This is a genomic window from Nitrosopumilus sp. S6 (assembly GCF_054515815.1).
In genome coordinates, this window is sequence record NZ_JBTNRI010000011.1 from 1 (window position 1) to 52,143 (window position 52,143).

Consider the following 52,143-nt stretch of genomic DNA (forward strand, 5'->3'; position numbering starts at 1 on the left):
CTTCTCCAAAGGACATATCTTTCAAAACTTTGAAAGATTATACTGTAATTAAACTATTGTAAATTCTGAAAACTGTGATCTATTCTAATTTTTGATTCTCTAGAATTTTTTGTAAGTGTATTTTAGAGTAGATTTTTATTAAATTTGAAGTCAAAACGATCGATATGGGGCTCAATTATTATCAAATTAAGAAGAATATTCTTAGAGCCCGAAAACTAGTTATCAAAGCCACTAATGCTGCTGGTTCGGGACACCCTGGTGGTTCATTTTCAATGGCTGAGATATTAGGCTGTCTATTTAACAAACACCTAAAGTTTGATCCTAAAAATCCACAATGGGAAGATAGAGATCGATTAGTGTTATCAAAAGGTCATGCCGCTCCAGGATTGTTTTCAAATATGGCAGTTGCAGGATATTTTCCAGAATCTGAACTTGAAACTTTGAGAAAATTTGGAAGTAAATTACAAGGTCATCCAGATTTGAAATGTCCTGGCGTTGAATTTTGTGGTGGCTCTTTAGGTACTGGTTTATCATATTCAGTCGGAATTGCACTAGCAGGAAAAATTGATTCTAAAGATTATCATGTTTACACGATTATTGGAGACGGTGAATCTGATGAAGGTCAGATTTGGGAGGCTGCTATGACTGCTTCAAAATACAAGGTTGATAATCTTACTGTCTTTCTTGATAGAAATTTTATACAACAAGATTCTTACACTGAAAAAATTATGCCTCTTGATAAAAAATTAGAGAGTGATGATCTTTCTGAAATGTGGAAAGATGCTTCTAGATGGAAAACTGGTGACAAGTGGAGATCTTTTGGTTGGAATGTAATTGAAATTGATGGTCATCGAATTGAACAAATTGATTCAGCTATTACAAAAGCAAATGCAACAAAAGGTGTACCGACAATAATTATTTCAAGAACCATTAAAGGAAAATCTGTTGAACATATGGAAGACAATCCTGCATGGCATGGAAAAGCACCTGACTCTGATGTTGTTCCAATTATCAATATGGAATTAGATTCTCAATTCATGATTGCACCATCAATTATTGCTGGTGATATGACAAATCTTGAAAATGAAGTTAAAAGATGTGTTTCTGGAAGGGCTGATTTTATTCATCTAGATGTTATGGATGGTCAATTTGTTCCAAACAAAACATTTGATCATGTCAAAATCAAAGAATTACGCCCGCTTACTGTAATACCATTTGATTCTCATTTGATGATTAATGATCCTGTAAAACATGTTCGAGATTACATTAATGCAGGAAGTGATATTATCACTGTACATGCGGAAGTAACTGATGAATCTAGTTTTGGAGAAATTCATGATGTATTAAAACAAAATCAAGTTGGTGTTGGTTTTGCAATAAATCCTGACACTGAATTACCTGAATGGTCTTACAAATTCTTGTCTTCTCTTGATCAACTCATTGTCATGTCTGTGGTTCCTGGAAAATCTGGTCAAAAATACATTGAGGAAACACATGCTAAAATGGCTAGATTGAATATCATCTTAAAAGAACATAATTTTTCAGGATATATTGAGGCTGATGGTGGTGTGAATCTTGAAAATATTGGCTCAATTTTTGCAGATGGTGCTCGTGCATTTGTTGGTGGAGGAGCTATTGTTGGACAACAAGATGTACGCATTGCAATTAGAGATTTCAGAAATGAAGTACTATATTCTAGAAGAAAACTATTGCTTGACAAAGCAAATGAGTTAGGTGGAACTGAATTAGTGAACAAATGGATTGGATTACATGTTGTTGGTGAAAAACAAGAACAAATTAAAAAAATTGCACAGGAGAGAGGATACCTTTGAATGATCCAGTAATGACTGATATGCGTTCAGAATATTCAAAATCTTTAATTCAACTTGGAAAAGAAAATCCAAACGTTGTTGTTTTAGGAGCTGATACTACTGATTCTCTAAAAACATCTGGTTTTGGAAAAGAATTTCCAAATAGATTTTTCAATGTTGGAATTGCAGAGGCTAACCTTGTTACAACTTCTGCTGGATTGGCAGTATCTGGAAAAATTCCTTTTGCAAGCACTTATGCAATATTTTTACCTGGAAGAGCAGTAGATCAAATTAGAAATAATGTAGCTTACCCTTCTCCACCTGGAAAAAAAGGCCTTAATGTAAAATTTGTAGTTTCACATGGTGGTCTTTCAGTTGGACCTGATGGTGGTTCCCATCAGCAAATTGAAGATATTGCAATAATGAGAGTAATTCCAAATTTCAGAGTTTTTATTCCTGCAGATACAGTTGCAGTTTCTAAATTGACCTCTTTAATGGCAAATGAGTATGGGCCATTTTATATGAGAATGGCAAGATCTAAAACACCTTTGGTTCATTCAGATTCTCAAAACTTTGAAACTGGAAAAGCAATTACTCTGAGGGATGGTTCTGATTGTACCATTGCTGCATGTGGAATTACTGTCCGAATGGCATTGGAAGCTGCTGAAACCCTTCAACAAGAAGGAATCTCTTGTAGAGTCTTGGATATGTTTTCTATAAAACCAATTGATAATGAAATTTTAGAAAAAGCTGCTCGTGAAACTGGATGTATTGTTACTACTGAAGAACATAATATTGTAGGCGGTATGGGCTCTGCAGTTGCTGAATCTGTTTCTGAATCATATCCTGTACCCATTAAGAGAATTGGTGCTCAAGATATGTTTGGTGAATCTGCTAGGGATGATGAGATTCCTTTACTTTTAGAAAAGCATGGAATAACATCTTTTAATATGGTAAAACAAGTCAAAGAAATTAGGAGTAAAAAACTATGAAAATCTTTCTTGATACTGCCAATTTAGAATCAATAAAAAAATTCAATGATATGGGACTACTTGATGGAATTACTACAAACCCCTCTCTTCTGTCAAAAGAAAAAGGTAATCCTAAAGATGCAATGGAAGAAATTACTAAAATTATCAAAGGTGATGTAAGTCTTGAAGTTGTTAGTACTGAATTTTCTGGAATGATTGAAGAAGGAAAACGACTACGTGAATATGGTGATAATGTTGTTGTTAAAGTTCCTATGACTCCTGATGGATTAAAAGCATGTAAATCATTTTCATCTGAAGGAATTCCTGTGAATGTCACATTGGTTTTCTCTCCAAACCAAGCTCTACTTGCTGCAAAATCTGGTGCAAAATATGTTAGTCCATTTATTGGAAGATTGGATGACATTGGTCAAGATGGTATGAGTCTTATTCAAGACATTAAAGAAATTTTTAAAAATTATCCTCATCTAAAAACTGAAATTCTAGTTGCAAGTGTTCGTCACCCAATGCATGTAGTTGATGCTGCAAAAATTGGAGCTGATGTAGTTACTTTGCCTCCTGGAGTATTAGATAAGATGCTTCAACATCCATTGACAAAAATTGGTTTAGAGAACTTCCTCAAAGATTGGGAAAAAGTAAAAGCAGAAAATCCAGACGTAAAAATATAAGATAATTTTATTTGAATACTATTGTAAAAATGAAGTTTTGAGGAATACTACTTACCTCTGCTTTTTCTAGAACCTGTTCCTCTACCTGTACTTCGAGTCATTCCTTCTGTTGAAGGTCTATCTTTTGGTTCTGGTACATCGCTAAGTTTTCTAGAACCTGTTCCTCTACCAGAACTTATTCTAGTATTTCCTGCGGCTTTTTTCTTTTCTGCTTGGAGTTTTCTAAATTCATCTCCTGAGATTTTTTGTTTTGCATCATCAACCTCAATAGTTCCTGTTCCCCTTCCAGTTCGTATTTTGATTTTGCCCATGAAATTAGTTAAATTATCTGGTATTTATCTAAGATCATTTTTGAACAAGATCCAATTTCACTATCTTTAGTTATTGATCCAGCCTAATTTTTTGAAATATGTAAACATCATAATTGCTGGAATTGCTGATGCAAGAATTACAATTATGAAAGTTGTAAATGGTCCTAAGAACATTGGGTTTTCATCAACCCCTCCTGGTAAATTTACGTTCATTCCATAAAATGTTCCAATTACCGTTGCTGGAATTGCTAATGTGAATATAATGGTCAAGACTGCAAGTACTTTGTTTGTTTTTTCTGTACTTAACACAAAATCTGTGTCTTTGTAAATTTCCATTGTCTCTCTTGACTCTTCCAATGTTTCGATTACCTTGTCAATATGGTCAATTACGTCATCAAAATATAATGAAAGATCTTCTTCATCTCTTTCAGAGAATTTCTTTACATTTTTTGTAATTTCTAAAACAAATTTCTTTAATGGTGTGGCTATTCTTCTTAGTCTGTTAATTTCTCTTCTAAGTAATGCAATACTTCTTGCTACTGGTTTTGTCTCATCAAACACTCTATCTTCGATTTCATCTAAATTTGCAATCATCTTTCTTGAGGTGTGTAAAAGATCATCTACTAACACATCTATGATCTCGTGAAGTAATAATCCTGAAGATTTTTGTAATATTCTATTTTTTCTCTGTTCATCTGAATTTGATTTGCAAATGTTTACTAATTCTACAAGTGGTTTTAGATCTCCTTGATGAACAGTTACTAGGAAATCCTTGCCTATGAATATGGATAATTGACTATTTTTTGAAATTCCAACTTTTTGAGTAAGTGGTGGAAAATGAAGAATTACAAAGAAATGATCATCATAACTATCTAATTTTGGAAGCTCAAATTTTGTCATACAGTCTTCAATGTTTAAAGCATTGAAATTGTACTTTTTAGCAAGTTCTTCAACATCATTTCTATCTGGATTCTGTAGGTCTATCCATACAAACTTCTCTGCATGTATAGTTTCAATTTTTTTCTCAATAGAACTCTCTGTGGTTTTTCTACCTGAACGTAATCTATTGGATATGAATCCTTTTTTCATGTCGAAAAATACCCTGATACAACAAATTTAAAGCGATCGTTAAGAGCCTGACAAAATCTGTAATTGATTGTGAAATAAAGAACTGTACAAAAATTTTAGGCTCTTGTTACTTGTATGGAAGTAGGTACATTCCACCATAATATGTTAGTCCGATTGTAATGGCCATTGCAACCCACCAAAATCTCATAATAGAAATTTCACCTAGTTAATAATAAATCTACAGTCCGATTTTCATAAAAAATCAAAGATTATTACTGGATAATCTCTTTTTCTAATTTGTGGCCTTCGTAGTACAGTGGTTAGTATAGAGGATTGTGGATCCTCGGACAGGAGTTCGATTCCCCTCGAGGGCCCTCCTTTTATTTTAGAGTCATACAGAACAAATTATTCCGCATAAAACACAACTCATAATTTTGTAGGTTTATTTTCTAATAATGCTGAGATATCATTTATGTCGACATTTTTGAACATCTCTACTTCCTCATTGTTGTTATCCATACTGATAAAGAGTAAATGTTCATCATCAATAGGAATGGTCATTCTCTTAATTTTTTCATATGATGTGACTGAATACAGAGGCTTTCCAACTTTATCTTTAATCTCTGCACGTGATTTCCATGATTCAATAGTTCTACTCAATTGCTCTTTTGTTTCTTCTAAAGAAAACAATTTTCTAATATCGTCACGGCGTTTTTGAAATAATAACTCTCCATCTAAACTACAAATTGCTGAAAACCTAACGTTTTTGTTTGAAACCATCAAAACATCTAAAAATTTTTTATAATCTTCCATTTTTTTCATTAATCTTTACTATTAAAAAATATGATCATGACTGTATCAAATCTAATATCCTGAACTCACTTAGAATATTCCAAATTTACTTGATTCCATCTCTTCTTTTATAGCAAGCTTGAATCTAGGTGATTTACTCTCTAAATTATTGGTCAACCAAGTAAGAAACTTTTTTTCCGTTCCTTTACCCTTTAATTTTTCAAAATCAGGACCCATTATATCCACTAATTTTTGAATTAGTGATTTATTTACACTTAATACAAAAAAATGCCATCCAAACGCAAATTCAGAGTCTGTCATAACAAAATCTTCTTCACTATGAACCATCTCTTCTAATAGTGATAGTTGCCTTGTTAGCGCTTTACTTGTTTTATCATAATCTACGGCTGATACGTTGATGTGCATTCTTCCATCCATGATTGATTTATGTAAAAACAAAATAAAAGGATTACACGAATTATTCTTTTAACATGGGTTCAAAGTCTATGTCAAAATTCATTTTCATGAGTTTAATGTATGTTTGAATAGATTCTGGGATGTCGTCCCCACATGCAACCCCTAACTTTTTTGCATTGATCCATATGACTAAGGTTTGAATAATTGTAAGAAATCGATCGTTTTTGATCTCCGGTGATCCGATTGCTTTTGTATATCTTTCTGCAAATTCCCAAGCCGTAACAAAATCTACACATTTTACACCAAATATTGCTAATAATTGCTCTTGCATGTTTTTTGCTTTTGTAAATGGTACTTTGTTTATGATGTATGGAAAATCTACTTTATTTGGAATGCAATCTGGTAATGGTCCCCAAATAGTAATTATTTTTGTATCTGGTTTTAGTTCTTCAAATTTTTTTAACATCTGATTTGTAATATTTTCATCTGTAAACCAAAACAAAATTACCGTGGCATCAGAAATTTCTGAATCTAAAACATCTTGACATCTTAATTCAGCTTGAATTTGTTTTTCTTCAAGCTTGTTTTTTGCAGTTTCAATTTTTTCACTATTATTGTCTATTCCTACAGCTTTTTTTACCTGAAATTCCTTTACTGCAATCTCGATTCCTTTTTCATTTCCACATCCTAAATGATAGAAAATATCCTCTTTCTCTAGTTCAACAAATTTGAAAATTTCTCTTAGGGATTTTTCTGGTAATTGTACATCTTCCCCACTTAGTAAATTTTCAGGAAGAGTCTCTAGATATTCATCAATTTTCAATAATTCTTATTTTAAAAACGAGAATTTATTCTCTTATGCTTTCTAATTTGGACACTGCCTGCCATAACTGTGTTCTGACATATGATGGCATATTGGGATCTTGTGTTACATCATCAAGCAAACTGATTGTATTTGCAGCTCTTACTGACAATGAATATTCTTCATTATTCAAATCTGCAATCAAATCTGTAATGGATTTTTTTATTGTTTTTGGAGTCGAACTGCTACCAATAATCTGATTTAATGTCTCAATTGCTTCTTTCATTGATTCTTTGTTTTGTTGGTCGTCAGCCATTTTTCCACCTTTTCTTAAAAATTAGAAGTATATAGTTACATCTCTACAAATACGCTATCAGATTCAACTGTAACATTGTATGATGTTAAATCTCTAATTTTTGCTGGAAATTTAACCAGTTTTCCTGTCTTACAATCAAATTCTGCTGCATGCCATCCACATGTTACTATACAACCATCTAATTTTCCTTCTGAAAGACTTGCACCAGAATGAGTACACGAGTCATCTGTTGCACAATATTCTCCATCAATATTTGCAACTAGTATGTCTCTTCCATCAATGGATACTTTGATCATTTTTCCAGGAGGAATATCTGATGTTTTTCCTGCAATAATTTTTCCCATCGAAGTTTTTATCTTACAAGACTTAATATTTTTTCGTATATATGATTAGAAATGCAAAATCTTCTGATAAACTTCAAGTTTTAAAATTTTGTCAAAATACTTTTTCTTGGGGTGATTATGTTGAGCATGTTTGGGATTTTTGGTTAAATGAAGATTTGTTGTTTGTTTACGAGAAACAATTTCCAGTTGGTCTTTGCCATGCATTTTTTTCAGAAAATCAAATATGGATAGAGGGAATTAGAGTTGATTCAAATTTTCGTAAACAAAAAATTGCATCTGAATTAGTTAATCATGTTGAATCTATAGGAAAAAGAAATGGTGCATTATTTTCATTTATGTTAATTGATGTTGAAAATTCTATTTCTCTCTCTATGGCACAATCCTTGAATTATAAAATTTTCCAAACTTGGAATTTTTATTCTCTTGAGCCTAAAAAAAACTCAAATTTCAATATCGTTTTTGCAAACTCTTTAGATCATCATATTTGTACTCATTATGTCAAATCTTGGAGGTGGCTTCCAATTAATGATACAACCATCTCTAAATTTATTCAACAAAACAAAATAATTCAATCAAAAATAGATGATACAGTATCTACTGCAATCCTTTCTGATTCTGAACATTTTGAAAAAACTCTTGTTGTTACATTGTTTTCAGGTTCTCAAAAAACTACCTCACAAATATTATTATTTTTACAAAACCACGCCATGCAAAATAATTACACTCGCATTCAAATTTTAACTAAAGAAAAATTACAGAAATCCGATCTTTTAGAGCAAAAACTTTCTTTTCACTTGCTAAGAAAAAATCTATCTTGATTTTACAACTTTTATTGTGTTGTTTAAAATTCCTAGACCTTCAATCTCCATCTCTACTTTATCTCCGTCTTTTAAGAACACTGCATTTGGTTTGTTTAACATAACTCCTGCGGGTGTACCCGTTGAAATAATGTCTCCCTTTTCTAATGTCATAACTTTGGAAATTTTTGAGATTATTTCAGGTATTTTGATAAACATATTGCTGGTGGATGAGTTTTGTCTCAACTCTCCATTAATTTTAGTTGTTAATTTTAGATTTTGTGCATCTTGAATTTCATCTGCAGTTGTGATCCATGGTCCACATGGAGCAAATGAATCAAAACTTTTTCCTCTTGTGAATTGTTTATCTTTAAACTGAATATCTCTGGCGGAAACATCATTGAATACCATATATCCAAAAATTACATTTTTAGCTTCATCAGGACTGATATTTTTACAATTTTTCCCAATTATCAAGGCTAATTCAACCTCATAATCTAACTGTGTGACAAAATCTGGGCATTCAATATGAGAATTGTTTCCACTAAGAGCGGTTCTGGGTTTTATCACAATTGCCGGATCTTCAGGTGCTGTTAATCCTTGCTCTTTTGCATGGTCTACATAATTAAACGCCAAACAGATTATCTTGTTTGGATTTGGAATTGGTGCTAATAGTTTGAACTTTGAGAGATTTTCTTCATAAGGCAAATCTTGTATTTTATTTTTTATTTCGTCAAACCATCCATCAAAAAGAAAATCTTTTACATTATATGGAATCGGAACTCCTGTAAGATAAGTTATCTCATCTTTTGTTGCAACTTTGTCCCCTTTAACAAATCCATATGTTTCATTATTTTCATATAACAATCGTGCTATTTTCATATCAATCACTTGTGTGTAAAAATTGCTTGATTCTGTGAATCTTTTCTACAATATCCAAATCTAACAAACTGAATCTCTTCTCCTTCTTTTAATTGTAAATATTGAGGTTCTGTATAAACGTCTAATTCTTCTAAACTGTCTTCATTAAATTCTTCACCATTGAACAAAATATTTGGAATAATCATTTTGATTTCGTGAGCTGTTTTTTGAGGTACCCACTGAATTTTTGGTATGTTGGATGAATCTCCTTCTACAAACTCTCCTTCAAACTCATCACTGACTTTTGTAATCTTAACATTACCTAATCCTAGCAACCTAATTGATGATTGTTCCTTAATTAATTCTGTATCATCCCCAGAAATGTAAAAATCTTCAGTAATTTCGATTTTTCTTTTTCCCATGTCATTTACTGGATGATTGGGAATCTCAACCACTGATGTTGGCAAATTTTTTACCTTTAATTTTTTGGCATCTTTTACCATAAACAATCTCATACTATCTGCATCCACGAATTTTCGATTGAATGCTTCAAGTGCATCAAATGGAGCAAGTGTGTTTGCTTTAGTTAATCCTAAAGACATGATGAACTTTCTAATTGCTTCAGGTTTTATTCCTCTTCGTCTAAGTGCCTCTAAAGTTGGCAGTCTAGGATCATCATACCATGAAACTTTTCCTTCCTCAATCAACGGCTTGATTATTCTCTTTGATATTGGCATTCCTTTGAATTCGAGCCTAGAGAAAAAGCCTTGTTGAGGTTTCCTCATGCCTAGTGCATCTAAAATTGCATCGATAAGCTCTTTTCGCAATTCAAATTCTTTTGAACGAAATGCATGTGTTACTCCATCTACACTATCTTCAATTGCTACTGCAAAATCATAACTAGGCCAAATTCTGTATTTGTCCCCTACTGTGTAATGCTTTTCATCAATAATTCGTAATAATACAGGATCTCTCATAACTGCATTATCTGCTTTCATATCTCCACGAAATCTAACTATTGCTTCTCCTGGTTTGAATTTATTTTGCATCTTTTCCCAGTTTTTATTATTTTTTCCAATATCTTCCATACTGCATTTACAATCTTTTCTTTCTCTTCGATTCTTACTGATGTCTTCTCTTTTACAAGTACAAATGTATGCTTTTCCAGAATTAATTAACTCAATTCCTTTTTCATAAAATAATTCCATATCGTCTGAAGTATTTTTTACTTGGTCAAATTCTATTCCTAACCACTCTAGTCCTACTTTAATTGCCGCATGGTACTCCATTCTTTCAGCTTCAGGATTTGTATCATCCATTCTAAGTATGAATTTCCCTCCGTACATCTTTGCATATTCTGAATTAATTATTGCAGCTTTTGCATGTCCTATGTGTGGATAACCATTTGGTTCTGGAGGAAATCGTGTAACAACTTTTCCATGTTCTGCATCTTTTAGTTCTGGTAGTCCTTCTCTTTCCTCGATTTTTTCTTTAGGAACTAACGCTTCTGGAAAATTTTCTTCCATCTCTTTTTGTTGTTCTTCTGATGATAATTGGTTCACTGATGCAACAATCTCTGAAATTTCAGGAGAAATTTCTTTTACTTTGGTTCTAAATTCTGGTTTTGTTCCAAGAATTTTCCCTAAAATAATTTTATCTTGAGTTTGACCTCCATGCTCAAAAGCATTCTGAAGAGCCATTTTTCTAATTTCTTTTTTTATTTCTTCATCCATTGTGATTTACCTGATGTGTCTAGACACTTCTCTTTACTACAAAATCTAATAATGCAATAAGTTCAGTTTTTGCCGAGCCTGAATATTTTGAGAGTGATTTTTCAGCTTTTTCAGCGTATTTTAATGCCTGTTTTCTAACACTATCCTCTATACCTAAAGAACGAATTACATCTACTGCCTTGTTTAGATCATTTCTTGAAATTTTTGGATTTCCAAATGCCTTTAAAATAATTTTTTTGTCTTTACCTTTTGCAATCTTTATTGCCATTAGAATTGGAAGTGATTTTTTACCTTCACGAAGATCATTACCTACTGGTTTCTTTGTGATTTTAGGATCTCCCATTACTCCAATCAAGTCATCCGTAATTTGAAATGCAATTCCTAGATTTCTTCCAAATGAAGAAAGATTTGAAATATCTCTAATCTTATTTGTTGCACATATAGCTCCCATTGCACATGATACATCAAACAATGCAGCAGTTTTCTTTCCAATCATTGTAATGTATTGGGATTGTGTTGGAATTTTCTTTTCTTCTGCCATTTTGACATCCAATAATTGCCCTTCACAAACATCTACACATGCTTTTGCAAGTCTTGAAATAAGATGTGTAGTCGCAGTTGGTGATAATTTAGTATCTGAAATTACTTGATATGCTTTTGAAAATAATACATCTCCTGCAAGAATTGCAATTGGCATGCCATATTTTCTATGTGTAGTTGGTACGCCATGACGCATCTCATCATTATCCATAATGTCGTCATGAACTAAAGTAAAATTATGAACCATTTCAACTGCACTTGCAGCTGGCATTGCCTTGGAAACTTTTCCACCTAAAATTTGACAACTTCTAATTACCATATATGGTCTAAGTCTTTTTCCTCCATTAATGATAAGGTGACCTGCAGCGTCATAGAGTGTTTTTGGATTTCCTTTTAATTTTGATTTAAGATACTTGTTTACAATTTTTGCATTTTTTTCAATCTGTTTAGTTTTTTTCATTTACTAATCTCCATTTTTCTTGTGGCAAATGTGTTTTGATTGCATTTTGCAATCCTTCATGAATTTCACTAGTCATCCATGTAGATAAGATATTTGCATGTTTTTCTAGCATAGAATTATCTGATTTGTCCAGCAGTTCTAATGCAATTAGCATCCATGGACAATAAATCTGAGGGTTTGTTTTGATTTCTGAAAGCAATTCATTGGCTGAAATCCATTTAATTTCATCTATCTCTCCTTCAATCTCTTTTAATTCTGTAGATTTGTCAATGACTCCAATCAATGTTCCACAGATTTCATTTTCTGAACCTATGTCTTTGTAGGGTACATGATATTCAAATTTGTGTAAATAATACAACTTTCCTTCAATTCCTAATTCTTCAGGCATTCTTCTTTCTCCTGATGAAACATACGTTTCTGATTCTCTAGGATGACTTGCAAATGTGCCATCCCAATCTCCTGGCCACAACATTTTTTCTTTTGCTCTTTTTGTTAGAACCAACCTTCCACTTTCATCAAACAATAATGCAGTAAATGCTCTGTGAAGTTTCCCGTTAGGTAAATGACATTTTACTTTTTCTTCTTTTCCAATAGGGTTGTCGTTTTCATCAACTAGTATAACGAATTCGTCAGTCATTATTTTCCTCTAAACAACGTTCCCTCAAATTTCCTATTTTTAATCGCTTTCACGATTCTTTCAGGTTTGTTTCCATTTACAAAAAATACATTCATTCCCATCCTTGAAATTTTTGATGCTTCTTCAATTTTTCTAGTCATCCCCCCTGTCACATCCATTTTATTTTCAGAGATAGATGGACGTTCTCCTTTTAATTCGTGAATTAGTTTTTTAGATTTAAGATCAGAATACACTCCATCTTCATTTAAAGCAAAAATACAAAGTTTAGGTTTTAGAATTTTTGCAAAATGAGTCATTATTTTATCTCCTGATAAAATGAATGTCTTATTTTGTCCATACCATAATGCATCTCCAAAAGTAACTGGAATCAAGCCTGATTTTGAAATTTTTTCAACTTCTTTTACTTTTTTTGTTATTGGTTTGTTCCCTGTCATAAAATCTGTAGGTGGAAGACAATATGGATTTAATTTGTTTTTTAGAAATGAATCTAAAATTATTTTGTTTAATTCTATCATGGAGTTTTTTATAATTGAAACCCCTTTCAAATCATATTTTCTTTCTTTAGTGTGCATGTCATATTTGACAGACCAATAATGTCCATAAGATCCTCCGCCGTGAACTATTATTATTGGCTCTTTGATCTTTTTGAGACTCTTTGCCAGGTTGTCTATTGTTTTTCTTCTTGCAGATAATGGTTTTTCTTTATTTGTAATAATTGAACCGCCCAATTTTATGAGAATCATGTTGTTCCAAATTATCTATATAATTAAAAAGTATCCAGTCCTTTGAAATCAATTTTTACAGAAAAACATTCATAATTTTTTTCATTGAATTCTTTTATGGTATTTTCTAAATTTGATTCATCAGTGAGGGCAAAAATACAACCTCCTCCACCTGCACCCGTAATTTTTGCTCCAAATGATGCTTTTTGTCCTATCTGAATCATGTTTCTAAGTTTGTCATTTGAAACTCCGATTCTCTCCAGATATTCTTGATTTTGTATTGCTTTTTGCCCTAAATCTTTAATGTTGTTTTCTTTTAGTGATCCTAAGACATTTTCAATAAGAACTGATTCATCTTCACATAATTTTGAGAATTCTTTTTCATTATTTTCTTTAAATTTTCTTACTCCTGCAACAACGTTTTCTGTTGAATGCTCGACATTTGAATTTGCAATAACTAGATGAAAATTAGGTTCAGATTCTATTTTTGAGAATCCATTTTTCTTATCATACTCCATTAATCCTCCAAAAGTACAAACAGTACAATCTGCGCCTGAAGTATTTTGAAAAATTGTTTTTTCAGCCTCTATTGCAAGTTTTAAAATTTCTTCTTTTGAAATATCTTCAAACAATTTTGAAATTGCAGCTGCTCCTGCTACACAACACGCAGATGATGAACCTAAACCTACTCCTAATGGAATATCTGATTCTACATCTATCTTGATTCCAGAATTTTTATTCTGGATTAGATTGTTTGCTAAATAATAAAATGGTTTTAGTGGCGAATTAATTTCTGAAATTGGTTTGTTTGGTTCTAATTCAAGTTCACCAATATTGGATTTAATTGAAATTTTTCTTTCACTAATCTCTTCTGCAGTAACTGTAATTCTTTTGTTAATTGCGCAAAGAATTGCTTTTACTCCGTATACAACAAAATGTTCTCCAAAAAGAATAACCTTTCCTGGAGCAGATGCTTTTGACTTCAAGTAAACACTTTAAGTTTTTGATTTATTTATTCGATTTCCTCTTCGGTAATCTTTGTTTCAAAATCATCAATTTCAACACTCATTGGATCATCTTCTTTTAATTCTCCTTTTTCAATGAGAATTTGGCGTACCAATAACCAGTAAACTGTAGCTAATGCTTTTCTTCCTCTGTTGTTTGCTGGTATGATTACATCGATATTTGATGTTATGTTGTCTGTATTTGCAATTCCAATTACTGGAATGCCTGCATTAGTTGCTTCAGTGATTGCCTGTTCATCAACTTGAGGATCTGAAATTAAAACTAATTTTGGTTCAATATAATATGGTAATGATGGATTTGTCAGGGTTCCTGGCATGAATCTTCCAAGTAATTTTTTAGAGCCTAATGTTTCACAGAATTTTTCAATTGGTGTTTCAGCATATTGTCTACCTGAACATACAATGAGATTTTCGACCCCTAATCTGTTGATGAATTTGGCTGCAGTCTTGATCTTGTCTAGTGTAATATCTAAATCGAGCATGTAGAGTCCTTCTGGACTAGCCTTGGTGATGAATGGTTTCATGAATTTTGTTTTGACTTGAGTACCTACTCTGATTCCTGTAGATAGGATCTTCTTCTTGATGTCTGTTGTTTCTGCTTGTTGGCTCATAGCGATTTTAAATCTCTGCCATACCGCGTATTAAATCATGCTCTGATAGGCGTAATAATTCATTTAATTTTGCCACTCTTTCTCCTCCTACAACGCCAACTTTAAGCAATTTTGACTTTGTTGCAAGGCCAATATGGGAAATCTGTGAATCTGTAGATTCGCCTGATCTGTGTGATGTGATTAATCTAATGTTGTTTTCATTTGCTAGATTTGCAAATTCTAGGGCATCATAAAGACTCCCTGCTTGATTAACTTTCAAAATTGCGGCATTACATGATTTCATATCAATAGCTTTTGAAAGAATACTTTTGTTTGTAACTGTAAGGTCGTCTCCTGTAATCAAAGTATTTGGAAATTTAGCTGTTAATTCTGACATGTCTTCAAATGCTTCTTCATGAACTGCGTCTTCTGCATAAATTAATTTGAATTTTTCAATAATGTCTGCTGCAAAATCTATTTGTTCAGATGTTGTATTTTCAAAACCTGCTCTATCATACACATACTTTGATTTTTCTTCATTCCATTGTGTTGATGATGCAAAATCAACTCCTAGTGATACTTCTTTTCCTAAAGTAAATCCTAAATTTTCACAAGCCTTTGCAGAAACTTCTAATGCTTTTTGATTTTCTAATTTTGGTGCCCATCCCCCTTCATCTCCTCTACCATTTGTAAAACTAGGATCTTCTTTTTCTAAAACAATACGTAATTCTTTGTGTACTGCTAAGTTTGTTTCAATTGCCTCTTCAATGCTTTTTGCACCTGTTGCACAAATTAAAATTTCTTGAATGTCGGGTGTACCTGGTCCGGCATGAGCTCCTCCTCCTAAAATATTTCCTAAAGGAAATGGAAATTTGAATGATGATTCATTTGATAGTGTTTTGAATAATGGTTGTTCAAGTGCTTTTGAGGCTGATTCCATGGATGCAATTGTTACTGCAAAAGCAAGTGCGCCCCCGATTTCAGAATAGTTTGATGAACTATCAAAACTTTTCAGAGTATCATGAATTACTTTTAGATCCGATGATTCTAAACCGATAAATTTTTGCGAATTTTCTTTTAAAATTTGAAGACTCTCTTCAGGTTTTCCATTGCGAAAACTTACTGCCTCATATTTTCCAACGCTTGCACCTGATGGAGCACAAACTCTTCCCAAATATTTTCCATCAGATTCAACATCTACTTCTATTGTTTTACTTCCTCTACTATTGTATAGAATACGTCCTTCAATTGAAGTGATCTTGGTCAAGTTATTCTAACTCAGATTGAACTTCTTGTTTTCTTCTCTGAATTGCTTCATAGAATGGAATTACTTGTTGAATTGTTTCAACAGTAGTTAGTAACATCCTTCTACAACAATATCTCTCAACTCCAACTGAATCTAGAGTTTTTTCTGGATCTTCTCCAGCTTTGATTTTATTTTGATAATCATCATATTTGTCGGCAATTAGATTTCCACACGTAAAACATCTAACAGGAATTAACATACGAACGAAAAAGTAATCAAGGATTATAAAAACCATGCATGGAAATTTCTTTGCGGGCGTCGCCCAGCCTGGCCAAAGGCGCTAGCTTGAGGGGCTAGTCTCTCAGGAGTTCGTGGGTTCAAATCCCATCGCCCGCATACCAACTTTGAAAATTATTTTTGAAATTTTTGTAATGTTTTGATTAACTCAGTTCTTCTCTTTTCTTCAGTAATTGCAGATCTGACATCATCAACTAAAATTCTATTTACATCAATTTTTCTTCTAGCTTCTTTTACTACTTTATCATACATTGAGAATGTGTAAAGTTGAAGATACAAGTTTTCCATTATTTCAAAAATTCTTGTTGCTTCTTCTATTTCACCAATTCTAATTTTATCAAATGTCATTCTCTTTAGTTCTCCGATACAGTCTAGTAATCCTAAAACATATGATTCTGGCATAACGCCTAATTTTTTATCTGATGGGATTTCTTTTTTCTCTACAACTGCAATTAGGCATGCTGCTTCAACAAATTCTTGTTCAGGTGTAATGATATATCTTCTAAGATCTCCTGTTGCTTTTCTCTTGTATTTTTTTAAGAGCATTTCTGCTTTTTTGAGATTACTTTTTCCTGTCTTTGTATCATTTTTATGAACTGCAATTATTGACCTACTACAAAGAATAATAATTTCCCGGGTATTTTTTAATAGAAATTCTCTAGAGTCTTGAACGTTGCCCAAAGACTTTGCAATTTTGTTCAGTGATGGTTTTACATTTTTTAACGTCATATTTTGTGTTCCATAAAACTGCCATAAAGTCGTTTTCTAAACTCTTATTTTGGATATGATTCTCACGTAAATTATGGAAATTACAGTTGAACAAATGTACAATATTGAAAATAAAGGTCATGATATGGGATTTTTAAAAAAATTCATGATGGAAAATGCTGGTGCTGCCTCAGTGAAAAGATTAGTTGAAAAACTTGGAAGTGTAGATTCAAAAAATATTTTGATTTTTGTTGGAATGGGAAATAATGGTGGTGATGGATTAGTAATGGCAAGACATCTTGCTGGGTATGGTGCCAAAGTTACCGTAATGCTTCTTGGAAAACCCGAAAATATCAAAACTGAGGAAAGTAATTGGAATTGGTCTATTTTGGAAAAAATGCCTTCTGTAAAACTCATGACTGGTGGTTCTACTGATTTTGATTTTAAGCCTGATGTGATTGTTGATGGGATTCTGGGTACTGGTATTTCTGGAGACATAAGAGAACCATATGCATCTGCAATCAATTACATCAATCAGACTGATTGTTACAAATTTGCCGTTGACGTCCCCTCTGGATTGGATCCTCAAACAGGTGAAACTGCAAACATTTTCACAAAATGTGATATGACTGTAACATTTCACAAAATGAAACAAGGCATTCCAAAACGAAAAGATTTGACGGGTGAATTATTTGCAGAAAAAATTGGGATTCCTCCCGAGGCAGAGGAGGGAATTTTGTGATAGTTCATCAAATTCCAGTTGGAAACATGCAAAATTTTTGTTACATTGTAGAGGATGAGGATACAAGTGAATCTATCATAATTGATCCCTCTTGGGATCTTATTGAGTTGGAGATGGTAATTAAAAAAAATGATTTGAAAATTAAATACATTGTTAACACTCATCATCACTTTGATCATACTCTTGGAAATGAAGCGATGGTAGAATCTACTAAAGCTCCAATTATTCAGCATGAAAATTCAGAATTAAAACATGACATTACTGTAAAAGATGGAGATTTCATCGAATTTGGTAACTCAAAATTAAAAGTTCTTCACACTCCTGGTCATTCAAAGGATAGTATTTGTTTGATAGGTGATGGAAAAATTTTTTCAGGCGATACATTATTTGTTGGAAATTGTGGTCGTATCGATTTACCTGGTGGTAGTGCAAAAGAACTCTATCATAGTCTATTTGATGTTCTTTATTCATTAGATGATAATTTGGTTCTATATCCTGGGCACAATTATGGCCATAAAGAGACATCTACAATAGGACAAGAAAAAATTACAAACATGGTAATGCAAAAGAGGACTGAACAACAGTTTCTTGATATGATGGGTTAGTGATTTTTTGGAAGATTTTGAATTATATGGCAATATTGATCTGGCTCAAAATTTCATTGATTCTGTAAAATCTGGCAGATTTCTTTTTTCGTTTGTTATTTCGTACACTGAAACGTCTGAAATTCCTGGAATAACTTTTGCTGGAGCAGATAAGAATTCAATTCAATTTACTCCTCCAGCTGATGCAGAATATCTCCATTACGGATATTGTAAGACTATTGATAAAATTCCAATGACTCCTGATGGCAAACCTACTCCTGGAATATTGACTAAAACTGCTCTAGAATCTGCAAGTATTTCTCATTTAACAATTAATGCTGGAAGTAAAATCGCCCCTCAATTACCTTTTATTGAATCTGGATTGCCTTTTGGAAAAAATATTTCAATCCAAGATGCAATGACTGACACTATCGTTTCTCGTGCAGTTGAATATGGACAAATTATTGGAAGAAGTTTAGCATCATTAACTGATTGTTTGATTATTGGTGAGTGTATTCCTGGTGGAACAACTACTGCACTAGCATTACTCAAAGCATTAGACTATGATGCAAAGGTTAGTTCAAGTATCCCTGATAATCCTGTTGAATTAAAAAATCAAATTGTAACCTCTGCACTTGAGAGAGTTGATTCTGATCATCCTTACAGTATTGTTGCAAAAATTGGTGATCCCATGATTCCTTTTGTTGCTGGAATGCTGAGCTCAGCTTCAAGTGTATCAAAAGTAATGTTGGCTGGTGGAACCCAGATGGCTGCAGTTTTGGCATTTGCATCAAAAATTGGATTCAATGAAGAAAACACTGCAATTGGAACTACATCTTATATTACAAATGACAAAAACGCAAATTTCAAAGAACTAGTTCATGATATTGCAGATATTCCCATCATCTCTGTAGATCCAGGCATGAGCAATTCCAAATTTTCTGGTTTAAAGGCATTTTCTGAAGGATTTGCAAAAGAAGGAGTGGGTGCTGGTGGCAGTATTATTTCATCAATGCTGAAAACTGGTAGTAATTCTGAAAATTTCTTGAGTTTAGTTGAAAAAGAATATCAAAGATTGTTTACTTGACTGTAACTGATTTTGCAAGATTTCTTGGATAATCTGGATCTGCATCTTTTTCTAGTGCTGCATAATATGATAGTAATTGAATTGGAATTATCTCTGAAATTGGATACAGTATTTCACTGATTTTTGGTATCTCAATCCAATAATCATAAACATCACTTTTCACATCAGACACTCCGATGATTTTTGCACCACGAGTTTTAATCTCTCTTGCGCTAGTAAGAGTATCTGAATACGTTGAATCATTTGGATTTAAAATAATTACAAATACATTGGAATCCATTAATGCAAGTGGTCCATGTTTTAACTCTCCACCTGCAATTCCTTCTGCATGAATGTATGTCAATTCTTTGAGTTTTAATGCTGATTCTGTTGCAATAGGATAGTTTATTCCACGTCCTAGAATGTAAATGTCTGAAACCTCTTTCAATTCTTTAGCGATTTCTTGAATGTTTTTTGGATTGTCTAATGTCTTTGAAATTGATTTTGAGAATTCTTCAAAATTAATTGTTATGTCGTTATTACTTAATTTCTGTACAATTTTGTATAATATTACAAGTTGTGATGTGAAACTTTTTGTTGCAGCCACTCCGATTTCTGGACCGCAATTCAAACCAATTACGACATCTGCTTCTCGTGCAAGTGAGGATGTTAATATATTTACAATTGCAATAATCTTACAATTTGCATTTTTTGCAATTTTTACTGCTTCTAAAACATCTGCACTCTCTCCACTTTGTGATATTGCAATTAGAATAGAATTCTCTTCAATCGCGTTTGGAGCAAATTGAAGTTCGCTTGACATAATTGGCTCAGCCTTGATTTTTACATATTTTGACAAAATTTGCTTTGCAATTAATGCCGAATTATAACTAGTTCCACTTCCTGTAATGTAGATATTTTTTGAATGTCTAATGTAATCTGTTGCTCTTTCAATATCGCTAATTGTTTTTTCTCCTGCTTTCAAAATTGTTTCAGGCTGCTCGTAAATTTCTTTTAATGTAAAGTGTGCATAATCTCCTTTGTATGCGTCTCCAAATTCTTTTGAAACTTTGGTGATCCCATATCCTGTTTTTTCTCCATCAAAATCTAAAATTTGGAATTTATCTTTGTCTAATATCACAAAAGTTCCATTTTCCATGTAAATTGCATCATCAGTAAATTCAATAAATCCTAAAACATCACTTGACAAAAAGAAATCACTTTCTCCTACTCCAATAATCAATGGTTCGTGAAATCTTGCAGCTGCTAATTGTCCATCTTCAAACATGGCAACAAATGCATAATGTCCTTTTAATGCTGAGACTGTTTTTAGAATTGTTTCTTTTACATTATTTGTTTGCTCATAATTTTTTTGAAGTAAATTTGCAATAATTTCACTATCTGTTTCACTTTTGAAAACATATCCGTCTTCTTCTAGTTGTTTTTTCAACTCTTCAAAATTTTCTATAATTCCATTATGTACAATTGCAATTTTTCCTGAATTGCTAGGATGTGGATGTGCATTTACATCTGTCACCTTTCCATGAGTTGCCCATCTTGTATGACCTATTCCAACTTTTCCAGGAAGTGTATCTAATTGCATTTTTGAATTAACTTCTTGTACTTTACCAATTCCTTTTTTTAATTCAATTTGGTTTTCTGATTCTGTTGCAACACCTACACTATCATATCCTCGATATTCCATTCTCTTTAGACCTTTTACAATTATGGGGGCTGCAGTTCCTTTTCCGTAATAACCGATAATTGAACACATAACTATTCTCCTGATAATTGGGGGTTATTTACTGATACGCCTAATTATTCTATGATTCAGTTGAAGAACTTTCATCTTTTTTTTCTTCAGCAGGAGCCTCAACTGTTTCTTCAGCAGGAGCCTCAACTGTTTCTTCAGCAGGAGCCTCACTTTTCGTCTTTTCTAAAACTTGTGGAATCTTTGATTCTGGTGCAAAATGAATATTGTCTTCTTCTTCTACTGTAACTGTATATGATGGAATGTCTACTTTTCTTTCACCAATCATAATGTGACCGTGAATAACTGCTTGTCTTGCTTGATATGGTGTTTTGAATCCTAATTTTTTTGTAACAATAGTTTGCAATCTTCTTGAAAGTAAATCATTTGGAGTCAAGTTAAGCACATCATCTAATGTTGCATCTGCACTAACTAATCCTATTCTAGCTAATGATTTCATTAAGATTGGTTCTTTCTCTTCTCTAACTTCTTGTCTTAATGCAAGCAATGATCTTGCTTGATGTCTTACTCTAGATAATTCGGTATGTGCTTTCCATAATTCTCTTTTAGTTCTTAATCCAAATGTTCCAAGTGTTTTCAACTCTTCCATTTTTAATTCATAATTAAGAGGTCTCTTTGGCTTTCTCCAAACTCTACGTGGATATTTTGGATCTCCCATTCAGAACACCTATTCTTTTTTCTCCGCTGGAGCTGCATCTGCTGCTGGAGCTGCGGCTGCATCTGCTGCTGGAGCTGCGGCTGCTGGAGCTGCGGCTGCTGGAGCATCAGAAGATGATTTCTTTGCAGGAGCTGCCATGCCACCTTTTGCAACACCAACTGCTCCGCCTTTTCTTCCAGATGTTCTTGTTCTTTGTCCTCTTACTTTGAGACCGCTAAGATGACGATAACCTCTCCAACTTGCAGTAATTCTTTCTCTTTCAATGTCATTTCTTAATGTAAATGGAATATCTGATGTTAGCAAATGTAAATCACTACCAGTTTCAATGTCTTTTCTTCTGTTAAGGAACCATGTTGGAAAATTACCTTCAACTGGGTTTGAAATTAGTTTCTCAATTGCTTGAACATTTTCCTCAGTAAGGTGACCTATGTTAGAATTTGAATCAATTTTTAATGTGTCAAGAATTGCTGTAGCAAAATTATATCCAATACCTTTGATCTGAGTTAACCCCACGAGCATTTTTCTCTCTCCTGGGATATCATTACCCACAATCCTAACAATGTGTCTATATTCTTGAGTGCTCAAGTATTCCAAAATTCAAAGAAACCCCGATAAAAACCATGCTAGGCACTATTTTGGGTGATTTTCGACATTTTTTGTATTGTATTCTTGTTTGTGGGCTTAATTGTATTTTGATTATCTAAAGTCTTCATCCTCTGTCCAATCATTACCTTGAACGTTCCATTGATTGCATTGACAGCATTTTTTGACACCTCGCTGGGCATCAATATCTATGCAGAAACAATGTTCTCCCTTTCCTGATGGGTCATTTCCACAAAGCTTTTGCATAGTGTATTGTGGGTTTTTTTCTTAATTATCTTATTGGATTTTGAAAAGTTATAACTTTCCACATCTTCATTTCTATTGAAATGACGGAAACTTTTGATCGCGAAAAGGTTGTAGATTGTATGTTTGATCCAATAACCTCTTCAATTTTGGCAGAATTGGAAGATGGTGAAAAAACAAGTTCTTTTTTGGCCGAACAAGCTTCTATTCCTGAATCTGAAGTCTTTGAAAGATTGTCTTATTTGATAGAACACGGATTTATCACAAAAAACACTGATGGTGAAACTACTCTTTCTGCAAATTCTGATAAACTTAGTAGCATTGTTGAAAGTAGTGATAATTTTGATCAAACCATCAGCGGTCTTGAAAAAATGGATAGCTATCTAAACTGATTTCTTTTTACTCTTTATCCTGTAAATTCCAGAACCTACCAACCCAACCATCCCGATTATCAAAATATATGCTGAAACAAAACTAAGTGATTTTTTTCCTGCATCTGGACGTGGCCCTATTGCACCAAACACTTGTGTTTCTTCATTGGAGTTACTTTGAATGATCAGTTTGTATTCTCCTGTGTCAAAAATATCAAATTCCTCTTCGATAGTTTCTTCATCTATATTTTTTGAAACTATTTCATTTTCAAATGGATCTAATATTTTGGCTGAAACTCTATTTTCCTTAAACTCCATTACTTGTACTGCAAAAACACCTACGGATGATTCTTCTGAGTTAAATTCTCCTGAGATGATCAAATCTTGGTTTGAACTAATCTTGCCATTTCCTTGAAAGACACCTTCTAGGATTACTTGGTTGCCTACTGCAAGTAAGACTAGTCCTATTACAATCAATGCCCCTGAAACAACTAGAATAACTCCGGCCTTTTGCATAATTTGGAACTTTTTTTCTTTACTTTAAACCTAATTTTTTATAATTTACTGATTTAGCCCTGTTTAACAAAGTTAGATTAGGCTAAAAAAGTTAGCTTAGGTTAAATTTAAATAAAGAACTCTTGGTTTTAATTTATGAGAATTACTCGTTCAAACGCAATGATTTTACTTATTTCAATTACTGTGGGTCTTTCTTTAGTTGTGGTATTTCCTACAATTTCTGAAGCTCAATCTGAACAAAAAACATTTGTTACTCATTCAGGGGCTGTTGTAAAAACATCTGGTGAAATAATTGATCCTCTTTATACTGTTTCAACAGTAGAATTTGATCCTGATGAATTTTTACGAAATTTTGAATATGGGAGAGTCTCTATTTCTGAAAGTGGACAGACAATTAGAGATTATACAATAATTGCTGAAGATGACAGAGTTCAAGAAATTTCACCTGGTATTTTCTTTAATGTTTGGACTTTTAATGGAACTGTTCCTGGACCTACCATAAGAGCTACTGAAGGAGATATTGTTAGAATCAAATTCATCAACAATGGTTCAAAAGAACACACAATGCATTTTCATGGAATTCATCCTGCTGGAATGGATGGTGTCTTTGAACCTGTAGGGGGAGGCGGTGGACAATTTGTATATGAATTTGAAGCCGGACCTGTTGGAGTTCATCCATATCATTGTCATATCATGCCACTTGAGGAACATATTGTACGTGGTCTTTATGGTGTCTTCATAGTTGATCCAAAAGAGGGAAGACCTGCAGCTGATGAAATGGTTATGGTTTTAAATGGTTTGGATATGGATTTTGATGGTGAAAACAATTTCTATGCTGCAAACACAATTCCATTTTACTATCAACATCATCCTATCCAAATTAACACTGATGAGTTAATTCGAGTTTATGTAGTCAATATGGTCGAATTTGATCCAATAAACAATTTACATCTTCATGGTAATCTGTACAAGTATTATCCAACAGGCACTGATCTTGTTCCATCATTTTACACCGATATGATAACCATGTCTCAAACTGAGCGTGGAATCATGGAATTTGAATATGATTATCCTGGAAAGTACTTGTTCCATGCCCACAAAGTAGAGTTTTCAGAGAAAGGATGGGTTGGAATATTTCTTGTAAAAGATAACCCCGAAAAAAATACTCAGGATGCAGAATATGGAACTTAGTGATAAGTCATCTAACGGAAGAGTCATTGCAAGTGGAGTAATTCCATTTGCTTTTGTAATTTTGATGATGGTGTACATTTTTGGTCCTGGTGCTGATTTATTAGATTTAGGTATTCCATTACCTGAAATAACTATTGAAAAAGTTGATTTTGTTGATTCGGAAATTCAAGCAACTGTAAGAAACACCGGACCAATTCCTGTTGAAGTAGCTATGGCAGATGTAAATGATCGAATTCAACCAGCTGCTGTAGAACCTGATAGGTTCCTTGAAAGGTTTGAGACAACCTTAGTTAGAATTCCATTTGAATGGAATGAAGCAGAGCCATACATTATTGGAATAACAATTGAGGATGGAACACGATTTGAAAAAGAAGTTGAAGCAGCTGCTCCTGCATTAGAACCTACTTTAGATCTAGCTATCTTTTTTGCAATTATTGGAACTTATGTTGGAATTATTCCTGTGATGATTGGATTATTGTGGCTTCCTTTTATCAAGAAGATAAGCAAACAAAAATTCCACTTCTTTTTAGCATTGACTGCCGGATTATTGCTTTTCTTAGCAATTGATTCTATCGAAGAAGCAATGGAAGTTTCTGATGAAAGTCTAGCAGGAAGCTTCAATGGCGGTTTACTAGTTGCTACTGTGACAATATTGTCTTTTCTTGGATTGTACTATTCAGGAAACAAGCTTGTTGAAAGAGCTAGTTCATCAAAACTTGCAAAACCTGTTGCAATCGCATTAATGATTTCTATTGGAATCGGACTGCATAATTTTGGTGAGGGATTAGCAATTGGTGCAGCCGTTGGATTGGGCTCTGTTGCATTTAGCACATTTTTGATTGTAGGATTTGCTTTACACAATACTACTGAAGGAATAGCAATTGCAGCCCCTATGTCTCGTGGAAAATTGATGATTGGAAAACTTGCTGCTATGGGCATGATTGCTGGTGCTCCTGCTATTTTTGGTGCATGGATTGGTGGTTTTTCCTACTCTCCATTTACTTCGGTAATTTTTCTCTCAATTGGTGCTGGAGCAATATTTCAGGTAATTGTTGTTATCACGAAATGGATTCGAGATGAAGGTGATAATAATCTCTCGAGTGCATCAGTAGCATCTGGATTTGCTGTAGGAATGCTTGTAATGTATTTGACAAGTATTTTGGTTTAGTTTGGTTCTGGATGAATCGTAATTACAGCATCATCAATTTCTTCTCTTATGATATGTTCAATCTCTGATGTCAAGTCATGAACTTTTTCAATTGATAATTTTTTGTCAAACGAACAATCAATATCTATCTTGAGTATGTTTTCAAAATTCAATGATACAATCCTTCCAATTTTTTTAATTTCCGGATATTTCTCTAAAATTATCTTAATTTTCTTCTCAGTGATTTTATCTTCCAAGTTGAAGTTTTCTGGTACTGTGACAAATGGTTCCAAGTGAATCGTAGCATGTTCCATCTCTGGTATGTTGTCCTGGATTTTTTGTTCTATGTTCTCTGATATTTTGTGAGCTGATGATAGATTCATCTCTCTGTCTACCATTACGTGTAAGTTACAAAATGTCTTTCCTTTGGTTTTATGTGTACTGACATTGTGTACTCCTTTTACTCCTTCTACACTTTTGGCAATATCTAGAATTTTTGCATCTAATGGAACGTCTTCCCAATCAGGCTCAAAATGGATTGTAATTGATGTATTTGGGAATTTATTTTTAATATTTTTCTCAACATTGTCACTTATCTCATGCGCTCTATCAAAACTCGTATCACCTCTTAATGATATTGTAACGTCTGCAAAAATTGTATCTCCAGAACGTCTCATTAGTATGGGATCTGCCCCAATAACCCCTTCTGTTGATGTTGAAATGTCTCTTACATTTTTGACAAGCTCTGGTGAAATAATATCTGTCAAATCAAGAGCTGTTTTGTAAACTAGTTTGACACTAAGTACTGCTAGCAAGCCTCCTAAAATTAATGCTGCAACAAAGTCACCATGATACATGCCATAAGATACCAAAATTATTCCAATAATTGCTACTAATGTTGATCCAAGATCCATGAATGCGTGATAAAAATCTGCTTTGAGTGTTGTTCCCCCAATTTTTTGAATTGATCTTCTCAAAAGAATTATTCGAAAAACATCAATTCCTATTGTGTATAGTCCGCCAATTATTGCAAACATTCCGGGCAACACATTTGGTGGAGGACTTTGTATTCTGTTAATGGATTCATAAATGAAAAAACATGCAATTAGAAAAATTGCAATTCCTCCAATTAATCCTCCTAATGATTCTATTTTTCCATGACCATAGGTATGTTCTGCATCTGGTGGCTTTATTGCCATTCTTGCAGCTAAAAGTAACACCAAAGTCACTACACTATCCAACAATGCATGAATACTATCTGTGATTAGCGCCAAACTGTTTGAGACAAGACCGAAAATTAATTCAACCACAAATGCTGAAAAAATAGCTAAAAGTGAAATTTGTAATACCTTGCTTCTCTGTACAAACATTTTCTTATTTTCTAATAATTTCTATCATGTATTACAAGTTTCTAAGGAGCAATCATACGATAACGTTATTTGGAAAGAGACTTCATTTTCGATATTGGACAAAAATTGGTTGTTTTTGTTAGGTTTTTTCTCAATTATGCTCATTCCAGTTATGGATGCATATGCCTCTAATCCTAATCTGTACGTATCTGCTGAAAATTCAGAATTTGGTAATGTTTTTGCAGGTTCTATGGTAATTGAAGTAGTTATTCGAGATTCCAATATTTCTGATACTGGTGAAGGAAAAGGCGAACCTGACGTTACTATTAATGGGAAAACACTCCGTATGGTACAAGCAACGGACGGGCATTGGTATGCATATTTTGCAAATGTTGACAAGGCAAAAATTGCTGATGCAACTGTTGGTTTGGCAGGCAAAGGATTAGACTTTGGAGAATTTTGCAGTCGTGATACTGCAACATCTGTCTTTGGAATATCTCTTAGTGAAACTGACGGTTTTGCAATTCCTAGACCTGGCTCTGTTTCTGGCTCTACTAATGGTGATTCATCTTTTTCTGCATGTACTACTAGTCCTACAAACACCTCTAATCATAATAATGTCGTCAGAAATGCAAAATCCATTAATACCAATTCCAATGTATCTGTTGGCCAAATTGGATTAGATGCTGATGCGTGGCCATTGATCCAACTCTATTCTTTTGATGATGTAACAATACAATACAATCCTGCTGGACCATCTCAAAAAGTATATCTTGATTATGATGAAATCCAAACTATTTCTTTAGAACTTGATAGAGAACTTTATCCTAAAAACTCTGAAGTTTTTCTAACTCTTAATGACATTCAATTAAATCAAGACCCAACCGATGAGGATTCTTGGACATTTAATGTTAATTCTCCAATAAGTACATTTTATCAAGCATTTGATAATTCCGGAAATAATGACGCAAATGGAAATACAGGATTGGTAAATCTGGTTCCTCATCTTTCAAATTTAGGATTTGAAGATAATGGAAAATTGTCTCTCAATCTTGGAAATATTATGAAATTAAAAACAAACAATGATCAACCCACTTCTTCGGTATCTGATGCAGTTCCAAACACTTACTCCAACATAGTTACATTAACTGAACAAAAACCAAACTCTGGGATATTCTCTAGTTCTGATCATAGTGATCAATCAGTAATTGGTATTTTAGATGATGCTCCTAGAGGACAAACTGGACAAATAACATACAATAAAGAATCTATTTCTGTAATTACTGGATTCTCTACAGCTTCTGTCTCTTTTGATGAAGAGCCTTTTCTAACAATTGGATATGATGGTCCACTTAGACCTGGTACTGAATACTCTGTCATATTGATTGATCCTGATCAAAATTTGAATACTGGTGCTAGAGATCATCTTGATGTCTTTAGAGACTCTGCACTAATTCCTACAATCACCATCGGAAATCCTGTTACTTTAGAACATGCGCATAGTGTTGAATTTCATTCATCATCTCCTACCTTATCTGGAGGTGATGATGCTAATTCTTCTGTTCCTGACTCAAATTCTGATATATTGATAATTGATACTTCAAATGTTTCTGATGCTTCTTATGAGATGATTTCAATTAATTTGGGTATTTCTGCCTCATCTTTAGCATCCTCTCTTCTTGATTCTTCAGAATCTAACACTGATGGTACAAACTGGATAAATTATGATTTAAGATCCCTCGAAAATGAACTAGAAATTTCTGATTTTAGTAGTGCCACATTTGCACTTGCATTTGGATCTCGTGATTCCACTCCTCAAATTGTAATTGCTGATGATGGTGATGTGTCTTCATCTCAAGGATTTATTCAAATTGATAATAATGATGTAGAGGATATTAAGACAAAAACTGGTAGTGTATTTCTAATAATTGATTTTGATTCTTCTGATACGGTTAAAGTTTCTAATGAATCCAATAAACTCCCAATAGTTTTTGACTTTTTTTCATTTGGATTAAAAAACAATGACAGCATAAACAATTCTATTTACCGTTTTGAATTAGAAGAAACACAAGACAACTCATCTACTTTTGAAGGTACTTTTGAATATGCTGTTGCAAACCAACTAAATATTCTTGATCCTAATTTTATTCGAACTACACAAACAATTGATGATGAAATAAAAATTATCGTTACTAATAGATTAATTGATGAAGATGGTGTTGCAATATCTTATGCTGATTTAGATTCTGTTGGGGTAACAACTACAACTACAAGTAAAACTGATGTCGCAACAAATTCTGGTAAAGTTTCTACAACTTCATCAACATTTCGATTTGGTCAACCTGTAACTATCACCCTTAGTGATTCTGATCTTAATTTGAAAAGTGACACAGTTGAAATTTATCAAGTGATTAATGATCCTAACTCTGACAATGTTGATACTGTAGGAAAAGATGGAGAAATATTGTTAGAGGTAAAACTCAAAGATATTCGTTACAAGCGATGTACTGTAAATGGAGTTGAACATGGCGGTTTAGCTTCTACTGGATTTACACTTGTAGAAACAGGACCTAGTACAGGAATTTTTACAGGAGTTTTCAAAATGCCATCTCAAATTTGTGATAAAACAGGCTCAAAATTAATTTCTACTGCTGGTGGAAGTCTTGATGTCCGTTATTATGACTCTCGTGATTCTTCTGGAAATGCAAATATTTTCAGTTTACTTAATTCAAAATCTTCTGTATCCTATTCTACTTCTGCTAAATTAAGTTCAGAAAAAGTGACAATTCCAACAAGTGGTTCTTCTAAAGAAATTATTTTGACAGGAAGTATTCAAAACCATAAACGAGGCGTTCCATTATCCATCGAACTAACAAATCCTGATGGTACAAAACAAAACTTTGCTGCATCTCTAAGTAATAGTGGAGGTTATCGTTCTATGTTTACTGTTCAACCAAACACTTTACCTGGAACATATTTTGTTTATCTCTCATATGATGGAAAAAACATTGGAACTCTTTCATTTAGTGTAGTTTCTGAAAATGTCCCTGATTGGGTGAAAAATAATGCACGTTGGTGGTCTTCTGACAATATTTCTGATGGTGAATTTATCAACGGAATTGAACATCTAATAGACACTGGTGTAATTTCAATTGAGCCCTCTGAAAGAAGTTTAATAGAACAAGAAATTCCTGATTGGATTAAAAATACTGCAAAGTGGTGGGCTGACGATCAAATTCCAGAAGGCGAATTTATAAAATCGATTCAATACTTGGTCAAAAAAGGTATAATTCGAATATAATCTGGTCAATTTTTCTTTCATCAAATACATAAATACTCACAACCCATGAATCAAAATGAAAATGAGGACTGCAAGTATCTTTGCATTTACATTATTAGCTGTTTCGATTATGTCCTTTGGCATGACTGGTCCTGCTTTTGCAGCAAACTCATACATAGAAGTATCTTCTAATTCTGGAAATGTTGGCAATGGTGATCCAATTATCATATCTGGAACTATTGTAGATTATGAAGATGCTGGTCATGCACTTACTTTCACAATTATATCTCCTGATAACAGTATTGTACAGATTGGTCAGGTAATGAGTGGCGTAAGTTCTGATGGTACTTTTGAATTAAATCTTGTTGGAGGAGGTCCTTTATGGAAAAACTCTGGCGAATATACTGTTAATTTCTTTTATGGTCCAACTAAAGGTGATGTTGAGATAAATTATGTTGGTGGAAGTGCTAAACCTACACCAAGCCCTGAGCCAAAACCAACACCCGAACCAACACCTGAGCCAGAACCTGAGCCAGAACCTGAGCCAGAACCTGAGCCAGAACCTGAGCCAGAACCTGAGCCAGAACCAGAACCAACATGTGGACCTGGAACAGAACTAGTTAACGGAATGTGTCAAGTAATCAAAACTGATGAACCAGAATCAAAAGGTGGCGGATGTCTAATTGCAACTGCTGCATATGGAACTGAATTAGCACCACAAGTTCAATTCTTAAGAGAAATTAGAGATAACACTGTAATGAGTACTGCATCTGGTGTATCATTTATGACCGGATTCAACCAATTATACTATTCATTCTCTCCGACAATTGCTGATTGGGAAAGAGAAAACCCAATGTTCCAAGAAGCAGTTAGGGCATTTATCACACCAATGATTTCAACACTATCTATCATGACATTGGCTGAAGATGGTTCAGAAGTTGAAGTTTTAGGATTAGGAATTTCTGTTATTGCACTTAACTTGGCAATGTATATTGCAGCACCAGCATTAATTGGATTCAAAGTTCACAAATCTCTAAAATCTAGAAAATAATCTTCTAGGATTACTCTAGGTTATTATACTGAAACACATTATCTTATTTCATGCATATTGAATATGAGGAATTTGATTCCATTGAAGATATTTTCATGTATTTGGCATCAGCTGCACCGCCAATGAAGAATACCATTCCGATTAATTCTTACAAGGATCATGTAATGTCCTTTATTCCACTTAGCCCTTCTACTGGAGAAACATATCTGATGTTGTATGTCAAAGGTTCATTGGAACCCGGAATCTATGAATTTGATGTACCTTCAAAATCTTACAAAAAAGTAGATAATATCGAAAGAGCCGACAAAGTTTACTTTGTGTCTTTAACACCAAAACGAAATACCATTGCAGATATAGCTCTGGAAAATCTATAGTTTCTTTGTTTGAATTTTAGGAGCAGATACTGATCTACTTCTGGCATATTTGTCAATTATCTCATCAGGTGTTCTTCCATTAAAGAGATCTTTGCACAATCCTCTTAGATATCTCATAATTGCCCAAGTTCCTGCTTTCAAAATTCCGTACATGAAAACTTTCATTGGTGGACCATATGTCTTGTTTCTGAGAATAATTGGAATAATATCATTAATTACACGGAGATTGTTTTCCCAACACTTCCAAAACAAAGTGAATTGAGCTTCATTCAAGTTTCCAAAGTGCATTGAATTCTTTTCACTAAAGTCTTGATACAATAATGGGGCTACTAATCCTCTAAAGTCCATCTCTCTAAAGTCACTCATCATATCAATTGTATATTGAATATCGTCTGGTGTTTCATCTGGCCAACCGATAATGATTGTAGCAGCTGGGAACCAGTGATTTTCATTAAGAATTTTTGCACCTTCTCTAACTACACTTCCCCACTCTTCAGTTGAAAATGGTCTTGTTTTGACACCAAGATGTTTCTTTACCATATCTGGTGCAACTGTTTCGATTCCTAAGTTAGTTGCAAGCCATCTTCCTGATTTATCTTGACCATTGATGTGTGAAATTTGTTGCATCAATGTTGGATCTGCAGCAACTGCAGAAAATGTCATGTGTGTTGTTCCAATAAAGTTTGCACCGAGCCCCTTTAATGACTTCCACAAATCTGTAATTGCATCTCTGTTTGGAACAAAGTCTCTATTATCGCATCCATAAAGTAACATTTCATCAGAATGTAACCATATTGAATCAAAACCATAATCTAAATTGATTTTTGCCTCATGTTGTAATCTTTCTACAGGTAAATCCTTCTTTGATCTTTTATTCACATCACAAAAGTCACAACCTCTTCCACAACCTCTCATTGCTTCAATCAAAGAATTGATTGTAGGTCCTTCAATAACTGGAATATTTTCAAGGTTTCTTACAAAACAATGCATTAATTCTGGTGCATCATTTTTCTCTAAATCTTGGAATAAGTCAATTGCTAGTTCATCGGCTTCTCCAACTACTACTGTATCTATTCCATGGATTTTCATTCTATCTGATTTTGCTAATTCCCATGCTCCGTTTCCTCCAACAACAACTTTGAAATCATATTTCTTTTTGAGTTGAATTATACTTGCACACATTTTTTTAAATTTCATTGCAACATATGACAACTTTTCTGGTGACATTGTTGTAGTAACTGGTGCCATTCCTAGTGGATCCATTACGTTGATACCTACTACTTTGGTATCTGGTCCAATTGATTTGTGTAACATGTCTGGATGTCCGATGAATACATCCTCTCTGTTGTAACCTCCTTGAATCAATGAACTTTCAATTCTTCTTAATCCAATTTGTGCAACCTTTGCTTCTCCAGTGATTGGGTCTGTTTCAACTGATGGACAAAATACTTTGTCAAAAACCCATTCCGGTAGAACCTCATATGGTCCACAAGCAATAAACCCATACAGAAAATTTCCTCTATAATTTGTCATTAAACTACGATCAGCAGTTAATACAACACGTTTGCCAGCCAACTATCACATTTCGTTTAACTATGTTATATATCATTTACGAGGTTAATTTGCCTCTTGAATTGTAAATTTTACTTATTCTCTTTTTCTTATTGTTCTATTTGCAATATTGGCGGCAATTCCACCTGCTGCGATACCATTGTCTATGTTTACAACTGATAGCCCTAACGAACAACTTTGCAGCATTGATGCAAGAGCTGCAATTCCTTTTTCTCCATAACCATACCCTACTGATGTTGGAATTCCAATAATTGGAATATCTACTAATGTAGAAACTAATGTTGCAAGTGCCCCTTCCATTCCTGCAGCAACTATAACACAATCAACATCTTCTTTTACCATTTCTTTTAAAATTGGAAAAATTCTTTGAATTCCTGCAACTCCTACATCGTAACTTGTAATGCATTTACAATTCATTGCCTCACATACCAATCTTGCTTCTTCTGCTACGCCAATATCTGAAGTTCCTGCAGTAAGAATGCCTACTTTACCTCCTTGAAATTTAATTGGTTTTTTGAATAATAACAATGTAGATGATTTTTTTCCTGTTTTGACTTTAACTTTGAGTTTTTTTGCAAATGCTTGTATTTTTGGGTAATCTGTTTTCTTTAATCTTGAAACAATTACAGAATTTGATTTTTCTAAAACTCTTTTTATGATTTTTTTGATTTCATCTAGTTCTTTTGTCTCTGCAAAAATTATCTCTGGGATCCCTCTTCGATTTCTTCTATTGATATCAATCTTAGCAATTCCTTCTATCTCTTCAATAGAATACAATGATAGGAGTTTTTTTGCATCATTAACTGAAATCTTTCCTGATTTCACAGCTTTTAGAATTTCGTGAGTTTCCAATAATTTGTTTTCTTTTTATGGATAAAAAAAGGCTTAGATTTCAATACCTGAAATTGCACCTTTAACGCTTTCAACTGCTTTGTTAAAGACTTGTTTTTCATCATCATTTAGATCTAACTCAATGATTTTTTCTACACCTTTCTTTCCTATTACTGCTGGAACTCCAATTGTTACATCTGAATGACCATATTCGCCATCAAGATAAGTCGCTACTGGGATTACCTGCTTTCTATCTCTTACAACCGATTCAACAATTGCAGAAATTGCGTTTCCTGGTGCATGTACAGTAGCTCCTTTTAGTTCAATTACTTTTGCTGCAACTTGTTTTGTATTTTGAACTAATTCTTCCAATTTTTCTTTTGGTAGAAATGACGATAATGGAATTCCTGAAACAGATGAAAATCTTGGTAAAGGTAACATGTTTTCACCATGTTCCCCAATTACTAGTGCTCTGATTGAATCACGAGAATGTCCCGTTGCTTCGTGGATAAATTGTCTAAATCTTGATAAATCAAGCATGCCTCCCATTCCAAATACTCTACTTCTATCAAATCCTGATACCTTGTATGTGATGTATGCCATTGGGTCTAATGGGTTAGTTACTGGAATAATCATAGAGTCGTCTGCGTATTTTTTGACATTTTCTACTACACTTTTTACAATTGATGCATTAATTTTCAAAAGATCCATTCTTGTCATTCCTGGTTTTCTTCCAGAACCTGCAACTACTACTACAATATTGGAACCTTTCATGTCTTCAAAATTATTGGAACCTTTTACTTCAACATCAATTCCTTGTTCTGAAAGCATATGGTTGATATCCATTGCCTCTCCCTGAGGAAGTCCTTCTGCGACATCTAATAACAAAATTTGATCATCTAGTCGCTTTAATGCTGAAAATAATGCCGCGTCTCCACCTACTTTACCTGAACCAATTATAGTAATCATGAACACCGCTGTTAATTTTCAATAATTAAATCTAGTGAAATTTTAGACCGATCAGACGAATTTATAAGCATTTTTGATAATTTTTAATCAATGGTTTTAGTAATTGATCCTCAAATTGCAGGAATATCAGGAGATATGCTTCTTTCTTCTCTGATTGATTTGGGAGCAAATAAAGAAAAGGTAATTGATGGAATTAAAAAATCTGAAAAATTTTTCTCAGACTCTACCATTAAAAAAATTGATTTTCAAAAAACCAAAAAACGAGGAATTGAAGCTCTTCAACTGATTTTAGATGTTGATGAGAACTCTCATGAAAGAAAGGGCTCTGAAATTAAAAAAGCAATTAATGACTCTACCCAAAATTTAGGTCTGTCAGACAAAGCAAAAGTATTTGCTGAATCTTGTATTAATTCACTAATTTCTTCAGAATCTAAAATACATGGAGTTTCAGAAGATTCTGTCCATTTTCATGAAGCCTCTAGTATTGATACACTAGTTGACATTGTTGGAATTACAATTGCTTTAGATGATTTAGGATTGTTTGATGAAAAAATTATCTGCATGCCTGTTTCTGTGGGTGGGGGAAGTGTAACTTTCTCACATGGAACAATGTCTAATCCTGCAAGTGCTATTCTTGAGATTTTCAAAAATTCTTATCTAAAAATTAAAGGCAATGACGCTAATGAGGAATTGACAACGCCTACTGGTGCGTGTATTTTGGCTAATTTGACAAATACTTGTATGGATTATTATCCTGCCATGAAGATTGACTCAATTGGTTATGGTGCAGGACAAAAAGATTTTCAAAATTTCTCAAATGTGTTGAAATTGGTTCGAGGTTCCACAAATAATTTAGAAAGTGACTCAGTAAAGATTCTTGAAACTAATGTTGATGATATTTCAGGTGAAATACTTGGAAATCTAATTGAGAAAATCATGCAAAAGGGTGCTAGAGATGCCTCAATTTATCATGGAATAACAAAAAAAGGAAGACCTACAAACCTAATTTCTATAATATGTGATGATCAAAATATTGATGAAATTGTCGATACACTGGTCTTGGAAACCGGTACGTTAGGTGTCAGAATATCTGAATCTAATCGATTTATTGTACCTAGAACTAATGAAAATATTTCATTAACAATTGATGGAAAATCATTTGATGTGAGATATAAAAAATCAACATTCAAAGGAAAAACTGATTTTAAAATAGAGTTTGATGATTTAAAGGATATATCAAATTCTCTTGAGAAGTCAATTAAAGAAACAGAATCTTTACTTCGAAAAGAGATTGAAAAATTGGAGAATTAAATGACAAAATTACATGAATTAGAAAATTGGTTTGCTGACAAAAATAAAGTCATGATTGCATTATCTGGTGGTGTAGATAGTGCACTTGTTGCGTATGCTGCATATCAAAAACTTGGTGATTCTGCAATTGCAGTAACTGCTGATTACAAAACTCTGTCTGAAGAGGAATTACAAACAGCTAAAAAAATCTGTACTGAGATAGGAATAACACAACTTTTCTTAGATTATAATGAACTTGAAAATGAAGATTTTACAAAAAATGATTCTACTAGATGTTTTCATTGTAGACTTGAATTAGGAGATCATCTGCTAAAATTGGCAAAAGAACATCATGTAGATGTAATTGTTGATGGGACAAATTTGGATGATTTGGGTGATTACAGGCCTGGAATTGATGCATTACGGAAAAATGGCATTCTGAGTCCTCTTGTTGAAACAAATCTCTCAAAATCTCAAATTAGACAAATTGCAAAATCTGTTGGATTATCTGTTCATGATAAACCTTCTAACTCTTGTCTGGCATCACGTATTCCTTGGGGTCAAAGAGTTACTGCTGAGAAACTCACTAGAATTGAATTTGGTGAAACTGTTGTTAAGCAACTAACCAAAGTCAAACAAGTTCGTGTTCGTGATCTAAATGGCTCTGCAAAAATTGAAGTGGAAAAAAATGATATTTCTGAATTCAATGATGCTGTATTAGATAAAATCACAGAAAAATTAAAGATGATAGGATTTACTTCAGTTGAAATTGATCAAGAAGGGTATAAACCAGGAAAAATTAACGTGATTGCAGATTGATTTATCTTGACAACGCTGCATCTACTCAAATTCATGAAGATGTCTTAGAATCAATGCTTCCATACCTCAAAGAACAATACGGAAATCCTTCTTCTATTCACCGCTATGGGAGATTATCTCGTAAGGCAGTTGAAAAAGCAAGAAAACAAATTGCATCTTTGATTAATGCTGAACCTTCTGAAATTTTTATCACTTCTGGAGGTACAGAATCAAATAATACTGCATTAAGAGGAATTGCAACTAAACATTTTTCTGGTCAAATTATCACTTCTTCAATTGAACATGACGCAATTTTAGAACCATGTAAAAAATTATCTCAAGATGGTTTTGATGTAGTTTATCTTCCAGTTGACAAGTTTGGTGCGATTAGCCTATCTGATTTAAAAAAACATCTTTCTGAAAATACTAGAATTGTTTCAATTATGTTTGGAAATAATGAAGTTGGTACAATTCAACCAATTGTAGAAATTGCTAAACTATGTCATGAACATGGTGTTGTGTTTCATACTGATGCTGTCCAGGCAGTAGGAAAAGTACCAATTGATGTTCATGAATTGGATGTGGATTTGTTGTCTATTTCATCTCATAAGCTATACGGTCCCAAGGGAATTGGTGCCTTGTATGTCAAAAAAGGAATGATTCTTAATCCTATGATTCTGGGTGGCGGACAAGAACATGGTTTACGTTCTGGTACTGAAAATGTGGCAAATATTGTTGGTTTTGGTAAGACGTGTGATATTGCAAAAACTAATCTAAATGATAATATTTCTCACATGAAAAAACTCCGAGATACTTTGGTTCAAAATGTATGTGATGAAATTTCCCAAGTAACTGTTAATGGACATCCTGAATCTCATTTGCCAAACAATGCTCATTTTACGTTTCTTGGTGTAAATGGTGAGGATCTAATAATCAAACTTGATGAGTATGGTATTGCTGCATCTACTGGTTCTGCATGTTCTGTTCATACTCAAAAAGCATCTCATGTTTTACAGGCAATGGGATTTTCTCATGAGCAAATTACTGGTTCATTAAGATTAACAACTGGAATGTTTAATGATGAAAAAGAAATTGAACATACTGTGGAAATTCTAAAAATAGTTGTAGAAGAATTAAGATCTGTGTCGCCGTTTAAGGAAAAGTATTCTTTTTCAAAAAACTAAATTTTCATTTGAATCTTATTTCTTGTTAGAATTACTGTTGTCATAATTCCGACTAACAGAATCATCATTGCAATTGTTCCAAACTCTGGAACAATGTAAGTTCCAATAATTTCAATATCTGAATCTCCTTGCTCAAAATTGATTGTAATTACTCTTGAATCTGAATGTACAACTGATTCTTGATATGCTACCTCAACTCCATCAATCAAAACAATAAAGGTATCATCTTTTCCATCTTGTTTTTCAGCTCCTATGAATTCTCTTGGCAAGTCCAAGTCAATTTTTCCTTCGTCTGTTGAATCAATTTGAACTATTAATGCAAAAATGTCTGAATCAACTATCATGTCTTTGACTGTGCCTCCTTTGATTGTATATTCTACATCAAATGTTCCATGACTTCCAGCGTCAACTTCAAAATTAGTTGTTGTTTCTACTACTTCCGATTTTGGTTCATAATTAAAATCGGTTTCAGCTATAGTTCCTCCAGCGACTTCATACGATGCTCTAACTGTAACGGTTCCTGCTTTCTTCCATAATGGACCTTCAGCAAGTATCGTTTTTGAAAATGTTCCATCTTGAGCTATAGTAATTTGTGCAATTTCTATCATATTGCCTTCTCTAAATAACTGTAATACCACATCTACTCCTTCTACAAATGTCTCTACTTCTCCTGATATGACTATGGTATCTCCTTCATCATAATTTTTATCATCTGTTTGAATTGTTATTGCTGGCTGTTCTTGTGCAAAAGCAAATCCCGTTGAAATTATCAATAAAGAAATTATTCCATAAAATATCCTAGAATCCACAAATTTTGAATGGCATGTTTGTATATTTCTTTTACTATCAAAAATGAAAAAATGAAAAAAGATGTGATTTTTAGTATCTTGGCATAATGCTGAGTCTTGATTTTGCAGATACTGCAATTATTGAGATAATTGCTACTGCTAGAATCATGGCTGCAATTGTACCAAACTCTGGGATTACAAAGGTACCAATAATTTCAATTTGTTCAGTTCCTGCTGGGAACATGACTGTTACTTTGTTTGCAACAATCTCAACATCATCCCATTCTTCTCCGTCAACTAATACCATAAAGATACCGTCTTGGACTGTCTTTGATGGAGTTACTGTTAATATTCCATCCTTCTTGGAACTTATGTTGATAACAATTGAGTTATCGTCTGTATTGAGAGTTGCACTTGTAACTGTACCACCTGAAATACTAAATGGTACACAATGACCATTTGCAGTAATTTCATTTACACTACATTGTTTGGACGTTGTTGGTGTTTGGTAGTTTGGATTGTATGCAACTCCACCAGTCAATTGAACTTTGACAGTACTCTTTTTATCAGCACTACCATAGTTTGCTTTGATGATGTAGGTACCGTCGTATTTCCACATGTTACCTGATGTATTTACTGTTGTCTCAAAACTACCATCTTTTGACACAGTTATTTGATCAACTGCGATAATTGAGTTAAGAGGACTTACAACAGTAATTGTAACTGGAAATCCAGATGCTACATTTGCTACTTGCCCTTGTACTGAAATCATATCACCTTGTTTATACTCCGTTTTATCTGTCCAAACAGATACGGGAATGTCTCCAAGTAACATCTTGTTTGATGCTGCTCTTGCATCCTCCATGGAACATCCTACACATGCTTGTGGAATTTCTCCTGCATATGCTGATGATATGGTTAAAGTACCGACTGCAGTCAAAACGGCTAGTAGCGCGAACGACGTACGGTTGTTCATCTTGTTGCGATTTAAACCCGTCTCTATTTATGTATATTTAAAAAATGAAAAAAGATGTGATTTTTAGTATCTTGGCATAATGCTGAGTTTTGATTTTGCAGATACTGCAATTATTGAGATAATTGCTACTGCTAGAATCATGGCTGCAATTGTACCAAACTCTGGTACTACTACACCGTCTTTGATATCTACTTCAGTTGAAGCAGTATATTTTGGATCGCTAAATTGTTGTGCTTTAACAGTATAGATACCGTCTTGTTTCCATAATGGTCCACCAGTAGTAATTGTTGAAGTAAATTCTCCATTAAGCATTGGTGACACTTGAGCAACTTTTACTACATTTCCATTTGGAGCACTTACAGTGATTGTGACATCTGTAGCTACTCTATCTGTGGTTCCGACAATCACAATTTTATCTGATCCTATTTCAGCTTCAGCACTAATTTCAATTCCTGTATCTTTTGCAACATTTGGTTCGATTTTTGAAAATATGTCTGATGTCAAGTTAGACTCTGTAACAGAAGTTTTCATTGCCTTTCCATTTGCTACTTCAACAAGTACCTTCATAGAATATAATGAACTTGCTCCTACACTTTGTTTTGCTCGAATTTCATAAAATCCATTTTCTTTCCACATTGAACTTATTTTAAATTCAGTGGAAAATTCACCGTTTGCATCTGGTGAAACTTGGTCTATTGCAACTACGTTATTTCCACTTGGGGATATTACTCTAAATGTCACATCGGTGACCTTTGAGATTGTTTTTCCTTTAACAGTAATTGTATCTGAACCTTTATCTGCCATAGCTGTAACAGTCATTCCTTGTGTTTGAGCAAAGGCATCTTGTTGAATTGAAGTCATTGAAACTAATGACAGTGCCAAAAGGGCTATTGCCATTGATGTTGTAGAACGTTTAAAATTCATCCTATTTTTCCCCAAGTTACCTTGGTATTTATGTATATTTAAAAAGAGAAAAAAGATGAAATTTTAGATCCTTGGCATAATACTAAGTCTTGATTTTGCAGATACTGCAATTATTGAGATAATTGCTACTGCTAGAATCATGGCTGCAATTGTACCAAACTCTGGGACTACAAATGTACCGATTATTTCAATCTCTTCAGCCCCTGCTGGGAATGCTATGGTGAGTGTTCTGTCTACTGATGTGGTTGTTTCATCAAAGTCTACCTCTTCTCCGTCAACTAGAACGAAAAAGTCGTCATCTACACCATTAAGTATGGCATCTAGTACTGATCTAGGGATTGTTAATGTGATTGAACCATCATTAGTTGCGTCAATTGACACAATCAAAGAGTTTGCATCAACATCGGGCATAATTCCAAGTAATTTTGCACCTGTGATCTTATATCCGATCAAATCTGTTGAACCTTCAATTGCAACAGTTGTATCTGTGACCTTACCTGTATTTTTTGGTGGTGTCACTACTACTGTAGAACCTCCAAACTCAAATGATGTTGTAGCAGATCTATTTTCATTACCATATTGAACAGTAATTGTGTATGAGCCTTCTGCTTTCATTAGTGAACCTCCAGCAGTTATTTCAGTACTGAATTTTTTGTCTGCACCAACTGTTACTTGATCAATTGATACCAAGTTACCATTAGGAGCTTTGACAATTACACTTACAGGAGTTCCTGAATATAGATCTCTAACTTCACCTGTTACCATGATAACTTCACCTTCTGAATAGGATGTCTTATCTGTAGTAACAACAATCGTATTTTGTATTTGTCCAAATGCTGGTGCCATACCAATACTTGCAACTAGAATTGCTGATAAGGCAAACACCATCAATTGTGATTTCATTGACTTTACGCCTAAATTTCTACTATTTAAGGTTGTGAAAAGATTAATTGACAAAATGGAATAATCACTATTTACTTGACGAATTTCAGATTAGATATATATTAACCTGAGCGTGAGATTTTGACAGTTTGTGTGTATTCATTACTGTTACATTTAATGTTCGACGTGGGGGTTTTGTAATTGGCAACTAAGAAAAACCAAATTCTTGTACCTGACCATATCTATGTTCCAAAACATGAAATCATTTCAAAACAAGAAGCTGAAGAAGTTTTAAAAAAATACAATTGTAAACCAACAGAATTACCTTTAATCTTTGTAAATGATCCTGCCATTTTAGGACTTGGTGTAAAACCTGGTGATATGATAAAGATCACAAGAAAAAGTCCAACTGCTGGTGAAAGTCTGTATTATCGATACGTGGTGGAAGTTTAGATGGTGGATCCTTCAACTAAACGTTGGCCAGTAATTCAAGATATCTTAAAGAGAGAAGGTATTGCACGTCAACATCTAAATTCATTTGATGAATTTTTAGAAAGAGGATTACAGAGTATAATCAATGAAGTCGGTCAGATTGATATTGAAAATGCTGAATATCCTTACAAAATTCAACTAGGTAAAGTCAAACTTCAACAACCAAGAATGATGGAACTTGATGGTTCTATTACCCACATCACTCCTGCAGAAGCTAGATTGAGAAATGTATCTTACTCTGCACCTGTAATGATGGAAGCAAGTGTTGTTGAAGATGGAAAAATACTAGAATCTAGATTTGTTCACATTGGTGATGTTCCAGTTATGGCAAAATCAAATGCATGTATCTTACACAATTTCTCTACCCAAAAATTAGTTGAACATGGTGAAGATCCAAATGATCCTGGTGGCTACTTTATCATCAATGGTTCTGAGAGGGTCATTGTTGGATTAGAGGATCTCTCTTACAATAAAATCATAGTTGACAAAGAGACAGTTGGCGGAAACATTGTTCACAAAGCTAAAGTCTATTCTTCCATTGTTGGTTATCGTGCAAAATTAGAACTTGTTATGAAAAATGATGGATTAATTGTTGCCAGAATTCCTGGTTCTCCAGTTGATATTCCAGTAGTTACTTTGATGAGAGCACTTGGATTAGAATCTGATAGAGAGATTGCAGCAGCAGTATCTCTTGTAGATGAACTCCAAGATGAGTTAGAAGGCTCTTTTGAAAAAGCAGGAGATGTTCCAACTGCAAAAGATGCTATTGTTTACATCAGTAAGAGAATTGCACCCGGAATGCTTGAAGAGTTCCAGATTAAACGTGCTGAAACTTTACTTGATTGGGGTCTTTTACCTCACTTGGGAAAACATCCTGAAAATAGAAAAGAAAAAGCCCAATTCTTAGGAGAAGCAGCTTGTAAATTATTAGAACTAAAACTTGATTGGATTAAACCTGATGATAAAGACCACTATGGAAATAAAGTCATCAAATTTGCCGGACAGATGCTTGCAGACTTGTTTAGAACTGCATTTAGAAATCTTGTTCGTGATATGAAATACCAATTAGAGCGTTCTGGACAAAAACGTGGAATTAATGCAGTCGCTGCTGCAATCCGTCCAGGAATTATTACTGATAAATTAAACAATGCAATTGCCACAGGAAACTGGGGTAGAGGTCGAGTAGGTGTTACTCAATTACTTGATAGAACAAACTATCTTTCAACAATTAGTCACCTTAGAAGAATTCAATCTCCACTTAGTAGAACTCAACCAAACTTTGAGGCAAGAGATTTACACGCAACACACTTTGGAAGAATATGTCCAAGTGAAACTCCTGAAGGTTCTAACTGTGGTCTTGTAAAGAATCTGGCATTATCTGGAATCATTTCTGTAAATGTACCCTCTGAAGAAATTGTAGAAAAACTCTATGATCTTGGAACTGTTCACTTCTTTGATGCAAAAGAAGATTTGAAGAAAGATGGAACTAGAATTTTCGTTGATGGTAGACTAATTGGATATTACAAAGATGGTGAACAACTAGCAGAATCCCTTAGAGACTTGAGAAGAAACTCAAAGATTCATCCACATGTTGGTGTATCATTTCATAAATCTGAAATTGAAGGTTCTACAAGAAGACTTTATGTTAACTGTAATGCAGGACGTGTCTTAAGACCACTAATTATTATCAAAGATAACAAACCACTACTTACTACTGATTTACTAGATAAAATCTCAAAGAAACTCATCTCATGGACTGATCTTTTGAGAATGGGTGTCTTAGAAATGATTGATGCAAATGAAGAAGAGAACTGTTATGTCACACTAGATGAGAAAGATACAAAGAAACACACTCACCTTGAAGTTTTCCCACCAGCAATTCTTGGTGCCGGTGCCTCAATCATTCCCTACCCTGAACATAACCAGTCTCCAAGAAATACATACGAGTCTGCAATGGCAAAACAGAGTTTAGGATTTTCAACACCTATGATGAATACTAGTACCTATGTTAGACAACACTTTATGCTATATCCTCAGGTCCCAATTGTCAACACAAAAGCAATGAAACTTTTGGGATTAGAAGACAGACCAGCAGGTCAAAACTGTGTAGTTGCAGTGTTGCCATTTGATGGTTACAACATTGAGGATGCAATCGTTCTTAGCAAAGCATCAGTTGATCGAGGTCTTGGAAGAACATTCTTCTTTAGAATTTATGATGCTGAAGCAAAACAATATCCTGGTGGAATGCGTGATGCATTTGAAATTCCAAATGCTGAAGACAACATACGAGGATACAAGGGAGAACGTGCATACAGACTATTAGAAGAAGACGGTGTTGTTGCAGCAGAATCTCCAGTAAAAGGTGGAGATATCTTGATTGGAAAAACTAGTCCTCCAAGGTTCATGGAAGAATACCGAGAGTTTGAATCATCTGGTCCTTACAGAAGAGATACATCCATTGGTGTTAGACCCTCAGAAACTGGAGTTGTTGACACTGTAGTTATGACTCAATCAAATGAAGGTGGAAAGATGTACAAGATTAGAGCAAGAGATATGAGAATTCCAGAGATTGGTGATAAATTTGCATCAAGACATGGACAAAAAGGAATTTTAGGAATTTTAGCTAAAGCAGAAGACTTGCCATATACTGCAAGTGGAATGTCTCCTGATGTTTTGATTAATCCACATGCTTTCCCATCTAGAATGACTGTGGGTATGATGATGGAATCTATCTGTGGAAAATCTGCAGCATTACGTGGAAAGAGATTTGATGGTTCTGCATTTGTTGGAGAAAAAATGGATGAAGTAAGAGTAGTAATGGATGCACATGGCTTTGAATATTCAGGTAAAGAAATAATGTATGATGGAAGAACTGGAAAATCATTCCCAGTTGAAGTTTTCATTGGAGTTGTATATTACCAAAAACTACACCACATGGTTGCAGACAAGATTCATGCAAGAGCACGTGGACAAGTTCAGATGTTAACTAAACAACCAACAGAAGGAAGAGCAAGAGGTGGTGGTCTTAGATTTGGTGAAATGGAGAGAGATTGTTTGATTGCTTATGGTGCTTCTATGATTCTTAAAGACAGACTACTTGACGAGTCTGATAAATCTGATATCTTTGTCTGTGAGAGATGTGGTCTTGTTGCTTATCATGATGTTAAACAAAGAAAATATGTCTGCAGAGTCTGTGGTGATAAAGCCAAAGTCTCATCAGTTTCAGTTGCATATGCATTCAAACTCCTCTTACAAGAGATGCAGAGCCTTAACGTCGCACCAAGATTGTTAATCAAGGAGAAACTATAATGTCCATTCAAGCAGTAAAAGCAATTGATGGAATCAGATTCTCTGTTTGGTCTCCAACTGAAATCAGAAAATACTCTGTTGCAGAAATCACTGCCCCAGAAACCTACGATGAAGATGGAATGCCTGTTCAAGGAGGTTTGATGGATGGCAGACTGGGAACACTAGAACCGGGACAAAAATGTCTTACATGTGGAAACACTGCAGCAAGATGTCCTGGGCACTTTGGACACTTGGAATTGGCAGAACCAGTTTTACACATTGCATTTATTGATAATATCTACAAATTACTGCAATCAACATGTCGTTCTTGTGCAAGACTCAAAGTTCCACAAGATGATCTTAATGTTTTCAAAACTATCAAAGAAAAACATGCAGCTTATACTGTAATTTCTCAAAAACGTATTCCAGAACAAATCATTGAAAAAGCAAAGAAAGCAAAAGAATGTCCTCACTGTGGTAAGACACAATACGAACTAATCTTTACAAAACCAACTATCTTTGTAGAAAAAACAGAAATCGGAGAACACAGATTACTTCCAATTACAATTAGAGAAAGATTCTCACAAATCATTGATGAAGATTTAGAATTATTATCATATGATCCAATTACTGCAAGACCTGAATGGTTTGTCTTACAGGCATTCCCTGTTCCACCAGTAACTGTTAGACCTTCAATTATCCTGGAAACTGGAATTAGATCAGAAGATGACTTGACTCATAAGATGGTAGATATCATCAGAGTTAATCAGAGACTAAAAGAAAGTAAAGATGCAGGAACTCCTCCTCTTATCGTTCAAGACTTGGTAGACCTATTACAGTATCATACTACAACATACTTTGATAACGAAGTATCTGGAATCCCACAAGCTCATCATCGTTCTGGACGTCCTCTCAAAACCTTAACTCAAAGACTCAAAGGAAAGGAGGGAAGATTCAGAGGTTCATTATCTGGAAAGAGAGTTGACTTTTCAAGTAGAACTGTAATCTCACCTGATCCTAACTTGGACTTGAGTGAGGTTGGTGTTCCTGAGACAGTTGCAATGAAACTAACCATTCCTGAAATTGTTACAGAATGGAATATTGAAAGAATGAGAAAGCTTGTAATTAATGGACCTGAAAAATTCCCAGGTGTAAACTATATCGTTAGACCTGATGGTGTAAAGATTAGACTTGATTTTGTAGAAGACCGTTCTACAATTGCTGAAACACTTGAGATTGGATACTTGGTAGAAAGACACCTTGCAGATGGTGACATTGTCATGTTCAACAGACAACCTTCACTTCACCAAATGTCTATCATGGCACACTATGTTCGTGTACTCCCAGGAAAAACATTCAGACTACATCCATCAGTTTGTCCTCCATACAACGCAGACTTTGATGGTGATGAGATGAACCTTCACGTTCCTCAAAGTGAGGAAGCAAGAGCAGAAGCAATTCTCTTGATGAGAGTTCAAGATCAATTAATCTCACCAAGATATGGTGGTCCGATTATTGGTGCGCTAAGAGACTTTGTAACTGGTGCATATCTTTTAACTAAAGATGATACAACCTTGTCTGTACAAGAATTCTCAAATCTTGCAATGCTTGGTGGTTACACAGAACCATTACCAAAACCTGCAACTAAAACTAAAGATGGCCCTGCATACACTGGAAAACAACTCTTCTCATTATTCTTACCAAAAGACTTCAACTATGTCATTACATCAAAGTGGTCAAAGGGAACAAAAGGACCACAAAAAGATGTTGTAATTAAAAATGGTGAGCTAATCAGTGGTGTCATTGACAAATCTTCAATTGGTGCAGAAGAGCCAGAAAGTGTACTTCATAGAATTGCAAAAGACTATGGCAATGCAGTAGGAAAAAGTTTCCTCAACTCTATTCTAATTATGGTAAAACAATTCATCACACACTATGGTTTCAGTTATGGTTATGGTGATCTTATTGTCCCAGACAAAGACAAACAACAGATTCTAGATGATATCCAAGAAACCTATGACATTGTAGATGACTTGACTGATCAATTTGAAAAAGGTACATTGAAACTAACAAGAGGTATGAGACCTGAGGAGGCACTAGAGGCATACATCGTAAACGAGTTAGGTAAAGCCAGAGACAAGGCAGGCTCTTCTGCTAACGATTGTCTTCCAGCAGATAATGCAGGAAAAATCATGGCTACAACTGGTGCAAGAGGTTCCTCACTTAACGTGGGTCAGATGGCAGGAGCCTTAGGACAACAGTCAAGAAGAGGTAACAGACTTCATGATGGTTACAACAACAGAGCATTAACCCATTATCAAGAACATGACAATAATCCAGATGCACATGGATTTGTAAAATCTAATTACAGAGAAGGACTATCAGCACTTGAATTCTTCTTCCATGCAATGGGAGGTCGTGAAGGACTCGTCGACACTGCAGTTAGAACACAACAAAGTGGTTACATGCAGCGTAGATTGATCAATGCATTAGAACACATTAGATTAGAATATGATGGAACAGTAAGAGATCCACACGGACACATTGTTCAATTCCTTTATGGTGAAGATGGAATTGATGTACAAAAAAGTGATCATGGTGAAGCATTCAACCCAAGTAGATTAATTGAATCACAAAAAATTATCGATTCTGGTAAAAAAGCAACAAAAGAAGAGATTGAAACTCTATCAAAGAAATACACAAAAACATTCAATCCAAGATTAACTTCTCTTGTAATTGACGCATTAACAAAATCTGACTTGAGTAAAGATGGTGTTGAAGCAGTGTGTAAGAAAGGATTATTACTTTACAACAAAGCCCAAGTGGAACCAGGACAAGCAGTCGGAATTATCACTGCACAATCAATTGGTGAACCTGGTACTCAGATGACATTAAGAACATTCCACTTTGCAGGAATTAAAGAAAGAAACGTTACTTTGGGTCTTCCAAGATTAATCGAACTAGTAGATGCAAGAAAGAAACCAGTAACTCCAACTATGGATATCTATCTTGATGAAGAATCAAAGAAATCAAGAGAAAAAGCAATTGAGGTTGCAAGAAATGTTTTGCAAACAAAAGTCAGTGCTTTGATTGCAGATAGTGAGACTGATTATTCTACTGAAATTAAACTAATTTTGAGTGAAAATAGGCTCAAAGAAAGAGGTTGTTCTATTGCAGAAGTTGAAGCAGCATTGTCTTCAAACAAGAAATTCAAGATGGAGACAACTGGTGAACTAATTACACTAAAACTTGTTGATGAATCTGATACTGCAACAGCAATTGCAATCAGAAACAAGGTTCTTAATACAACTGTCAAAGGTGTACCTGACATCGAACGTGTAACCCTTGTCCAAAAAGATGATGAGTGGGTTATTCAGACAACTGGTTCTAATGTTGCCAAAGTACTAGAGGTAAAAGGAATTGACAAGACAAATGTTCGAACAAACAATGTCTTTGAAATTGCAGGAACTCTTGGAATTGAAGCTGCAAGAAATGCATTAATCAATGAACTTAACAGTACTCTGGAAGACCAGGGACTTGAAGTTGATAACAGATACATCATGTTAGTATCTGATTTGATGTGTTCACGTGGTTACATGCAACAAATTGGAAGACATGGAATTGCTGGAACCAAAGACAGTGTCTTGGCAAGAGCAGCATTTGAGATTACTGTTCCAACAATTGCACATGCTGCACTTGGAGGAGAAGTTGAACAACTCAAAGGTATTACTGAAAACGTAATTGTTGGAAGTAACATTCCAATTGGAAGTGGTACAGTTGACTTGTACATGCAAGTAAGCAAGAAGAAATAACTGGATGATAATTATGGCAGATGAAATTTCAACACTAATGGCAAACTCTAAAGATAAAGTTGTATTACTTAGATTAAGAAACAACAAAACAATTCAAGGAGTACTCCAAGACTTTGACATTCACATGAACCTTACACTAGAAAACGCTGAAGACATTACTGAAGAAAAAGCCGAACCATTAGGCAAAGTATTGCTTCGCGGTGACAACATTTTGGCAATATCCTTGCCTGATGAAGAGTCAGACTAACAAACCATAAATCTTAACATTCTTTAAGAAAAGTAATTGCTTGATTTTTTATTTTTAATTTTTATTTTGCCATTTGCATCAGCTCAAGAAATACCAGACTATGACAAACCATATGCTCCAATATTTTTTGATAGGCCAATTTATTCTTGGACTGACAAAATCAAAATCAAAATAATTGCACCAAGCTGGAACACGGACAAAGACTTGATTGATTCAATAGGTGGTGACAATGAGAATCCCATCAAAATTTCAACACGAAGTCATTCATTAGAACCATACAGATTAACTGAAACAGATGTTTCAAGTGGAATATTTACTGGAGAAGTTATCCTTACTGGATTCCTACATGATGTAGACGGTGATGGTAATTATGATACAACACCAAGGACTGTTGGAACTGGTCCTACAAGTGGGTTTTTGGAAGTTGAAAGGGACTCTGGAGTTACTGTATCATTTGAGTTTGCAGATGGTGTAATACTCTCTGAATCAGTTCCTGTATCATGGAATATTGGAACCATTGAATTTACAAGTGATATTTTTCTTTCAAAGGAGTCAGTAGTAGTTAGAGTAATTGATCCTGACATGAATCTAAACCCTGAGGCAATTGATCAAATTCCAATAGAAGTTCTTTCAGACTCTGATATAGGTGGAATCACTGCAAATGCCATAGAAACATCTGAAGACTCTGGCTCTTTTGTTGCCACAATATCTCTAACTCAAAATTCTGCATCAAGTGGAAATAGACTCTATGCAATTCCTGGTGAGACGATTTTTGCTAAATACATTGATTATACACTTCCAAAACCCTATTCTGAATCTGATAATTTAGAAATTCGGGCTCAGTCAAGAGTAGAATCATCTGTTCCTTCAATTCAACGATTAGATAATTATGAAATTAATATCTCTGATAGTTTTGGAAACCCTCTAACAACCGTTTCTCCTGAACAACAAGTTCAGATTGTTGGTAGTTTGTCAAATCTGCAAGACTATGATCAAAAGTTTGTCTATCTCTTTCAAGTGAAAAATTCTCAAAACTATGTTGAATCTCTTTCTTGGATTCAAGGTCAGTTGTCCTCTGGACAAAGTCTTGATGTTTCACAATCTTGGATTCCAAAAAATTCTGGAAACTATGACATTGAAACATTTGTTTGGACTTCACTAAAAGATCCCACTGCACTATCTGATTCTATAACAAGATCTATTTCAGTAGAATGAAAAGTATCAATTATACGTGATTATTAAATAGAAAATTACGTGTTTTTTGTTGTGATGCGATTCATCTTAGGGATAACTCTAGTGTTAACAGCTTTTGCGCCACTTGCATTTGATGATATTTTTGCTGATTCATTTAATGTGAGTTTTAACAAGGACAGTTATCAAACTGGTGACACACTAGTGCTTTCTGGACAAATAATTGATTTTGGAATGCCTGTCATTGCTATGAGTATATTTAATCCTGATGGGAAAATTCTGTCTGCAAATAATTTAGATCTCTCATCTGATGGTAGTTTCTCAAAAACAATTCATTTGGAATCTCCATTTTATGAAATGTCTGGAGAGTATCTCGTACAATTAGATTATGGCCAAATAACTGAAGAACATAATTTTGTAATCCAAGGTAATACTGTTGAATCTGAACCTGAAACTGTTCCTCAAGAAGTCATACTGCCTGAAATCATATCTTTCTATACTGAAAGGGACCATTATTTTGATGGTGACACAATCAAAATTTTTGGAAGTGTCTCAACTTTGGATTCACCTACTGTTCTAATTGGGGTTCATGATCCATTTGGAACCCCTACTGGATTTTATTTTGGAAACATAAACAATGACTTGGAATTTTCTACAATCTTTCTGGTTAAAGATGGTGTAAACTTTAAAGCTGAAGGGACATATTCAATAAAAGCACATTATGCAGAAACTGATGCGCAGTATTTCTTTGAATATTCTGCAGAACCTACTACAACAACACAAACAACTCAAGACACAACACAAACAACTCAAGACACA

Annotated in this window: 51 protein-coding genes, 2 tRNA genes and 1 pseudogene; 24 read left to right on the forward strand and 30 right to left on the reverse strand. The window is 34.1% G+C overall.

Features of this window, described 5'->3' with window-relative positions; translation table 11 throughout:
- Positions 1-164 precede the first annotated feature (164 nt).
- The 3 genes from ACX12B_RS07585 to fsa are packed head-to-tail and all read left to right on the forward strand — an operon-like array spanning position 165 to position 3,468.
- The gene (locus tag ACX12B_RS07585) at positions 165-1,832 is read left to right on the forward strand and encodes a ribulose-phosphate 3-epimerase (RefSeq protein WP_459353419.1); all 1,668 of its coding nucleotides are present in this window, start codon (positions 165-167) and stop codon (positions 1,830-1,832) included.
- A complete protein-coding gene (locus ACX12B_RS07590; RefSeq protein WP_459353420.1) occupies positions 1,829-2,803 on the forward strand; it encodes a transketolase family protein in 975 nt (324 codons plus the stop codon). Before ACX12B_RS07585 ends, ACX12B_RS07590 begins: the two co-directional genes overlap by 4 nt.
- Positions 2,800-3,468, forward strand: a complete 669-nt coding sequence (fsa, locus tag ACX12B_RS07595; RefSeq protein ID WP_459353421.1) for a fructose-6-phosphate aldolase — start codon at positions 2,800-2,802, stop codon at positions 3,466-3,468. The genes ACX12B_RS07590 and fsa overlap by 4 nt, the downstream gene beginning before the upstream one ends.
- A gap of 47 nt (positions 3,469-3,515) precedes the next feature.
- Here fsa and ACX12B_RS07600 read toward each other — a convergent pair whose 3' ends face one another.
- Both ACX12B_RS07600 and ACX12B_RS07605 read right to left on the reverse strand, forming a co-directional pair.
- Positions 3,516-3,779 (reverse strand): hypothetical protein, encoded by a 264-nt coding sequence (locus ACX12B_RS07600; RefSeq protein WP_459353422.1) that lies wholly within the window; start codon positions 3,777-3,779, stop codon positions 3,516-3,518.
- A gap of 66 nt (positions 3,780-3,845) precedes the next feature.
- On the reverse strand, positions 3,846-4,868 hold the full coding sequence (locus tag ACX12B_RS07605) for a magnesium transporter CorA family protein (RefSeq protein ID WP_459353423.1): 1,023 nt from the start codon (positions 4,866-4,868) through the stop codon (positions 3,846-3,848).
- 281 nt (positions 4,869-5,149) lie between these two features.
- On the opposite strand from ACX12B_RS07605, the gene ACX12B_RS07610 reads away from it, so the two are divergent.
- A tRNA-His gene (locus ACX12B_RS07610) sits at positions 5,150-5,221 on the forward strand.
- A 52-nt stretch (positions 5,222-5,273) separates the two neighbouring features.
- Here ACX12B_RS07610 and ACX12B_RS07615 read toward each other — a convergent pair.
- The 5 genes from ACX12B_RS07615 to ACX12B_RS07635 form a co-directional block, all read right to left on the reverse strand.
- Positions 5,274-5,660, reverse strand: a complete 387-nt coding sequence (locus tag ACX12B_RS07615; RefSeq protein ID WP_459353424.1) for a hypothetical protein — start codon at positions 5,658-5,660, stop codon at positions 5,274-5,276.
- A 69-nt stretch (positions 5,661-5,729) separates the two neighbouring features.
- Positions 5,730-6,077: a hypothetical protein gene (locus tag ACX12B_RS07620; RefSeq protein ID WP_459353425.1), complete on the reverse strand. Its 348-nt coding sequence runs from the start codon at positions 6,075-6,077 to the stop codon at positions 5,730-5,732.
- 40 nt (positions 6,078-6,117) lie between these two features.
- Positions 6,118-6,879, reverse strand: a complete 762-nt coding sequence (locus ACX12B_RS07625) for a class I SAM-dependent methyltransferase (protein WP_459353426.1) — start codon at positions 6,877-6,879, stop codon at positions 6,118-6,120.
- A 25-nt stretch (positions 6,880-6,904) separates the two neighbouring features.
- Complete coding sequence (locus ACX12B_RS07630; RefSeq protein WP_459353427.1) at positions 6,905-7,174, reverse strand: UPF0147 family protein; 270 nt, start codon at positions 7,172-7,174, stop codon at positions 6,905-6,907.
- 35 nt (positions 7,175-7,209) lie between these two features.
- Positions 7,210-7,518, reverse strand: a complete 309-nt coding sequence (locus ACX12B_RS07635) for a Rieske (2Fe-2S) protein (RefSeq protein WP_459353428.1) — start codon at positions 7,516-7,518, stop codon at positions 7,210-7,212.
- Positions 7,519-7,559: 41 nt separating this feature from the next.
- On the opposite strand from ACX12B_RS07635, the gene ACX12B_RS07640 reads away from it, so the two are divergent.
- Positions 7,560-8,336 (forward strand): GNAT family N-acetyltransferase, encoded by a 777-nt coding sequence (locus tag ACX12B_RS07640; RefSeq protein ID WP_459353429.1) that lies wholly within the window; start codon positions 7,560-7,562, stop codon positions 8,334-8,336.
- Here ACX12B_RS07640 and ACX12B_RS07645 read toward each other — a convergent pair.
- The 9 genes from ACX12B_RS07645 to ACX12B_RS07685 are packed head-to-tail and all read right to left on the reverse strand — an operon-like array spanning position 8,328 to position 16,388.
- Entirely contained in the window at positions 8,328-9,197 is an 870-nt protein-coding gene (locus ACX12B_RS07645; RefSeq protein ID WP_459353430.1) for a fumarylacetoacetate hydrolase family protein, read from the reverse strand. The two genes, ACX12B_RS07640 and ACX12B_RS07645, sit on opposite strands and share 9 nt — an antisense overlap.
- Before the next feature lie 5 nt (positions 9,198-9,202).
- Complete coding sequence (locus ACX12B_RS07650) at positions 9,203-10,909, reverse strand: glutamate--tRNA ligase (RefSeq protein WP_459353431.1); 1,707 nt, start codon at positions 10,907-10,909, stop codon at positions 9,203-9,205.
- A gap of 19 nt (positions 10,910-10,928) precedes the next feature.
- Positions 10,929-11,909 carry a polyprenyl synthetase family protein gene (locus ACX12B_RS07655; protein WP_459353432.1) on the reverse strand — a complete coding sequence of 327 codons (981 nt, stop codon included), beginning with the start codon at positions 11,907-11,909 and terminating at the stop codon, positions 10,929-10,931.
- Positions 11,896-12,546, reverse strand: coding sequence for an isopentenyl-diphosphate Delta-isomerase (gene idi, locus ACX12B_RS07660; RefSeq protein ID WP_459353433.1), 651 nt, complete (start codon positions 12,544-12,546; stop codon positions 11,896-11,898). The genes ACX12B_RS07655 and idi overlap by 14 nt, the downstream gene beginning before the upstream one ends.
- Positions 12,546-13,289, reverse strand: coding sequence for an isopentenyl phosphate kinase (locus tag ACX12B_RS07665; protein WP_459353434.1), 744 nt, complete (start codon positions 13,287-13,289; stop codon positions 12,546-12,548). The genes idi and ACX12B_RS07665 overlap by 1 nt, the downstream gene beginning before the upstream one ends.
- A gap of 23 nt (positions 13,290-13,312) precedes the next feature.
- The gene (mvk, locus tag ACX12B_RS07670; RefSeq protein WP_459353435.1) at positions 13,313-14,254 is read right to left on the reverse strand and encodes a mevalonate kinase; all 942 of its coding nucleotides are present in this window, start codon (positions 14,252-14,254) and stop codon (positions 13,313-13,315) included.
- 26 nt (positions 14,255-14,280) lie between these two features.
- Positions 14,281-14,904: a 30S ribosomal protein S2 gene (gene rpsB / locus ACX12B_RS07675; protein ID WP_459353436.1), complete on the reverse strand. Its 624-nt coding sequence runs from the start codon at positions 14,902-14,904 to the stop codon at positions 14,281-14,283.
- Between the two features lie 7 nt (positions 14,905-14,911).
- Complete coding sequence (eno, locus tag ACX12B_RS07680) at positions 14,912-16,150, reverse strand: phosphopyruvate hydratase (protein ID WP_459353437.1); 1,239 nt, start codon at positions 16,148-16,150, stop codon at positions 14,912-14,914.
- A 1-nt stretch (position 16,151) separates the two neighbouring features.
- Positions 16,152-16,388 carry a DNA-directed RNA polymerase subunit N gene (locus ACX12B_RS07685; protein WP_014962586.1) on the reverse strand — a complete coding sequence of 79 codons (237 nt, stop codon included), beginning with the start codon at positions 16,386-16,388 and terminating at the stop codon, positions 16,152-16,154.
- Positions 16,389-16,440: 52 nt separating this feature from the next.
- Between ACX12B_RS07685 and ACX12B_RS07690 the strand changes: the two genes are divergently transcribed.
- Positions 16,441-16,525, forward strand: a tRNA-Leu gene (locus tag ACX12B_RS07690).
- A 15-nt stretch (positions 16,526-16,540) separates the two neighbouring features.
- Here ACX12B_RS07690 and ACX12B_RS07695 read toward each other — a convergent pair.
- Entirely contained in the window at positions 16,541-17,155 is a 615-nt protein-coding gene (locus ACX12B_RS07695; protein ID WP_459353438.1) for an RNA-binding protein, read from the reverse strand.
- Positions 17,156-17,228: 73 nt separating this feature from the next.
- On the opposite strand from ACX12B_RS07695, the gene ACX12B_RS07700 reads away from it, so the two are divergent.
- Genes ACX12B_RS07700 through cobT form a run of 3 tightly spaced genes read left to right on the forward strand, consistent with a single transcriptional unit; the run spans position 17,229 to position 19,547 of the window.
- A complete protein-coding gene (locus tag ACX12B_RS07700; protein ID WP_459353439.1) occupies positions 17,229-17,876 on the forward strand; it encodes an NAD(P)H-hydrate epimerase in 648 nt (215 codons plus the stop codon).
- A complete protein-coding gene (locus ACX12B_RS07705) occupies positions 17,873-18,481 on the forward strand; it encodes a hydroxyacylglutathione hydrolase family protein (RefSeq protein WP_459353440.1) in 609 nt (202 codons plus the stop codon). The genes ACX12B_RS07700 and ACX12B_RS07705 overlap by 4 nt, the downstream gene beginning before the upstream one ends.
- A gap of 7 nt (positions 18,482-18,488) precedes the next feature.
- Entirely contained in the window at positions 18,489-19,547 is a 1,059-nt protein-coding gene (gene cobT, locus ACX12B_RS07710) for a nicotinate mononucleotide-dependent phosphoribosyltransferase CobT (protein ID WP_459353441.1), read from the forward strand.
- Here cobT and glmS read toward each other — a convergent pair.
- The 4 genes from glmS to ACX12B_RS07730 form a co-directional block, all read right to left on the reverse strand.
- A complete protein-coding gene (gene glmS / locus ACX12B_RS07715) occupies positions 19,540-21,300 on the reverse strand; it encodes a glutamine--fructose-6-phosphate transaminase (isomerizing) (RefSeq protein ID WP_459353442.1) in 1,761 nt (586 codons plus the stop codon). The two genes, cobT and glmS, sit on opposite strands and share 8 nt — an antisense overlap.
- A 49-nt stretch (positions 21,301-21,349) precedes the next feature.
- Positions 21,350-21,955, reverse strand: coding sequence for a 30S ribosomal protein S4 (locus ACX12B_RS07720; RefSeq protein WP_459353443.1), 606 nt, complete (start codon positions 21,953-21,955; stop codon positions 21,350-21,352).
- 9 nt (positions 21,956-21,964) lie between these two features.
- Positions 21,965-22,540 (reverse strand): 30S ribosomal protein S13, encoded by a 576-nt coding sequence (locus ACX12B_RS07725; RefSeq protein ID WP_459353444.1) that lies wholly within the window; start codon positions 22,538-22,540, stop codon positions 21,965-21,967.
- Positions 22,541-22,651: 111 nt separating this feature from the next.
- The gene (locus ACX12B_RS07730) at positions 22,652-22,804 is read right to left on the reverse strand and encodes a hypothetical protein (protein WP_459353445.1); all 153 of its coding nucleotides are present in this window, start codon (positions 22,802-22,804) and stop codon (positions 22,652-22,654) included.
- Between the two features lie 80 nt (positions 22,805-22,884).
- On the opposite strand from ACX12B_RS07730, the gene ACX12B_RS07735 reads away from it, so the two are divergent.
- A complete protein-coding gene (locus tag ACX12B_RS07735) occupies positions 22,885-23,193 on the forward strand; it encodes a winged helix-turn-helix domain-containing protein (protein WP_459353446.1) in 309 nt (102 codons plus the stop codon).
- Here ACX12B_RS07735 and ACX12B_RS07740 read toward each other — a convergent pair.
- Positions 23,185-23,688: a hypothetical protein gene (locus tag ACX12B_RS07740; protein WP_459353447.1), complete on the reverse strand. Its 504-nt coding sequence runs from the start codon at positions 23,686-23,688 to the stop codon at positions 23,185-23,187. The genes ACX12B_RS07735 and ACX12B_RS07740 overlap by 9 nt on opposite strands.
- Positions 23,689-23,847: 159 nt before the next feature.
- On the opposite strand from ACX12B_RS07740, the gene ACX12B_RS07745 reads away from it, so the two are divergent.
- Complete coding sequence (locus ACX12B_RS07745; protein ID WP_459353466.1) at positions 23,848-24,879, forward strand: multicopper oxidase domain-containing protein; 1,032 nt, start codon at positions 23,848-23,850, stop codon at positions 24,877-24,879.
- A complete protein-coding gene (locus ACX12B_RS07750) occupies positions 24,869-26,047 on the forward strand; it encodes a ZIP family metal transporter (protein ID WP_459353448.1) in 1,179 nt (392 codons plus the stop codon). Before ACX12B_RS07745 ends, ACX12B_RS07750 begins: the two co-directional genes overlap by 11 nt.
- Here ACX12B_RS07750 and ACX12B_RS07755 read toward each other — a convergent pair.
- Positions 26,044-27,396: a cation diffusion facilitator family transporter gene (locus ACX12B_RS07755; RefSeq protein WP_459353449.1), complete on the reverse strand. Its 1,353-nt coding sequence runs from the start codon at positions 27,394-27,396 to the stop codon at positions 26,044-26,046. The two genes, ACX12B_RS07750 and ACX12B_RS07755, sit on opposite strands and share 4 nt — an antisense overlap.
- Positions 27,397-27,490: 94 nt before the next feature.
- On the opposite strand from ACX12B_RS07755, the gene ACX12B_RS07760 reads away from it, so the two are divergent.
- From ACX12B_RS07760 to ACX12B_RS07770, 3 genes are read left to right on the forward strand one after another with little or no spacing between them, the layout of a single operon-like run.
- Positions 27,491-30,676: a peptidase gene (locus ACX12B_RS07760; RefSeq protein WP_459353450.1), complete on the forward strand. Its 3,186-nt coding sequence runs from the start codon at positions 27,491-27,493 to the stop codon at positions 30,674-30,676.
- Between the two features lie 55 nt (positions 30,677-30,731).
- The gene (locus tag ACX12B_RS07765) at positions 30,732-31,706 is read left to right on the forward strand and encodes a CFI-box-CTERM domain-containing protein (RefSeq protein ID WP_459353451.1); all 975 of its coding nucleotides are present in this window, start codon (positions 30,732-30,734) and stop codon (positions 31,704-31,706) included.
- Positions 31,707-31,756: 50 nt separating this feature from the next.
- The gene (locus ACX12B_RS07770; RefSeq protein ID WP_459353452.1) at positions 31,757-32,080 is read left to right on the forward strand and encodes a hypothetical protein; all 324 of its coding nucleotides are present in this window, start codon (positions 31,757-31,759) and stop codon (positions 32,078-32,080) included.
- On the opposite strand, the gene ACX12B_RS07775 is transcribed toward ACX12B_RS07770, so the two are convergent.
- The 3 genes from ACX12B_RS07775 to ACX12B_RS07785 form a co-directional block, all read right to left on the reverse strand.
- Complete coding sequence (locus ACX12B_RS07775) at positions 32,075-33,655, reverse strand: B12-binding domain-containing radical SAM protein (protein ID WP_459353453.1); 1,581 nt, start codon at positions 33,653-33,655, stop codon at positions 32,075-32,077. The two genes, ACX12B_RS07770 and ACX12B_RS07775, sit on opposite strands and share 6 nt — an antisense overlap.
- A 72-nt stretch (positions 33,656-33,727) precedes the next feature.
- Positions 33,728-34,504 (reverse strand): nickel pincer cofactor biosynthesis protein LarB, encoded by a 777-nt coding sequence (gene larB / locus ACX12B_RS07780; protein ID WP_459353454.1) that lies wholly within the window; start codon positions 34,502-34,504, stop codon positions 33,728-33,730.
- Between the two features lie 33 nt (positions 34,505-34,537).
- Positions 34,538-35,452: a malate dehydrogenase gene (locus ACX12B_RS07785; RefSeq protein WP_459353455.1), complete on the reverse strand. Its 915-nt coding sequence runs from the start codon at positions 35,450-35,452 to the stop codon at positions 34,538-34,540.
- Between the two features lie 90 nt (positions 35,453-35,542).
- On the opposite strand from ACX12B_RS07785, the gene larC reads away from it, so the two are divergent.
- Genes larC through ACX12B_RS07800 form a run of 3 tightly spaced genes read left to right on the forward strand, consistent with a single transcriptional unit; the run spans position 35,543 to position 38,724 of the window.
- On the forward strand, positions 35,543-36,763 hold the full coding sequence (gene larC, locus ACX12B_RS07790) for a nickel pincer cofactor biosynthesis protein LarC (RefSeq protein WP_459353456.1): 1,221 nt from the start codon (positions 35,543-35,545) through the stop codon (positions 36,761-36,763).
- Positions 36,764-37,561, forward strand: coding sequence for an ATP-dependent sacrificial sulfur transferase LarE (gene larE / locus ACX12B_RS07795; RefSeq protein ID WP_459353457.1), 798 nt, complete (start codon positions 36,764-36,766; stop codon positions 37,559-37,561).
- A complete protein-coding gene (locus ACX12B_RS07800; RefSeq protein WP_459353458.1) occupies positions 37,558-38,724 on the forward strand; it encodes a cysteine desulfurase family protein in 1,167 nt (388 codons plus the stop codon). The genes larE and ACX12B_RS07800 overlap by 4 nt, the downstream gene beginning before the upstream one ends.
- On the opposite strand, the gene ACX12B_RS07805 is transcribed toward ACX12B_RS07800, so the two are convergent.
- The 4 genes from ACX12B_RS07805 to ACX12B_RS07820 form a co-directional block, all read right to left on the reverse strand.
- Complete coding sequence (locus tag ACX12B_RS07805; RefSeq protein ID WP_459353459.1) at positions 38,721-39,533, reverse strand: PEFG-CTERM sorting domain-containing protein; 813 nt, start codon at positions 39,531-39,533, stop codon at positions 38,721-38,723. The two genes, ACX12B_RS07800 and ACX12B_RS07805, sit on opposite strands and share 4 nt — an antisense overlap.
- A 70-nt stretch (positions 39,534-39,603) precedes the next feature.
- The gene (locus tag ACX12B_RS07810; protein WP_459353467.1) at positions 39,604-40,428 is read right to left on the reverse strand and encodes a PEFG-CTERM sorting domain-containing protein; all 825 of its coding nucleotides are present in this window, start codon (positions 40,426-40,428) and stop codon (positions 39,604-39,606) included.
- A gap of 123 nt (positions 40,429-40,551) precedes the next feature.
- On the reverse strand, positions 40,552-41,412 hold the full coding sequence (locus tag ACX12B_RS07815; protein WP_459353460.1) for a PEFG-CTERM sorting domain-containing protein: 861 nt from the start codon (positions 41,410-41,412) through the stop codon (positions 40,552-40,554).
- 63 nt (positions 41,413-41,475) lie between these two features.
- Positions 41,476-42,315 carry a PEFG-CTERM sorting domain-containing protein gene (locus ACX12B_RS07820; RefSeq protein ID WP_459353461.1) on the reverse strand — a complete coding sequence of 280 codons (840 nt, stop codon included), beginning with the start codon at positions 42,313-42,315 and terminating at the stop codon, positions 41,476-41,478.
- A 180-nt stretch (positions 42,316-42,495) separates the two neighbouring features.
- Between ACX12B_RS07820 and ACX12B_RS07825 the strand changes: the two genes are divergently transcribed.
- The 6 genes and pseudogenes from ACX12B_RS07825 to ACX12B_RS07850 all read left to right on the forward strand — a co-directional run.
- Complete coding sequence (locus ACX12B_RS07825; RefSeq protein WP_014962612.1) at positions 42,496-42,747, forward strand: DNA-directed RNA polymerase subunit H; 252 nt, start codon at positions 42,496-42,498, stop codon at positions 42,745-42,747.
- Positions 42,748-46,095: a DNA-directed RNA polymerase subunit B gene (locus ACX12B_RS07830; protein WP_459353462.1), complete on the forward strand. Its 3,348-nt coding sequence runs from the start codon at positions 42,748-42,750 to the stop codon at positions 46,093-46,095.
- The gene (locus ACX12B_RS07835) at positions 46,095-49,886 is read left to right on the forward strand and encodes a DNA-directed RNA polymerase subunit A' (RefSeq protein WP_459353463.1); all 3,792 of its coding nucleotides are present in this window, start codon (positions 46,095-46,097) and stop codon (positions 49,884-49,886) included. Before ACX12B_RS07830 ends, ACX12B_RS07835 begins: the two co-directional genes overlap by 1 nt.
- Positions 49,887-49,899: 13 nt before the next feature.
- A complete protein-coding gene (locus ACX12B_RS07840; RefSeq protein WP_459353464.1) occupies positions 49,900-50,133 on the forward strand; it encodes an LSm family protein in 234 nt (77 codons plus the stop codon).
- Between the two features lie 36 nt (positions 50,134-50,169).
- Entirely contained in the window at positions 50,170-51,348 is a 1,179-nt protein-coding gene (locus ACX12B_RS07845) for a hypothetical protein (RefSeq protein WP_459353465.1), read from the forward strand.
- A gap of 81 nt (positions 51,349-51,429) precedes the next feature.
- Positions 51,430-52,143: pseudogene (locus ACX12B_RS07850) on the forward strand (tetratricopeptide repeat protein); the annotation flags it as partial.

Bases quoted from the DNA above. Each gene is read 5' to 3' on its own strand.
- ACX12B_RS07630 (WP_459353427.1), bottom strand. From the start codon at position 7,174: ATGGCTGACGACCAACAAAACAAAGAATCAATGAAAGAAGCAATTGAG.
- glmS (WP_459353442.1), bottom strand. From the start codon at position 21,300: ATGTGTTCAATTATCGGTTATTACGGAAAAGGAACTGCAGCCCCCATA.
- ACX12B_RS07815 (WP_459353460.1), bottom strand. From the start codon at position 41,412: ATGAATTTTAAACGTTCTACAACATCAATGGCAATAGCCCTTTTGGCA.
- ACX12B_RS07650 (WP_459353431.1), bottom strand. From the start codon at position 10,909: ATGGATGAAGAAATAAAAAAAGAAATTAGAAAAATGGCTCTTCAGAAT.
- ACX12B_RS07700 (WP_459353439.1), top strand. From the start codon at position 17,229: ATGGAAATTACAGTTGAACAAATGTACAATATTGAAAATAAAGGTCAT.
- ACX12B_RS07770 (WP_459353452.1), top strand. From the start codon at position 31,757: ATGCATATTGAATATGAGGAATTTGATTCCATTGAAGATATTTTCATG.
- ACX12B_RS07645 (WP_459353430.1), bottom strand. From the start codon at position 9,197: ATGAAAATAGCACGATTGTTATATGAAAATAATGAAACATATGGATTT.
- ACX12B_RS07615 (WP_459353424.1), bottom strand. From the start codon at position 5,660: ATGGAAGATTATAAAAAATTTTTAGATGTTTTGATGGTTTCAAACAAA.
- ACX12B_RS07665 (WP_459353434.1), bottom strand. From the start codon at position 13,289: ATGATTCTCATAAAATTGGGCGGTTCAATTATTACAAATAAAGAAAAA.
- ACX12B_RS07585 (WP_459353419.1), top strand. From the start codon at position 165: ATGGGGCTCAATTATTATCAAATTAAGAAGAATATTCTTAGAGCCCGA.
- ACX12B_RS07820 (WP_459353461.1), bottom strand. From the start codon at position 42,315: ATGAAATCACAATTGATGGTGTTTGCCTTATCAGCAATTCTAGTTGCA.
- ACX12B_RS07840 (WP_459353464.1), top strand. From the start codon at position 49,900: ATGGCAGATGAAATTTCAACACTAATGGCAAACTCTAAAGATAAAGTT.
- idi (WP_459353433.1), bottom strand. From the start codon at position 12,546: ATGACTGACGAATTCGTTATACTAGTTGATGAAAACGACAACCCTATT.
- ACX12B_RS07745 (WP_459353466.1), top strand. From the start codon at position 23,848: ATGATTTTACTTATTTCAATTACTGTGGGTCTTTCTTTAGTTGTGGTA.
- ACX12B_RS07750 (WP_459353448.1), top strand. From the start codon at position 24,869: ATGGAACTTAGTGATAAGTCATCTAACGGAAGAGTCATTGCAAGTGGA.
- ACX12B_RS07830 (WP_459353462.1), top strand. From the start codon at position 42,748: ATGGTGGATCCTTCAACTAAACGTTGGCCAGTAATTCAAGATATCTTA.
- ACX12B_RS07785 (WP_459353455.1), bottom strand. From the start codon at position 35,452: ATGATTACTATAATTGGTTCAGGTAAAGTAGGTGGAGACGCGGCATTA.
- ACX12B_RS07720 (WP_459353443.1), bottom strand. From the start codon at position 21,955: ATGGGAGATCCAAAATATCCACGTAGAGTTTGGAGAAAGCCAAAGAGA.
- ACX12B_RS07685 (WP_014962586.1), bottom strand. From the start codon at position 16,388: ATGTTAATTCCTGTTAGATGTTTTACGTGTGGAAATCTAATTGCCGAC.
- ACX12B_RS07755 (WP_459353449.1), bottom strand. From the start codon at position 27,396: ATGTTTGTACAGAGAAGCAAGGTATTACAAATTTCACTTTTAGCTATT.
- ACX12B_RS07635 (WP_459353428.1), bottom strand. From the start codon at position 7,518: ATGGGAAAAATTATTGCAGGAAAAACATCAGATATTCCTCCTGGAAAA.
- larE (WP_459353457.1), top strand. From the start codon at position 36,764: ATGACAAAATTACATGAATTAGAAAATTGGTTTGCTGACAAAAATAAA.
- ACX12B_RS07730 (WP_459353445.1), bottom strand. From the start codon at position 22,804: ATGCAAAAGCTTTGTGGAAATGACCCATCAGGAAAGGGAGAACATTGT.
- ACX12B_RS07655 (WP_459353432.1), bottom strand. From the start codon at position 11,909: ATGAAAAAAACTAAACAGATTGAAAAAAATGCAAAAATTGTAAACAAG.
- ACX12B_RS07695 (WP_459353438.1), bottom strand. From the start codon at position 17,155: ATGACGTTAAAAAATGTAAAACCATCACTGAACAAAATTGCAAAGTCT.
- ACX12B_RS07835 (WP_459353463.1), top strand. From the start codon at position 46,095: ATGTCCATTCAAGCAGTAAAAGCAATTGATGGAATCAGATTCTCTGTT.
- ACX12B_RS07740 (WP_459353447.1), bottom strand. From the start codon at position 23,688: ATGCAAAAGGCCGGAGTTATTCTAGTTGTTTCAGGGGCATTGATTGTA.
- rpsB (WP_459353436.1), bottom strand. From the start codon at position 14,904: ATGAGCCAACAAGCAGAAACAACAGACATCAAGAAGAAGATCCTATCT.
- larC (WP_459353456.1), top strand. From the start codon at position 35,543: ATGGTTTTAGTAATTGATCCTCAAATTGCAGGAATATCAGGAGATATG.
- ACX12B_RS07735 (WP_459353446.1), top strand. From the start codon at position 22,885: ATGACGGAAACTTTTGATCGCGAAAAGGTTGTAGATTGTATGTTTGAT.
- fsa (WP_459353421.1), top strand. From the start codon at position 2,800: ATGAAAATCTTTCTTGATACTGCCAATTTAGAATCAATAAAAAAATTC.
- ACX12B_RS07605 (WP_459353423.1), bottom strand. From the start codon at position 4,868: ATGAAAAAAGGATTCATATCCAATAGATTACGTTCAGGTAGAAAAACC.
- ACX12B_RS07640 (WP_459353429.1), top strand. From the start codon at position 7,560: ATGATTAGAAATGCAAAATCTTCTGATAAACTTCAAGTTTTAAAATTT.
- ACX12B_RS07620 (WP_459353425.1), bottom strand. From the start codon at position 6,077: ATGGATGGAAGAATGCACATCAACGTATCAGCCGTAGATTATGATAAA.
- ACX12B_RS07765 (WP_459353451.1), top strand. From the start codon at position 30,732: ATGAAAATGAGGACTGCAAGTATCTTTGCATTTACATTATTAGCTGTT.
- ACX12B_RS07600 (WP_459353422.1), bottom strand. From the start codon at position 3,779: ATGGGCAAAATCAAAATACGAACTGGAAGGGGAACAGGAACTATTGAG.